The organism is Streptomyces rhizoryzae, assembly GCF_023155275.1.
GTDB classification, from domain to species: Bacteria; Actinomycetota; Actinomycetes; order Streptomycetales; family Streptomycetaceae; genus Streptomyces; species Streptomyces rhizoryzae.
The window spans coordinates 1-51582 of sequence record NZ_JALMUV010000053.1 but is presented as its reverse complement, the minus strand read 5'-3'; the positions used below and the strand labels follow the sequence as shown (position 1 = coordinate 51582).

The 51582-nt window shown below is 73.9% G+C and carries 46 protein-coding genes and 1 pseudogene; 32 read left to right on the top strand and 15 right to left on the bottom strand.

Translation table 11 applies throughout. The features are described from left to right. Positions 1-261: 261 nt before the first annotated feature. From MUU72_RS30695 to proP, 3 genes are all read left to right on the top strand, one after another. Positions 262-1056, top strand: a complete 795-nt coding sequence (locus tag MUU72_RS30695; RefSeq protein WP_248016699.1) for a GVDTG sorting domain-containing protein — start codon at positions 262-264, stop codon at positions 1054-1056. Positions 1057-1194: 138 nt separating this feature from the next. Further along, positions 1195-1893 carry a class F sortase gene (locus MUU72_RS30690; RefSeq protein WP_248016698.1) on the top strand — a complete coding sequence of 233 codons (699 nt, stop codon included), beginning with the start codon at positions 1195-1197 and terminating at the stop codon, positions 1891-1893. Positions 1894-2122: 229 nt separating this feature from the next. Further along, the gene (gene proP / locus MUU72_RS30685) at positions 2123-3634 is read left to right on the top strand and encodes a glycine betaine/L-proline transporter ProP (protein WP_248016701.1); all 1512 of its coding nucleotides are present in this window, start codon (positions 2123-2125) and stop codon (positions 3632-3634) included. Positions 3635-3835: 201 nt separating this feature from the next. Here proP and MUU72_RS35960 read toward each other — a convergent pair. The 3 genes and pseudogenes from MUU72_RS35960 to MUU72_RS30675 form a co-directional block, all read right to left on the bottom strand. Then, a pseudogene (locus MUU72_RS35960) lies at positions 3836-4042 on the bottom strand (DUF3224 domain-containing protein); the annotation flags it as partial. 25 nt (positions 4043-4067) lie between these two features. Then, positions 4068-4715 (bottom strand): CatB-related O-acetyltransferase, encoded by a 648-nt coding sequence (locus MUU72_RS30680; protein ID WP_248016697.1) that lies wholly within the window; start codon positions 4713-4715, stop codon positions 4068-4070. 75 nt (positions 4716-4790) lie between these two features. Then, complete coding sequence (locus MUU72_RS30675) at positions 4791-5585, bottom strand: FAD-dependent monooxygenase (RefSeq protein WP_248016696.1); 795 nt, start codon at positions 5583-5585, stop codon at positions 4791-4793. A 153-nt stretch (positions 5586-5738) separates the two neighbouring features. Here MUU72_RS30675 and MUU72_RS30670 point away from each other — a divergent pair, with 153 nt between their 5' ends. Beyond that, positions 5739-6329, top strand: coding sequence for a TetR/AcrR family transcriptional regulator (locus tag MUU72_RS30670; protein ID WP_248016695.1), 591 nt, complete (start codon positions 5739-5741; stop codon positions 6327-6329). A 187-nt stretch (positions 6330-6516) separates the two neighbouring features. Here MUU72_RS30670 and MUU72_RS30665 read toward each other — a convergent pair whose 3' ends face one another. Further along, positions 6517-7269, bottom strand: coding sequence for a hypothetical protein (locus MUU72_RS30665; RefSeq protein ID WP_248016694.1), 753 nt, complete (start codon positions 7267-7269; stop codon positions 6517-6519). Between the two features lie 137 nt (positions 7270-7406). On the opposite strand from MUU72_RS30665, the gene hemC reads away from it, so the two are divergent. Then, positions 7407-8342 (top strand): hydroxymethylbilane synthase, encoded by a 936-nt coding sequence (hemC, locus tag MUU72_RS30660; protein WP_248016693.1) that lies wholly within the window; start codon positions 7407-7409, stop codon positions 8340-8342. Positions 8343-8379: 37 nt separating this feature from the next. After that, positions 8380-9390 carry an agmatine deiminase family protein gene (locus tag MUU72_RS30655; RefSeq protein WP_248016692.1) on the top strand — a complete coding sequence of 337 codons (1011 nt, stop codon included), beginning with the start codon at positions 8380-8382 and terminating at the stop codon, positions 9388-9390. Between the two features lie 21 nt (positions 9391-9411). On the opposite strand, the gene MUU72_RS36065 is transcribed toward MUU72_RS30655, so the two are convergent. After that, on the bottom strand, positions 9412-9507 hold the full coding sequence (locus MUU72_RS36065) for a 50S ribosomal protein L37 (RefSeq protein ID WP_372503274.1): 96 nt from the start codon (positions 9505-9507) through the stop codon (positions 9412-9414). A gap of 243 nt (positions 9508-9750) precedes the next feature. On the opposite strand from MUU72_RS36065, the gene MUU72_RS30650 reads away from it, so the two are divergent. Both MUU72_RS30650 and MUU72_RS30645 read left to right on the top strand, forming a co-directional pair. After that, positions 9751-10305, top strand: coding sequence for a MarR family winged helix-turn-helix transcriptional regulator (locus MUU72_RS30650; protein ID WP_248016691.1), 555 nt, complete (start codon positions 9751-9753; stop codon positions 10303-10305). Further along, positions 10302-12878 (top strand): MFS transporter, encoded by a 2577-nt coding sequence (locus MUU72_RS30645; protein WP_248016690.1) that lies wholly within the window; start codon positions 10302-10304, stop codon positions 12876-12878. Before MUU72_RS30650 ends, MUU72_RS30645 begins: the two co-directional genes overlap by 4 nt. Positions 12879-12959: 81 nt before the next feature. On the opposite strand, the gene gntA is transcribed toward MUU72_RS30645, so the two are convergent. Further along, positions 12960-13691, bottom strand: a complete 732-nt coding sequence (gene gntA / locus MUU72_RS30640; protein WP_248016689.1) for a guanitoxin biosynthesis heme-dependent pre-guanitoxin N-hydroxylase GntA — start codon at positions 13689-13691, stop codon at positions 12960-12962. A gap of 326 nt (positions 13692-14017) precedes the next feature. After that, the gene (locus tag MUU72_RS30635) at positions 14018-14791 is read right to left on the bottom strand and encodes a MerR family transcriptional regulator (RefSeq protein ID WP_248016688.1); all 774 of its coding nucleotides are present in this window, start codon (positions 14789-14791) and stop codon (positions 14018-14020) included. 272 nt (positions 14792-15063) lie between these two features. On the opposite strand from MUU72_RS30635, the gene lpdA reads away from it, so the two are divergent. The 3 genes from lpdA (at position 15064) to MUU72_RS30620 (ending at position 17585) form a co-directional block, all read left to right on the top strand. After that, entirely contained in the window at positions 15064-16464 is a 1401-nt protein-coding gene (gene lpdA / locus MUU72_RS30630; RefSeq protein WP_248016687.1) for a dihydrolipoyl dehydrogenase, read from the top strand. 291 nt (positions 16465-16755) lie between these two features. Next, complete coding sequence (locus MUU72_RS30625; RefSeq protein ID WP_248016686.1) at positions 16756-17190, top strand: VOC family protein; 435 nt, start codon at positions 16756-16758, stop codon at positions 17188-17190. A gap of 86 nt (positions 17191-17276) precedes the next feature. Further along, positions 17277-17585 carry a hypothetical protein gene (locus MUU72_RS30620; RefSeq protein ID WP_248016685.1) on the top strand — a complete coding sequence of 103 codons (309 nt, stop codon included), beginning with the start codon at positions 17277-17279 and terminating at the stop codon, positions 17583-17585. A gap of 139 nt (positions 17586-17724) precedes the next feature. Here MUU72_RS30620 and MUU72_RS30615 read toward each other — a convergent pair whose 3' ends face one another. Continuing rightward, positions 17725-20100 carry a collagenase gene (locus MUU72_RS30615; protein WP_248016684.1) on the bottom strand — a complete coding sequence of 792 codons (2376 nt, stop codon included), beginning with the start codon at positions 20098-20100 and terminating at the stop codon, positions 17725-17727. A gap of 250 nt (positions 20101-20350) precedes the next feature. Here MUU72_RS30615 and MUU72_RS30610 point away from each other — a divergent pair, with 250 nt between their 5' ends. The 9 genes from MUU72_RS30610 (at position 20351) to MUU72_RS30570 (ending at position 30019) form a co-directional block, all read left to right on the top strand. Then, positions 20351-21721 (top strand): aminopeptidase P family protein, encoded by a 1371-nt coding sequence (locus MUU72_RS30610; protein ID WP_248016683.1) that lies wholly within the window; start codon positions 20351-20353, stop codon positions 21719-21721. A 102-nt stretch (positions 21722-21823) separates the two neighbouring features. Continuing rightward, positions 21824-22984 carry an NAD(P)/FAD-dependent oxidoreductase gene (locus MUU72_RS30605; RefSeq protein WP_248016682.1) on the top strand — a complete coding sequence of 387 codons (1161 nt, stop codon included), beginning with the start codon at positions 21824-21826 and terminating at the stop codon, positions 22982-22984. Positions 22985-23041: 57 nt separating this feature from the next. Continuing rightward, a complete protein-coding gene (locus MUU72_RS30600) occupies positions 23042-23365 on the top strand; it encodes a (2Fe-2S)-binding protein (protein WP_248016681.1) in 324 nt (107 codons plus the stop codon). Continuing rightward, the gene (locus MUU72_RS30595; protein ID WP_248016680.1) at positions 23343-24887 is read left to right on the top strand and encodes an NAD(P)/FAD-dependent oxidoreductase; all 1545 of its coding nucleotides are present in this window, start codon (positions 23343-23345) and stop codon (positions 24885-24887) included. The genes MUU72_RS30600 and MUU72_RS30595 overlap by 23 nt, the downstream gene beginning before the upstream one ends. 154 nt (positions 24888-25041) lie before the next feature. Further along, complete coding sequence (locus MUU72_RS30590) at positions 25042-25962, top strand: dihydrodipicolinate synthase family protein (protein WP_248016679.1); 921 nt, start codon at positions 25042-25044, stop codon at positions 25960-25962. Positions 25963-25975: 13 nt separating this feature from the next. Continuing rightward, positions 25976-26980: a proline racemase family protein gene (locus MUU72_RS30585; RefSeq protein WP_248016678.1), complete on the top strand. Its 1005-nt coding sequence runs from the start codon at positions 25976-25978 to the stop codon at positions 26978-26980. After that, the gene (locus MUU72_RS30580; RefSeq protein ID WP_248016677.1) at positions 26977-28380 is read left to right on the top strand and encodes an aldehyde dehydrogenase family protein; all 1404 of its coding nucleotides are present in this window, start codon (positions 26977-26979) and stop codon (positions 28378-28380) included. The genes MUU72_RS30585 and MUU72_RS30580 overlap by 4 nt, the downstream gene beginning before the upstream one ends. Positions 28381-28441: 61 nt before the next feature. Continuing rightward, a complete protein-coding gene (locus tag MUU72_RS30575; RefSeq protein ID WP_248016676.1) occupies positions 28442-29158 on the top strand; it encodes a GntR family transcriptional regulator in 717 nt (238 codons plus the stop codon). A 66-nt stretch (positions 29159-29224) separates the two neighbouring features. Further along, on the top strand, positions 29225-30019 hold the full coding sequence (locus tag MUU72_RS30570; protein ID WP_248016675.1) for a nucleotidyltransferase domain-containing protein: 795 nt from the start codon (positions 29225-29227) through the stop codon (positions 30017-30019). A gap of 50 nt (positions 30020-30069) precedes the next feature. Here the strand turns inward: MUU72_RS30570 and MUU72_RS30565 are convergent, their stop codons facing one another. Beyond that, on the bottom strand, positions 30070-31008 hold the full coding sequence (locus tag MUU72_RS30565) for an alpha/beta hydrolase (RefSeq protein ID WP_248016674.1): 939 nt from the start codon (positions 31006-31008) through the stop codon (positions 30070-30072). A 111-nt stretch (positions 31009-31119) separates the two neighbouring features. On the opposite strand from MUU72_RS30565, the gene MUU72_RS30560 reads away from it, so the two are divergent. Next, on the top strand, positions 31120-32118 hold the full coding sequence (locus MUU72_RS30560) for a GlxA family transcriptional regulator (RefSeq protein WP_248016673.1): 999 nt from the start codon (positions 31120-31122) through the stop codon (positions 32116-32118). A 388-nt stretch (positions 32119-32506) separates the two neighbouring features. Beyond that, positions 32507-33775 carry an MFS transporter gene (locus MUU72_RS30555; protein WP_248016672.1) on the top strand — a complete coding sequence of 423 codons (1269 nt, stop codon included), beginning with the start codon at positions 32507-32509 and terminating at the stop codon, positions 33773-33775. Between the two features lie 23 nt (positions 33776-33798). Here the strand turns inward: MUU72_RS30555 and sigJ are convergent, their stop codons facing one another. After that, the gene (sigJ, locus tag MUU72_RS30550) at positions 33799-34752 is read right to left on the bottom strand and encodes an RNA polymerase sigma factor SigJ (RefSeq protein ID WP_248016700.1); all 954 of its coding nucleotides are present in this window, start codon (positions 34750-34752) and stop codon (positions 33799-33801) included. Between the two features lie 261 nt (positions 34753-35013). On the opposite strand from sigJ, the gene MUU72_RS30545 reads away from it, so the two are divergent. The 8 genes from MUU72_RS30545 to MUU72_RS30510 all read left to right on the top strand — a co-directional run bounded on the left by MUU72_RS30545 (position 35014) and on the right by MUU72_RS30510 (position 43885). Then, on the top strand, positions 35014-35367 hold the full coding sequence (locus MUU72_RS30545) for an NADPH-dependent FMN reductase (RefSeq protein WP_248016671.1): 354 nt from the start codon (positions 35014-35016) through the stop codon (positions 35365-35367). 50 nt (positions 35368-35417) lie between these two features. Beyond that, a complete protein-coding gene (locus tag MUU72_RS30540; RefSeq protein WP_248016670.1) occupies positions 35418-35858 on the top strand; it encodes a YybH family protein in 441 nt (146 codons plus the stop codon). Between the two features lie 450 nt (positions 35859-36308). Next, on the top strand, positions 36309-37676 hold the full coding sequence (locus MUU72_RS30535) for a hydroxymethylglutaryl-CoA lyase-like TIM-barrel protein (protein ID WP_248016669.1): 1368 nt from the start codon (positions 36309-36311) through the stop codon (positions 37674-37676). After that, positions 37673-38686: an iron-containing redox enzyme family protein gene (locus tag MUU72_RS30530; RefSeq protein ID WP_248016668.1), complete on the top strand. Its 1014-nt coding sequence runs from the start codon at positions 37673-37675 to the stop codon at positions 38684-38686. Before MUU72_RS30535 ends, MUU72_RS30530 begins: the two co-directional genes overlap by 4 nt. Next, a complete protein-coding gene (locus tag MUU72_RS30525; protein WP_248016667.1) occupies positions 38683-39921 on the top strand; it encodes a hypothetical protein in 1239 nt (412 codons plus the stop codon). Before MUU72_RS30530 ends, MUU72_RS30525 begins: the two co-directional genes overlap by 4 nt. 10 nt (positions 39922-39931) lie before the next feature. Continuing rightward, on the top strand, positions 39932-41236 hold the full coding sequence (locus MUU72_RS30520) for an ATP-grasp domain-containing protein (RefSeq protein ID WP_248016666.1): 1305 nt from the start codon (positions 39932-39934) through the stop codon (positions 41234-41236). After that, positions 41233-42567 (top strand): ATP-grasp domain-containing protein, encoded by a 1335-nt coding sequence (locus MUU72_RS30515; RefSeq protein ID WP_248016665.1) that lies wholly within the window; start codon positions 41233-41235, stop codon positions 42565-42567. The genes MUU72_RS30520 and MUU72_RS30515 overlap by 4 nt, the downstream gene beginning before the upstream one ends. 37 nt (positions 42568-42604) lie before the next feature. Next, positions 42605-43885 (top strand): MFS transporter, encoded by a 1281-nt coding sequence (locus MUU72_RS30510; protein ID WP_248016664.1) that lies wholly within the window; start codon positions 42605-42607, stop codon positions 43883-43885. A 253-nt stretch (positions 43886-44138) separates the two neighbouring features. Here the strand turns inward: MUU72_RS30510 and MUU72_RS35750 are convergent, their stop codons facing one another. The 5 genes from MUU72_RS35750 to MUU72_RS30485 form a co-directional block, all read right to left on the bottom strand. Further along, a complete protein-coding gene (locus MUU72_RS35750) occupies positions 44139-46331 on the bottom strand; it encodes a LysM peptidoglycan-binding domain-containing protein (RefSeq protein ID WP_308403897.1) in 2193 nt (730 codons plus the stop codon). 219 nt (positions 46332-46550) lie between these two features. After that, positions 46551-47030, bottom strand: coding sequence for a hypothetical protein (locus tag MUU72_RS30500; protein WP_248016663.1), 480 nt, complete (start codon positions 47028-47030; stop codon positions 46551-46553). 385 nt (positions 47031-47415) lie between these two features. Next, positions 47416-49164: an IclR family transcriptional regulator domain-containing protein gene (locus MUU72_RS35745; RefSeq protein ID WP_248016662.1), complete on the bottom strand. Its 1749-nt coding sequence runs from the start codon at positions 49162-49164 to the stop codon at positions 47416-47418. 5 nt (positions 49165-49169) lie between these two features. Then, positions 49170-49766 (bottom strand): RNA polymerase sigma factor, encoded by a 597-nt coding sequence (locus MUU72_RS30490; protein ID WP_248016661.1) that lies wholly within the window; start codon positions 49764-49766, stop codon positions 49170-49172. Then, positions 49760-50053: a hypothetical protein gene (locus tag MUU72_RS30485; RefSeq protein ID WP_248016660.1), complete on the bottom strand. Its 294-nt coding sequence runs from the start codon at positions 50051-50053 to the stop codon at positions 49760-49762. Before MUU72_RS30485 ends, MUU72_RS30490 begins: the two co-directional genes overlap by 7 nt. 214 nt (positions 50054-50267) lie before the next feature. Here MUU72_RS30485 and MUU72_RS30480 point away from each other — a divergent pair, with 214 nt between their 5' ends. Further along, positions 50268-50828 (top strand): DinB family protein, encoded by a 561-nt coding sequence (locus tag MUU72_RS30480; protein WP_248016659.1) that lies wholly within the window; start codon positions 50268-50270, stop codon positions 50826-50828. Positions 50829-51108: 280 nt separating this feature from the next. Beyond that, positions 51109-51540, top strand: coding sequence for a cupin domain-containing protein (locus tag MUU72_RS30475; RefSeq protein ID WP_248016658.1), 432 nt, complete (start codon positions 51109-51111; stop codon positions 51538-51540). Positions 51541-51582 lie beyond the last annotated feature (42 nt).

Genomic DNA, 51582 nt, shown 5'->3' with positions numbered 1-51582 from the left:
CCACCCCCCGCGCCACCCCCTCCGCGGCCCCCCTTATCCGGCCTCTAGCCCACCTTGATGACGACACGCCGGAGCCATCCGCCGTCCAACGGGTGAATACGTCGTTCCCCGCCACCCGAAGAGCCGACGTTGTCCCCCGAATGCGGCGTTCTCCGGTGGTGCCGCGCCCGATTCCGGCTGACGGTGATCACGTCGCCACTGCGATCCGATGCGCCGACGAAGTGTCAGCCTTCGCAGTCGCGCCGAAAGGAACATGTCTCCATGCGCACTGCCCGCACTCTGCTCGCTTCAGCCGCCATCACGGCGGCGCTCACCATCTCTGCGCCCGCGGCGTACGCCATGGGCCTGGCCGAGGACATCACCTCGGGCAGCGGTACTGCTGTCACCGGTAACGACCACGACCACGACCACGGCAGAGGCGACCGTGACCACGGCCGCGACCGTGACCGGGACCGCGACCACGACCACGGCCGGGACCGCGACCGTGACCGGGACCACGACCACGGCCGGGATCACGACCACGGCCGGGATCACGACCACGGCCGGGATCACGACCACGGCCGGGACCACGACCACGGCCGGGACCACCACCGCATGCCGCACGGCGGTGTGCACACCGGTGGTGGCGCGCTGGCCATGACCGTGACCGGGGACTGGGACCAGGGCGGCGGCTACGGCGACGACCACGGCCGCGGCCGTGACCGGGACCGTGACCACGGCCGTGACCGGGACCGCGACCGTGACCACGGCCGGGACCGGGACCGGGACCGCGACCACGGCGGTGACCGCGACCACGGCGGCGACCGCGACCACGGCGGCGACCGCGACCACGGTGGCTACGGCGACCGCGACCACGGCGGTTACGGTGACCGCGACCACGGCCGCGGTGACCACGACCACTGGGGCCGTCGCCCGCACGGCGGTGTCCACACCGGTGGCGGCGGGACGGCGATGTCCGGCAGCGGCCTGGCCGCCGGCTCGGTCCTGATGCTCGGTGGTCTGGGCGCCGGTGCCTACATGCTGCGTCGCCGCAACACGTCGGGCACCGCGGCCTGATAAGGCTGCCCCCTCCGGAGGTCGATGTGCAGTCGCGGCCACCGTCCTCGCCGGACGGTGGCCGCGGCGATTGCGGCTCCGCCGCCCGGCGCCGCGCGCCCTCCGCGCCTCGCCCCGCCCGCTCACGAAAGGCCCCCCATGACCGCCCAGCAGCCGCCCCAGCCGAATCCCGACCCCGACCCGCCCACGGCAGCCGCCGCGGCCCGCCCCGCCGGGCGCGGCCTGATCTGGGCCGCGGGAGCCTTTCTGCTGGGTGCCTTCCTCGTCTACAACTCCGTCGACACCTCGGCGGACGCCAGCCCGCAGTCCCGTCCCGCGGTCGCCGCCTCCGCCCCGCACCGGGCCGGCGCGCGCATCGCGGACCTGGCTCTGCCCCGGTCCGCGCCGAAGCGGCTGACGATCCCGGAAATCGCCGTGGACGCGCCGTTCACCCAGCTCACCCTGGGCCCCACCGGGCAGCTCAACCCGCCCCCGGCCGCCGACACCAACCTCGTCGGCTGGTTCAAGGACGGCGCCGCACCGGGCGAACGCGGTGCCGCGATCGTCGCGGGGCACGTCGACACCAAGACCGGGCCCGCGGTCTTCCTGCAACTGGAGACCCTCAAGCCCGGCAGCACGGTGGAGATCACCCGTGAGGACGGCCTCGTCGCCACGTTCAAGATCGACTCGGTGGAGACGTTCAGCAAGGCGAACTTCCCCAACGACCGGGTCTACGCCGATACGCCCGACGCCCAGCTCCGGCTGATCACCTGCGGTGGCGCCTACGACCGCAAGGCCAAGGACTACGTGGCCAACGTGGTCGCCTTCGCCCACCTCGTCTCGTCGAAGCACGCCTGAACCGCGGCACCGCCCGGGCCGGCCGCCGGCCCGGGCTCCGGCCGCCGGCGCGACCCGACACGCGGCCGCGGGGGGTCTGCTCCCTCCCCGCTGCGGCCGGGGAAATAATGGCGCATATGAGGTACCTAATTCCGCTCCGTGGCGGGATGAAATGAGCGCCCGCCGCAATCCTCCGAACCGGCGCCGGGACCGGAGCGTTTCCGGCGGACGAAGCGCCGAGACCGATCGCCTGCTGCGTATTCTGCTGCGCCGCCGGAAACAGCAGCTGAGCGCCGCGGACATCACGGTCACCGACCGGCCCGCGGTGCGCCGGGCGGTGTCGGCGGCCGCGCTCGGCAACACCATGGAATGGTTCGACTTCGGCGTCTACGCCTATCTGGCGGGCACCTTGGGGAAGGTGTTCTTCCCGGCCAGCTCGTCCGGCGCCCAAGTGGTCTCCGCATTCGCCACCTTCGCCGCGGCCTTCGTCGTCCGGCCGCTGGGCGGCATGGTGTTCGGGCCGCTCGGCGACCGGATCGGGCGGCAGCGGGTGCTGGCCGCCACCATGATCATGATGGCGATCAGCACCTTCGCCGTCGGATTCCTGCCGACTTATCACGCCGTCGGCTTCGCCGCTCCGATTCTGCTGCTGATCTGCCGGCTGGTGCAGGGATTCTCCACCGGCGGTGAATATGCCGGTGCCACCACCTATATCGCCGAATACGCCCCCGACAAACGCCGCGGATTCCTCGGCAGCTGGCTCGACTTCGGCACCTTCGTCGGCTATTCGCTCGGTTCCGGGCTGGTCACCGCGCTGACCGGGGTGCTCGGTGAGGACGGGCTGGTGTCCTGGGGCTGGCGGCTGCCCTTCCTCGTCGCCGGACCGCTCGGGCTGATCGGCCTCTACATGCGGATGCGGCTGGAGGAGACCCCGGCCTTCCAACGGGAGGCCGAACAGGCCCACCAGGAAGCGGAGGACTCCGTCGCCGCGGGCGGCGAGGACCCGGTGGAGACCGCCCGCCAGTCCGGCCACGGCCGGCTGAAGGAGATCTTCACCCGGCACTGGCAGGCGGTGCTGATCTGCATGGGCCTGGTGCTGCTCTACAACGTCACCAACTACATGGTGACCTCCTACCTGCCCACCTACATGACCGAGACGCTCGGCCAGGACCCGCTGACCGCCCAGCTGCTCGTCCTCGGCACCATGATCGTGGTGGTGCTGACCATCACCACCGTCGGCCGCACCTCCGACCGCTGGGGCCGCCGCCCCGTCTTCATGGCCGGCAGCATCGCCCTGATCGCGCTCGCCGTCCCGGCGTTCCTCCTCATCCGGGCCGGCGGCATCCTGCTGCCGGCCTTCGGCTGCCTGATCCTGGGACTGCTGCTGGTGTGCTTCGCCGGCACCTCCGCCTCCACCCTCCCGGCGCTCTTCCCGACCCGATTGCGCTACGGCGCGCTGTCCATCGCCTTCAACATCTCGGTATCGCTCTTCGGCGGCACCACGCCGCTGTTCGCCTCGGGACTGGTGCAGCTGACCGGCAGCCGGATGGTGCCCGCGTACTACCTGATGGCGGCCGGCGTGATCGGCTTCGTCTCGACGCTCTTCCTGCACGAGACGGCCGGCAAACCGCTGCGGGGCTCCGGCCCGATGGTGGAGACCGAGGAGCAGGCCCACCGGCTGGTCGCCCGCAGCCGTACCGAGGCCGGCCGGCGCGCCCGCGACATCTGGATCCGCCTGCGGCACCCCTGGCACCGGCACTGACCGCCTGCCGCCCGGCGGTCGCCCGCCGCCGGGCCGCCCGAGCGGTCGCGTTCCGCCGCCGGACGGGCGGGTACGGCACACGCCGGGCCGGGGCCGGGCCGGCGTCCTCCCGGCGCGCCGCGGGGCACCAGTCGGACATCGGGTGTGGCCCGGGAGACGGCGCGGGCCCCGGCGAGCCGGGACCCGACGACCGGCCTCACCTCACCACGTGTGGACCAGCGTGAGGACTTGGAACTCGCGCTCCATCGCGCGACCGGCTATCCCGCTGAGTCCTCCCGTTCCCGAGTGCGGGACGATACGTCCTTCGCTGCTCCGGTCGGCTCCGTCGGCCAGCCCCCAGTGCTGGATGACGAAGGTGCCCCGGCGGCCGTCGAGCGTGCCGTCGATGCGCTCGGAGGCGACGTAGCCGCCGCCGGCGCTGCTCGCGCGGGGGTCACGGCAGCAGGGCCGCCGCGTGCTCCAGGTCGTCGATGCTGCCGGACATCACGGTGCGGACGTGTGCGGTGAGGTGCTGGAGCGGCCAGTCCCACCAGGCCACGGCCAGCAGCCGCTCGATGTCCGCGTCGCTGTAGCGGCGGCGGATGAGGCGGGCGGGGTTGCCGCCGACGATGCCGTAGTCGGGGACGTCGTCCACGACGACGGAGCCGGAGGCGACGATCGCGCCGTGGCCGATGCGGACGCCGGGCATCACCATGGCCCGGTAGCCGAGCCAGACATCATGGCCGAGCACGGTGTCCCCCCGCCCGGCCAGGCCGGTGATGAGGTCGAAGTGCTCGCTCCAGGACCCGCCCATGATGGGGAACGGGAACGTCGAGGGGCCGTCCATCCGGTGGTTGGCGCCGTTCATGATGAACCGCACGCCCTCGCCCAGCGCGCAGAACTTCCCGATGACGAGCCTTTCCGGCCCGTAGTGGTAGAGCACGTTGCGGGTCTCGAAGGCGGTCGGGTCCTCGGGATCGTCGTAGTACGAGAACTCGCCGACCTCGATCAGCGGCGAGGTGACCAGCGGCTTGAGCAGTACCACCCGCGGCTGGTCGGGCATGGGGTGCACCACGGTGGGGTCGGCGGGTACAGGCGGCATGAGGTGGTGTTTCCTTTCTCAAGGGGTGTCTGCGGGCGGCTGGCGGAGGTCAGGCGCCGGTGGGAGGCGGCGCAGTCATCCGCACGGCCGGGCCGGCACCTTGTTCGTGCCGTCGGGCCGCGGTGAGCGGCCTGGTCGTGGCCAAGGGGTGCCGAACCGGGCGGCCAGCGCCTCCCGCAGTGCGGGGGCGGCGCTGCCGGCCGGTTCGTCGACGGCCGCGGCCCAGGCGATATGGGCGTCCGGCCGTCGCGGTAGCGCGCGGCCTGCCGGGCCTGGCAGGTGAACCGCGAGAGCCGAAGCGGCTCGCCCACGGGCAGCGCCGAGCACGCGGCGGATGCTGTCCTGGAGTTCGGTGACGGTCATCGGTGCGTCGTCGTACTCGGTGGTCTCGTCCTCGACGGTGCAGAGGGAGACGGCCGGGGAGTCCGGCGACGCGCCGAGTCCGAACAGCCCGCGGTCCGTCCTGGTGAAACCGGCGCGGATCAGGCCGGATCCGGGGACGTCGAGATCGCCGTTGTCGAGCACGGTCACCGGGTCGGTCACGGTGACCTGGGCCAGGCGGTAGACCTCCGGGCAGGTGGTGCCGGGGAACGGAATACCGGCCCCGTCCCGCGCCCGGCTGCGGGCCCCGTCGCACCCCGCCAGGTAGCGGGCGGTCAGCCGGTACGGTCCGTCCGGGCCCCGCACGTCCACGACCACCGACGCGTCGTCCTGGCCGACCCCGGGTGGGAGGATCTGCCCGCCGAGGCCGCCGGCCTCGGGGGTGTCCCGGCGCCGCGGGTGCCGCTCCGGTACCAGCGGCCGCACACCGGCCAGGCGCAGTTCACCGGCCGGCATCGGACCGGTCGGGCGGGCACCCACAACGATCACATCGGTGTCCCTCACTGGGCATTTCTCCCGAGGTTCTCGGTGGTTCATCGAGCCGGGCCCTACGGCACGACGCGGCACGGGTCGTGCCGCTGAGTTTGATCAACCGGCGCGCACTCTGTCAATACGGCACGTATCGTGCCGTTAAGGTGGGGCATGACCGACCGCAGCGCCAGGCGTGCCGACCAGCGAACCGAGGCGATCAAAAGGGCCGCGCTCGACCTCGCCCGGGAGGCCGGCTACGCCAAGCTCAGCGTCGAGGCGGTCGCGGCCAGGGCCAACGTCGGCAAACACACCGTCTACCGCCGCTGGCCCTCCCGCGGCCTCCTCTTCCTCGACGCGGTCCTCAGCCTGAGTGCCGAAGAGCTGAGCCATCCCCGCACCGGCGATGTCGTGGCCGACCTGCGCGCGGTGATGACCAAGGCCGTCGACCTGCTGGGCCGGCCCCCGTGGGGTCCGCTGTACCAGGCGCTCATCGGCGAGGCGCAGCACGACCCCGAGGTCGCCGCCGGGCTCAACCGGCGGTTCATCGAACCGCAGACCGCCGACACCCGGGCGCGCCTCCAGGACGCCAGGGAACGGGGCGAAATCGCCTCCGACGCCGACCTGGACCTGGCGTTCGACCTCCTGTCCGGCCCCCTCTACTACAGGCTCCTCATCACCCAGAAGCCGATCACGCACGAGTACATCGACCGGGTCCTGCAAGCGGTCCTCGCCGGGATGGGCCCCGGACCGCAGACGCGGTAGCCGCCGGCAGCGCGACGGAACCGGGCAGTCCGGCCGCTGCGCGGGGCCGGCGGGAGGGCGCGCCCCGGCCTCGGCGGCTCCGTTCGCAGGCGCACGACGTCGTGGCTGCTCGGACGGGGTCGACGTGACGAGGCCGCTCCTCCGCACCCCTCGGCCAGGCAGTCGCGAACGGCTGAGCGGCGCTCGGTCACGGGGACCGGTCGGCCCGGCCGGGGGCGTCGGCGGCTCGTGGCGGGGCTTCGCCGTGCGGGTCGGTCCGTACGGTGCCGTCCCAGCGCCACCGGGTGCGGCGCGGGTGCCCGGGGAGTTCGGCGCGACCGGTGGCCCAGAGGAGGGTCGGCCAGGGCGCCGCGCCGGGCGGGACGTCCGGGAACAGGCGGGCCAGCACCCGGGCGCACAGGCCGGGCGGCGGTTCCCAGGCCAGGCCCAGCCCCGCGGCCAGATCGTGGGTGTGCACCAGGGTCTCGACGATCCCCATCGCCGCGAAGCCCTCCGGGTCGGAGCGCCCGAAGACGTGGTGGGCGCGGACGTGCGGGGGAGTGGTGCGCACCATGGCCACCAGCAGCGCGCCGCACGCCTCCAGGACCTGGAGGAGCCCGGCCGGCCCGGCGGCCCGGTCGGCGTGCACCGCGTTGGCCGGCCCGCCGGGCCGGCGGCGGTGCCAGTCGAAGGGCACTTCGCGGTCCAACGGCGGCGCGGCGGGCCCGAGTTGGGCGGCGTAGGCGAAGAGGTCGTCGGCGAGGTGCTCGGTGGTCTCCCAGCAGTCCCACTCCAGGGAGCCGGCCGGGCCGCCCTCCCACGCCGCGGCCGGCGCGGTGCGCAGCAGCGCCACCGAGAGCCGGACGGCGCGGGCGAGGTCATCGGCGGTGACGGGGCCGGGCGCGGCGGTGGCGGGGGCGGCCCGGCCGGGTGTCGCGGCCGGAATTTCTGAGGTGGACATGGCTGGACGCTACCGTGCGCCGGTCGCCCGCGGGGCCGGTCCCGCCGTCCGCATACCGGGGCACGCGTGACGCGACGCACGCAAACTCCGACGGACTGTCGGTAACTGTCCGCATGTGACGTTCTATCATCGGCGCCATGTCCGCCCCTGAACTGATCCGCATCGTCTCCCGCGACTCGCCGATGGCCCTGGCCCAGGTGGAGCGCGTCCGTACCGAACTGGCCGCGCTGCATCCCGGCATCACCACCGAGGTCGTCCCGGTCAAGACGACCGGGGACCGGTGGATGGGGGCGCTCTCCCAGGTGGAGGGCAAGGGGGCGTTCACCAAGGAGGTCGACGCCGCCCTGCTGGCCGGCGCGGCGGACCTCGCGGTGCACTGCGTCAAGGACATCCCCGGTGACCGTCCGCTGCCGGCCGGGACGACCTTCGCCGCCTTCCTCAAGCGCGACGACATCCGCGACGCGCTGATCCACCCGGGCGGGCTGACCCTCGACGAGCTGCCCGCCGGGACCCGCATCGGCACCTCCTCGGTGCGCCGGATCGCCCAGCTCGCCGCCTCGCACCCGCACCTGGAATACGTCCCGATGCGCGGCAACGCCAACCGCCGTATGGAGAAGCTCGCCGCCGGCGAGGCCGACGCCCTGCTGCTGGCCGTCTCCGGGCTGGAGCGGATCGGCCGGACCGACGTGATCACCGAGATCCTCCCGGTCGACGTGATGTGCCCGCCGATCGGCGCCGGAACGCTCGCCCTCCAGTGCCGCGAGGACGACGCCGTCACCATCGACGCGGTCAGCGGCCTCGGCGACCCCGCCACGTACCGCGAGACCATGGCCGAGCGGATGCTGCTGCACGTCCTCCAGGGCCACTGCAACAGCCCGATCGCCGGCTTCGCCACCACCGACCGGCGCGGGGAGCTCTCGCTGCGGGCCAGCGTCTTCACGCCCGACGGCAAGACCGTGCTCAACGCGCACGAGTGGGCCGGTCCGCTCACCCCGGAGACGCTGGGCACCTCCGTGGCCGTGGCCCTGCTGCGCCAGGGGGCCCGCGAGCTGATCGACGGCATCGCGCACTGACCCCCACGCCCCCGCCGCGACCAGGAGGCCCGCGCCCATGCGCCTTCGGATGCCCGCCGAGTGGACCCCGCACGACGCCTGCCTGATGGCCTGGCCGAGCCGGGAATCCCTGTGGGGCGCGGCGTTCGGGGCGGCGCGCCGGGAGTACGCCGAGGTGGCCCGGGCGATCTCCGCGTTCGAGCCGGTGCTCATGGTGGCCGCGCCCGGGCAGGGCGCGGCGGCCCGGGCCCTGTGCGGCGCGGACGTCGAGATCATCGAGCTGCCGCTGGACGACTCCTGGCTGCGGGACTCCGGCCCGGTCTTCGTCTTCACCGACGACGGCCGCCGGGTCGGCGTGGACTTCCGGTTCAACGCCTGGGGCGGCAAGCACCGCCCCTGGGACGCCGACGACCGGCTGACCGCGCTGCTGCTGACGCGGCTGGGCATCGAGCGGGTGCACTCGCCGATGGTCCTGGAGGGCGGGTCGTTCACCGTCGACGGCGAGGGCACGCTGATCACCACCGAGCAGTGCCTGCTGCACCCCAACCGCAACCCCGCGATGACCCGCGCGGACATCGAGGCCGAGCTCGGCCGGCGGCTGGGGGCCGAAAAGGTGATCTGGCTGCCGTACGGCGGCCTGGAGGACACCGAGACCGACGGCCACGTGGACGGGGTCTGCGCCTTCGTCGCGCCCGGGAAGGTCGTCGCGTTCGTCCCGGACGACGAGCGGCACCCGGATTTCGCCCGGATGCGGACCAACCGCGACCTCCTGGCGGCGGTCACCGATGCCCGGGGCCGCCGGCTGGAGATCATCGAGCTGCCGCAGACCGCGTACGGCACGGTCGGCGGCGAGCCCGTCGAGGTCGGGTACCTGAACTTCTACCTCGCCAACGGCGGGGTGGTGGTGCCGGTGGGCGGCGGCGACCGGGACGAGGACGCGCTCGCGGTGCTCGCCGCCGCGCTGCCCGGCCGCCGGGTGGTCGGCGTGCCCGCCCCGACGCTCGCCCACGGGGGCGGCGGGGTGCACTGCATCACCCAGCAACTGCCCCGGGCGCCCCGCCCCGCCTGAGGTTCTCTCCGCCCGCCCGGCTCAGGACTGCGGGCGCTTGCCGTGGTTGGCCGCGTGGTTGCGGCGGGCCTTCTTCTTGCGGCGACGCTTCGACGACATGGTGTCTCCCTTCGTCACGAGGGCTAACGGTGCATGTCCGGCATGTCTACCACTTTGCCGGGTACTCGGCCGGGGGAGCGAGGGTGGTGCCGGGGGCGCGCGGCGCGTACTGCCGAGCCGCCGGGTGCCACGGTGAGCCGGCCCGTGGTCGGCGGCACCCGTCGGCAGCCGCTATGCTTGCTGGATACAAGCAATGTATCCAGTGGACCGGCTGGAACATGCCTTCACGCATGCACGCATTCAGTGCGAGGGATCACGACGATGAGTAACGGCACGGTCCATGCCTGCGACGGGGACGGGATCTCGCAGATCACCGTCGCGTCGAGTCTGGACGAGGCCGCGGCGGGGCTGGGAACGGAAGTGGTCCGTTTCACCCGGTTGATCGCGGCCTGGAAGCAGCGGGTCAAGCACGACGCCGGGGCAGCCGACCGGGTACTGCTGGCGAGACTGGTGTGCGGCGGGGACCAGCGGGCGACCGATCTGGCCGCCGACGCCTTCCTCGACCTGTCCACCGTCAGCCGGCAGGTGCGCTCGCTGGTCGAGCGCGGACTGGTCGCCCGCCGCCCGGACCCCGAGGACCGCCGCGGTTCGCTGCTGACCGCGACCGAGGCGGGACGCGCCCGCTTCGAGGACTACCGGCGTCAGCGCGACGCCGAACTGGCCGGGATCCTCGCATCCTGGTCGCCAGAGGACCGGGCCGACCTGATCCGGCTGCTGAGCCGGCTCAACAAGGACCTGGCAGAACGTCAACACTCACGGCCGGGCCCCGGGGGAGACCAGGGCACCGCCGTGGAGCAGGGAGAGATACGTACATGAGCCAAGCCACCTCTCCGCCGGGGGCGCAAGCCAAGGCGATACCGGGGGCGGGGGCGCTCAGCCACCGCCAGATCCTGACCATCCTCAGCGGCCTGATGCTGGGGATGTTCCTCGCCGCACTCGACCAGACCATCGTCAGCACCTCCATCCGGACGATCGCCGACGACCTGCACGGTCTGAGCCAGCAGGCGTGGGCGACCACCGCCTACCTGATCACCTCCACGATCGCCACCCCGCTGTACGGCAAGCTGTCCGACCTCCACGGCCGCAAGCCCTACTACCTGGCCGCGATCACGATCTTCGTGGCGGGCTCGGTGCTCTGCACCTTCTCCACCTCGATGACCGAACTCGCCGCGTTCCGCGCCGTCCAGGGCCTGGGCGCCGGCGGTCTGATGTCGCTGGCGCTGGCGATCATCGGTGACATCGTCCCGCCCCGGGAGCGCGCCCGCTACCAGGGCTACATGCTCGGTACGTTCGCCACCTCCAGCGTCGCCGGTCCGCTGATCGGCGGCGCGCTGGCCGGCCAGGCCACCCTGCTCGGCATCACCGGCTGGCGCTGGGTCTTCCTGGTCAACGTGCCGATCGGCATCATCGCGCTGTTCGTCGTCGCCAAGGTCCTCAACATCCCGCACACCCGCCGCAACCACCGCATCGACTGGTGGGGCGCCCTCACCATCACCGTCGGTGTCGTCCCGCTGCTGCTCGTCGCCGAGCAGGGCCGGGAGTGGGGCTGGACCTCGTCGCAGTCGATCGCCTGCTACGCCATCGGCGTCGTCGGCATCATCGCCTGGGTCTTCGTCGAGCGGTGGATCGGCGACGACGCGCTGATCCCGATGCGGCTGTTCCGCAACGGCACCTTCAGCAAGACCAGCGTGCTGTCCGTCCTGATCGGTATGGGCATGTTCGGCGGGATGCTGATGATCCCGCAGTACCTCCAGATCGTGAAGGGCGCCAGCCCCACCAAGTCGGGCCTGGAGATGCTGCCGCTGATGGCGGGCATGATGATCGCCTCCATCGTCTCCGGTCAGATCACCGCCAAGACCGGCCGCTACAAGGTCTTCCCGATCATCGGCACCGCGCTGATGATCGCCGCGATGCTGCTCTTCCACTACCGGGTCCAGTGGGACACCGCGCTGTGGGAGACCATGGTCTACATGCTCGTCTTCGGCCTCGGCCTGGGCGGCTGCATGCAGACCCTGGTGCTGGCCGTGCAGAACGCGGTCCCGCCGCGCGACATGGGTGTGGCCACCGCCTCCTCCACGTTCTTCCGGCAGATGGGTGCCACCGCCGGTACCGCGATCTTCCTGTCGGTGCTGTTCAGCACGGTCGGCGACAAGATCGGCGACGCGTTCAGGGCCGCCGCGTCCACCGCACGGTTCCAGGGCGCCCTGAAGGACCCGGCGGTGCTGCACGACCCGGCCAACAAGCCGGTGCTGGACATGCTCAAGCACCCCGGTAACGGCGGCTCCTCGGGCGTGCTCAGCGACTCCTCGTTCATCCAGCACCTCGACCCGCGGCTGGCCGAGCCGTTCAAGCGCGGCTTCGCCGACTCCATGCACACCGTCTTCCTGATGGGTGCGATCGTGGTCGCGCTGGCCTTCGTGCTGATGTGGTTCATCAAGGAGGTGCCGCTGCGGCAGATCTCCGGCCTCCAGGCCCGCGCCCAGGCCGAGGCCGAGGCGAACGGCGAGGTCCCGCCGGCGGCGGAGGCCGCGCCGGCCGAGGTGCCGGCCCCGGAGGCGGTCCCGGCCGCCCCCGCGTCCCCCGCGACCGCCGCGGTGGCCGCGGCACCCCGTCCGGACGCGACCGGACCGGTGATCACCGGAACCGTGCGGGACAGCGGCGGTCACCCCGTGCCGCAGGCCGCGGTCACCCTGATCAGCGTGGGCGGACGGCAGCTCGGCCGGGCCACCACCGACGCCGACGGCGGCTACGCGCTGCCGACCACCGGCGCCGGCACCTACGTCCTGATCGGCTCCGCCGGGGCCCGCCGGCCGCAGGCGCTGACGGTCGTGGTGGGCGCCGAACCGGTCGCCTTCGACCTGACGCTCAGCGGCGCGGCCAGCCTGTCCGGCGAGGTCCGCGAGGAGAAGAACGACGACCCGGTGCCCGGCGCCCTGGTGGTGGCCACCGACGTCCGCGGCGAGGTCGTGGCCTCCGGCGTGGTCGGCCAGGACGGCGGCTTCGCGTTCGACGAACTGACCCCGGGCAGCTACACCCTGGCGGTCAGCGCCGAACGCCACCGCCCCTCCGCCCTCCAGGTCGAGGTCAACGCGGGCACCCGCAACTGGTACGAGATCCGGCTGACGCCGGGCGCCCAGGTCCGCGGCACCGTCCGCACCACCCAGGGCGGGCCGGTGGGCGACGCCCGGGTCACCCTGCTCGACCCCGCGGGCAATGTCGTGGGCAGCGCCACCAGCGGCCACGACGGCGAGTACGTCTTCACCGACCTCGACAGCGGTGAGTACACGCTGATCGCCAGCGGCTACCCGCCGGCCGCCGCGCCGCTGCGGCTGACCGCCGCCGGCCAGGCCGAGTGCGACATCGAGCTCAGCCACGAGACGGTGAACTGACACCCGCCGCCAACGGTACGGGCGAGGGCCCGGCGACTGTCGTCCGCCGGGCCCTCGCCCGTACCCGGGGCCGGGAGTCGGCTACCGCTGGGGCCGCATCGGCTCGCCGCCGGCCGGTGCGGCGAGGCCCTCCACCGCCGGGGCAGCCTCGTGCCGGGAGGCGAACGGGCAGGTCCAGTCCGGCTCGGTGAACCGCCCCGAGAAGTGCCGGGACGGCTGCTCGTACTCGTACGCCACGAAACTCGGGTTGACGGAGCCGTTGACGCGCACCTCGCGGCGCCGGATCGCGTCCTGGAGCGAGTAGAACTTCTCGCCCAGCATCATGAACTGCGCCAGGGAGTTGAAGGCGATCGCCGGCACCGGGGCACGCCGGCTGGCCCGGGACGCCCCGGGGTGCATCCCGACCAGGAAGAACGACATCCCGCCCACGTGGAAGCCGAAGTGGGGCTGGGTGGGGTCGGAGGTCGAACCCGTCTCCACGCCGTGGTCGCGGCTGTCGATGTCGTGCATCAGCTGGAGGTGCCGCCACAGCACCTCCTCGAACGCCTCCTCGTCGAGCCCTTCCGGCCCGTCGAAGGTCGCCACGAAGGTACGGAAGCTCTGGGCCGACAGCTGCGGCCGGACCTCGGTGACATACGCCAGGACGTCCCGGTGGTTCCGCTCGGCCGATTCCGGGTCGCCCAGTGCGCCGTAGTGCCGGTGGGTGAGGCCCGCGCGCCGCAGGGCGGAGCGGGCGCCCAGGCAGCTGAACTCGGGGGTCTGTATGAAGTGTTCCAACGCGGCGCGGTGCGCCGCGGTGCGGGGTTCGGTCATGGGGAACCTTGATCGGTGAAGGTGGTCGTGGCGGGCGGGTATCCGGGAAGATCGGCGGCTGTCGTGATCGACAGTGCGATGCCCAGGCCGCCACGGCAAGGACCGAACCGGACAAAAGCTGCCGGGGGACTGGTCGGTGAGGTGCGCGGTGATGTGTGCGGTGCGTGCGCGGTGCCCCGCCGGCCCTGCTTGGGCGGGACGCCGGCGGCTCGGGGGTGGCGGGCCCGGCTTGTCCCGCCCCAGGCCGCGGTAGGTGGCCGAAAGTGGCCTGGGGCGAGGTGGGGTGGGCCGTCCGGCGCGGCCGGGGCGGTCGCGGAGGCCGCCGTTCAGGCCGCGGGACCGGGACCCGCCGACTCGGACGAGGCATCCCCCGGCCCGGCCGCGTCCGCCAGATAGGCGTGCAGTCGGCCCGATCCGTCGAGCATGGCCCGGGACCGCTCGGTCAGTTCCGCCGCGCGCCGGGCCAGGACGGCGCGCAGGGCCGCACTGCTGCCGGTCCGCCGCAGTCCGTCCAGCACCGTCCGGATCTGCGGCAGCGGGTAGTGGCTGCGCCGCAGCAGCTGGATCAGCCGGGCGTCCCGCACCTCCGCCGCGCCGAACCAGCGGTACCCGGTGGCCGCCTCCCGCTCCGGCGCCAGCAGCCCGGCGGACTCCCACACCCGCAGCGCCGAGGTGCGCACCCCCAAGCGGGCGGCGACCTCCCCGATGCGCAGCGGGAACCGGATGCCCGGACCGGCCGGTTCCGGACGGTGGGCCGCGAGGCCGTCCAGGGCCCGTTCCACCTCCTGGAGGGACTGCCGTTCCTCGTGCAGCTCGGCATGGCCGGCGTCGATCAGGGCCAGCGCCTCCGGCACCCGTCCGGCGTGCACCGCCCGCATCACCGCCTGCGCGGCCGGGCGCCCGTAGCCCCGCGCGAGCGCGCGGTAGGTCAGGACCGCGGCACGGTGCCGGGCGGTGTAGCGGCGGTACCCGGTCGGGGAGCGGGGGACCGGCGGCAGCACCCCGTCGTCCTCGTAATTCCGGATCAGCTGGGTCGATACGCCCGCCAGCCGCGCCAGATCGATCGGCCGGAGGTTCCCCTGCGCCCGCTTCCCCGCCATCCTCGCCCACCCTTCCGCCGCGCGGGTGCGCCGTCACCGGCCCCCCACTCCTCCGCACGCTGTGCCTTGAAGGTTAGCGGTGGGGAGCTCGGGCATGGGGCGCCGCCCTGGTGCACTACTTGAAGGATCGAGTCGAGGCCGCGAGCGGTCGGGGCCCGGGGCGGCCGGGCCGCCGGCCGGTCGCGGGGCGGGTGCCCCGCGCGCCCGGTCCCTCCCCCCGCCTGGACCGCGACGCGCTGCGGAGCGGACCCCCCGGACCTAGGCTGCCGCTCATGAGCGGACACTTTGACGTCGTCGTCCTGGGCGCGGGCCCCGGAGGGTATGTCGCGGCCATCCGGGCCGCCCAGCTCGGGCTGCGCACGGCGATCGTCGAGGCCAAGTACTGGGGCGGGGTCTGCCTCAACATCGGCTGCGTCCCCTCGAAGGCGCTGCTCCGCAACGCCGAGATCGCCCATATCGTGGGCCGCGAGGCGAAGACCTTCGGGATGCGGGTGGACGGGCAGGTCACCTTCGACTACCGCGAGGCGTACCTGCGCAGCCGCAAGGTGGCCGAGGGGCGCGCCAGGGGCGTGCACTTCCTGATGAAGAAGAACAAGATCGTCCAGTTCGAGGGCGTCGGCACCTTCATCGACCCGCACACCCTGCACGTCACCCTGGGCGACGGCCGGACCGAGTCCCTCTCGTTCGACCACGCCGTCATCGCCACCGGTTCGGTCACCCGGCTGCTGCCCGGCACGTCGCTCAGCCGCCGGGTGGTGACGTACGAGGAGCAGATCCTCTCCGACGAGCTGCCGCGCAGCATCCTGATCGCCGGGGCCGGCGCCATCGGGGTGGAGTTCGCCTACGTCCTGCGCAACTACGGCGTCGAGGTCACCCTGGTGGAGTTCCTCGACCGGGTCGTGCCGCTGGAGGACGAGGACGTCTCGGCGGAACTCGCCCGCCGTTACCGCAAGTTGGGCATCAACGTGCTGCCGTCCACCCGCGTCGAGGGGATCGACGACTCCGGGGAGAAGGTGCGGGTCACGGTCACCACGGGCGGCCAGCGGCAGACCCTGGAGACCGACAAGGTGCTCCAGGCCATCGGCTTCCAGCCGCGGATCACCGGCTTCGGCCTGGAGAACACCGGCATCCGGCTGACCGACCGCGGTGCCATCGACATCGACGGCCGGTGCCGGACGAGCGTGCCGCACCTCTTCGCCATCGGCGACGTCACGGCCAAGCTGATGCTGGCGCACGCCGCCGAGGCGATGGGGGTGGTCGCGGCGGAGACCATCGCCGGCGCGGAGACCATGGAACTGGACTACCTCATGATCCCGCGCGTGACGTTCTGCCAGCCGCAGATCGCCAGCTTCGGCTGGACCGAGGCGCAGGCCCGCGAGCAGGGCTTCGACGTCCGGGTGGCCACTTTCCCGTTCACCGCCAACGCCAAGGCGCACGGGCTCGGCGAGACGGCGGGCTTCGCCAAGCTCATCAGCGACGCCCGCTACGGCGAGATCCTCGGCGCGCACCTCATCGGCCCCGAAGTGACCGAACTGCTCCCCGAGTTGACCCTGGCGCAGAAGTGGGACCTGACGGTCCACGAGGTGGCGCGCAACGTACACGGCCACCCGACCCTCGGCGAGGCGATCCAGGAGGCCGTCCACGGACTCGCGGGCCACATGATCAATATGTGAGCGACCAGCGCGTTGACCTGCGCCGATGGGGGTTTACCGGATCCTGTCCCGACGCAGTTCTCGGCATCCGGATTGACCGGGAACACCGCGAGGGCGCCTCGGGCCTCGCGGTGCGGTCGCCCTCAAGGGCGCCCGAGGACCGCAGCCGCGGTGGCGGTCGTCCTCCGCCCTGCGCTCGTCGGCATCCCAGAGGACCGTCGTCCCCAGCGTCCCGGTGTACACCGGCGGGCGGGGCCCCGGTAGGGGGAAAAGCGGAAGAGGGGCCGCGGATGCCCCTGCTATGGTGCGCCGATGTCACCGGTCAGGAAATTCCAAGTCACCTTCGACTGCGCGGAACCGGAGCGCGTCGCCCGTTTCTGGTGCGAGGTGCTGGGGTACGTCGTGCCGCCGCCACCGGCGGGGTTCGCCACCTGGGACGCCTACGATCGCTCGCTGCCGGCCGATCGTCAGGGTGCCGCGTTCGCGTGCAGCGATCCCTCGGGCGAGGGGCCGCGGCTGTTCTTCCAGCGCGTACCCGAAGGCAAGGCGGTCAAGAACCGAATGCACCTCGACGTGCGGGTCGGTACCGGGCTGGTGGGGGAGGAGCGCCTGGCCGCGCTCAAGGCGGAGTGCGCTCGGCTGGAAGCGCTCGGCGCGACCTGCGTCCAGGTGCTCCTCGCCGATGAGGAGAACGAGTCGTGCATCGCGATGCAGGACGTCGAGGGCAACGAGTTCTGTCTCGACTGAGCCTTCGCCGGGCGTTCATTTAGTGATCGTTTATCGGGGCTCGGCAGGATGGGCGGCGTCGAGAAGGATCCTGCCCAGGGGACGGTATGGCCAAGCTGTATCTGGAGAAGCTCACGCGCGTCACGACGGAGGGCTGGAGCGGCTCCGGTGAGCCGAGGCTCATCGTCCAGGACCGCGGCACCGTGTGGAACGGCACGGTGCCGGGGGACCGGATGGTCACCGTCAAGTACGACTGCGATTTCACCGGGACCATCGCCGTCTCCCTGGGTGAGGCCGGTGTCCCGGGCGGGGACGGCGGGTTCGGGGAGCAGCGGATCACGGATACGCCCGGTGAGCGCTGCCTGCGCTTCCGGGCGGACGGGGCCGAGTACCGGCTGCTGTACGCGGTGGAGTAGGGAGCGCGCCGCGGAGCGGGGGACGGCCGGGCCCGCCTGCCGGTCCGGCAGCCCACCCCCGGCCGGCCCGTGGGCCGGCGGTCGGGGGTGGGCTGCCGCCGCGGCGGGACGCCGGGCACCGCGGACCGGGACCGGCCGGTCAGTTGCGCAGCGGGCCCTCGCAGTGGAACGGGGACGTGCCCGCGCGGCCGTTGGACCAGATGGCGACCTCGCCGAAGGAGCAGTTCATGTCGGTGAGGTTGTTGTCGCCGCCGGCGGCCCGGTCCAGGAGGAAGAAGTCGACGGTCTCGGACATGTCCTTGAAGACCTTGTCGGCGTTGCCGGCGTCGGCGAGGTTCGCCGTGATGCGGCCGTTGCAGGTGAAGCGCGGACGGTCCGGCGAGCCGGAGGCGAAGCACTCGTCGGGGTTGGTGTAGGTGCTCCGGGCGAAGGAGGCGCGGACCTGGTCGGGCGTGCTGTCGGCCAGCTCGGCGAGCGGGACGTGCCGGGTGTCGGGGACGAAGAGGTCGTCGACATGGGCGATGCTGGTGTCGAGGAACGCGTCGTACTCCCGCTGGAGGCCCTGGTCCCTGCCGAGGCGGGTGCGCCAGGCGTCGAAGGCCGCCGGGTCGTCGGCCCGCAGGTCCCGGTACATCTCCTTGAGCAGCGAGGGGTGTGCGGACCACAGGAACTCGAAGAACGTGCCCGCGTAGTCGTAGAAGCGGAAGCCGTCCCCGTCGTACGTGGCGTGCAGGAGCTGGTCGACGGTCATGCGCGGGCCGCCGTTCGCGGTGTCGGCGATGATGCCCCGCACCAGTGACTTGCGGACCTTGATGCCGTCGTCACGGGTGCTGCCGTCGAAGAACTCGGCGGTGCCCTCGTCCATCGCCGTGGTCCGGTCGCCCTGGTACCACGGGCCTTCGCCGAACGACCCGGGCACCGCCCAGCGGCCGTTGAGGTAGTGCGTGTACTCGTGCCGGAAGAGCTCTTCGAGCGTGAGGCTGGAGTCCTGCGGGACGCGGCGCTGGTAGGTGTAGAAGGTGGCGCCCTGCTCGATGTAGATGCCGCCGTTGCTGGTGCTCAGGCCGGTCAGCAGCGGCTGGAAGTTCTCGTAGTCGGCGCGGGAGGCGTACAGCACGATGTGCAGGGTGGAGTTGGTGTCGCCCGCCAGCGGCTGCTCGGTGCCGAGCACCCGGTGGAACTGCGCCTTGACCTGCTTGCCGGCGTAGTAGAGCTGGTCGACGGTGCCGCGGTCGAGGGCGGTGCGGACCGTGATGCCGTCCGTCCCGTCCTTGCCGTAGGTGTAGGTCTGCGGGAAGAGGTGCCGCTCGATGTCCGCGCGGCAGACCTGGTGCGGTGCGCAGGCGTCGAACTCGATCAGCCAGGTGGCCGCCTTGGCCCACGGAGCGCTGTACGCACCGAAGGTGCGGGCGGTGGTGTCCAGGACCGGGCCGAGGCCGGCGACGATCTCGTCGTGCAGCCGGTCGATCTGCCCGATGCGGCCGTACTCGCTGACCGCGTCGCGCGCCACCCAGGCGTTGGCGGTGTCCTTGAGGTGGGTGTAGCCGGCGAACGCCTTGAAGGCGGCGCGGTAGGACGGGTCGGCCACGACCGCGTCGTGGAAGGCGGTGTCCTGGTTGCCCGGGTAGACGCCGAGGTACTGCACGGAGAGGGCGGCGAGGGCGGCGCCGCCCCAGGAGGGGTCCGTGGCGGTGTCCGGGCGGTCCGGCCCCATGGTGGCCAGGACCCGTTTGACCAGCGGGAGTTGGTACTGGCGCAGGCCCTTGGCGCTGGCCGCGTAAAGGGCCTCGCGGAGCGTCTCGGCGTTGCTGCGGGTGGTGTCGAAGGTGTGGCCGGCCGCGCCGAAGGCGTCGACGGCCCGGCGCATGGCGTCCAGGGCCGCCGGGTCGGTGAGGCCGACCTCCGGGTGGGAGAAGCCCAGGTAGGCGACCGCGTGGAGGTAGGTGAACATCTCCAGCAGGTGGGTGCCGTTCCGGCCGTCGTGGGAGGCGGCGAGTTGGCCGATGCGGTGCGCGACGGCCTGGATGTGGTCCTTCGACATGACGGGCGCCAGGCGCTGGTCCCAGGTCCAGATCAGGGTGCGCAGACAGCCGTCGGCGCTGACCTCGGGGGCGGCGAGGAAGTCGGTGAACTGCTGGGGGGAGAGGCCCGTGATGCCGTCGAGGGTGCACGGGACGGCGGTCTTGCCGAGCGTGGCGTGCGGTGCCGGGGCCGTGGTCCTGGCCTTGGTCCCGGTCGGGTGGGGGCCGGGGACGCGGCTGGTGGTGAGCCCGCCGGGGCCCGGTATGCGCGGGGCCGGCGTCGTGGGTGCCTTGGCCAGGCGGTCGACCTTGTCGTGCGGGGTGGGGGCGGCGGCCGCCGGGCCGGCGAAGGCGGCCGGGTGGGGGGACGCGGCGGTGGCGCGCGGGGCGGGGGAGGGGCTCGCCGGGTATCCGGTTCCGGCTGCCGTGACGCAGAGCGCCACCGCTGTCGCGGCGGTGAGCAGGGATCTGCGGAGGGTTCTTGAAGGGAACACGAGGCTCTCCTGTGTGGGGGCGATGGAGCGTGCGCGCCGGGTCCGCGGTGTGCGGCGCCGTGGCCGCCGTACGGGTTCCGGCTGACGGGCAGGTGCACGCCATGTGATGCGTAACGTAATAATGTGAAATTGCACTGACAAGCCCTTTGCCGCGATGCGTTTTCCGGCAAGTCCCTTGCTCCGACCGTTGGTTCAGGTCAGGGGCGGTGCAAGGTCTCCGGGTGCGCACCGCAACCGAGGAGGAGAATCCATGACGGAAACCGTTCCCGCCGCCCCGCGCACCGTCAGCCATGACCTGCCCCTCACGCCGGAGTTGGAGCGGTTCCTGGCGCGCGGCTGGGCGGCGACGCCGCTGCCGGGCGCCCTCCGGCTGCCCGCCGCCGACGTCACCCCCGCCCGCCGGGAGCGCCTCTCCGCCCGCTTCCCCGGCGAACGGCTGGTCGTCCCCGCCGGTGGACTCACCGTCCGCTCCAACGACTGCGACCACCGCTTCCGGCCGCACAGCGCCTACGCCTGGCTCACCGGCCTCACCGGCGAGGACCAGGCGGGGCACGTCCTGGTGCTGGAGCCGGACGGGCCGCACCGGCACGAGGCGGTCCTGTACGTCCGCCCCCGCTCGCCGCGCACCGACACCGGCTTCTGCCGGGACCGGCGGTACGGCGAATTCTGGGTCGGCCGCCGCCCCGACCTCGCCGAGGCCGAGCGCATGACCGGAATCCGCTGCGTCCACCTGGACGGCTTCGGCGCCCTGCCCCCGGGGCGCGACGCCGCCACCGATGTCCAACTGGCTTCCGTTCTCAGCGAGTTGCGGCTCGTCAAGGACGCCTGGGAGGTTGCGCAGTTGCAGCTCGCCGTGGACCACACGACCGCCGGGTTCGAGGACGTGGTCCGCGCCCTTCCGCGCGCCCTCGCCCACCCGCGCGGCGAGCGCTGGGTCGAGGGGGTCTTCGGGCTGCGGGCCCGCGCCGAGGGCAACGGCACGGGCTACGAGACCATCGCGGCCGCCGGCGCCCACGCCTGCGTCCTGCACTGGATCCGCAACGACGGCCCGCTGGACGCCGGCCAGTTGCTCCTGCTGGACGCCGGGGTGGAGACCGACACCCTGTACACCGCCGACATCACCCGCACCCTCCCGCTCTCCGGGCGCTTCTCCCCGGTGCAGCGGCAGGTGTACGAGCTGGTGCTCGCGGCCCAGGAGGCGGGCATCGCCGCGCTGCGGCCGGGTGCGCGGTTCCGCGACTTCCACCGCGCGGCGATGCGGGTGATCGCGGAGGGGCTCACCGCCTGGGGAGTCCTGAAGAGCCCGGAAGGGGACTTCCATCGCCGCTACACCCTCTGTAGCAGCGGGCACATGCTCGGGCTCGACGTGCACGACTGCGCCCAGGCGCGGGCCGGGGCCTACCTGGACGGGGTGCTGGCGGAAGGCCAGGTGCTGACGGTCGAACCGGGGCTCTACCTCCAACCGGACGACGAGACGCTCCCGCCGGACCTGCGGGGCATCGGCGTACGGATCGAGGACGATCTGGTGATCACGGCGGACGGGGCGCGGCTGCTGTCGGGCGCCCTGCCGCGGACGCCGGAGGCGGTGGAGGCGTGGATGGGTGAGCTGATGGAGGGCTGAGTCCGCCGGTCACCCGGGGCGGGTCCGGGCCGTCGGCAAGGGAGTTGACGCGGAGTCGGAGGGTCTCTTGGCAACGCTGGTGCAATGTGAAATATTACTGATGTGCCCACGAGAAACTCTTCGGACCTCCTCGTCATCGGGGCAGGCGTGGTCGGCGCCGCCTGCGCCTACTACGCGGCCCGGCGGGGCCTGCGGGTCACCGTGCTCGACCGCGGCTCCGTGGCCGGCGGCACCACCGGCGCCGGCGAGGGCAACCTCCTGGTCTCCGACAAGGAACCCGGCCCCGAACTCCAACTCGCCCTGCTGTCAACGCAGTTGTGGCGCGACCTGGCCGAGGTGCTGCCCTCGCGCATCGAGTACGAGGCCAAGGGCGGTCTCGTCGTCGCCTCCGACCGGACGGGCCTGGCCGCGCTCCAGGAATACGCCGCACGGCAGTCGGCGGCCGGGGTCACCGCGGACGTGGTGCCGGGCGAGCGGCTCCGCGACCTCGAACCGCAGCTCGCCCCCGGCCTCGCCGGCGGCGTCCACTACCCGCAGGACGCCCAGGTCCAACCCGCCCTCGCCGCCGCCCACCTGCTGCGCGCGGCCGGCGACCGGGTGAGCCTCCGGCTCGGCGAGGAGGTCACCCGGATCCTCGCCGGCACCCGCGGCGAGGTGCGGGGCGTGCGGACGCCCTCCGGTGACCTCCACGCCCGCCACGTCGTGAACGCGGCGGGGACCTGGGGCGGCGAGCTGGCCCGGCTCGCCGGCGTGACGCTCCCGGTGCTGCCCCGGCGCGGCTTCGTGCTGGTCACCGAGCCGCTGCCGCGCCTGGTGCGGCACAAGGTGTACGCCGCGGACTACGTCGCCGACGTCGCCAGTGACTCGGCCGCCCTGCAAACCTCCGCCGTCGTCGAGGGCACCCCGGCCGGCCCGGTCCTGATCGGCGCGAGCCGGGAGCGGGTCGGATTCGACCGCACACCGTCCGTGGCGGCACTCCGCCGCCTGGCCGCACAGGCGGTACGGCTCTTCCCGGCCCTCGCCGCGGTGCGGGCCGTGCGGACGTACGCGGGCTTCCGCCCCTATCTGCCCGACCACCTGCCCGCGATCGGGCCCGACCCGCGCCGACCGGGGCTGCTGCACGCCTGCGGCCACGAAGGGGCGGGCATCGGGCTCGCCCCGGCCACCGGACGGATCATCGCGGAACTCCTGACGGGCGGCCAACTGCCGCTGGACATCACGCCGTTCAGACCCGACCGGTTCGGCGGGGGAGTGGCGGGATGACCGCCGCCCCGGCGCCGGGCCGATCCCGTACCGGCCCCCGGCGAAAGGAGCCGCGCCATGGCGCGTGACCGCAGCCCCGCCGAACGCGTCGGCGCGGTGCCCGACCCCGCGTTCGAGATCACCTTCGACGGCCGCCCGCTCGTCGCGCTGCCCGGCCAGTCCCTGGCCGCCGCGCTGTGGGCCGCCGGCATCCTCGCCTGGCGCACCACGCGCGTCGGCGGCCGGCCGCGCGGCGCCTTCTGCGGGATCGGGCACTGCTTCGACTGCCTGGCCACCGTCAACGGGGCACCCAACCGCCGGGCCTGCCTGGTCCCGGCGCGGCCCGGCGACGCCGTCACGACTCAGGAGGGACACGGCCATGCCGCACCCGGTGACCGATGACCCGGAGTACGACCTCGCAGTGATCGGAGCCGGCCCCGCGGGCCTCGCCGGTGCCGTCGCGGCCGCCGAACTCGGCCTGTCCGTCGCCCTGTTGGATGCCTCTTCGCAACCGGGCGGGCAGTTCTACCGGCACCCCGCCCCGGCCCTCGGCGCCACCCGCCCCGAGGCCCTGCACCACGACTGGGCCACCTTCACCGCTCTGCGCCGCCGACTGGCCGACAGCACCGCGACCCTGCTCGCCGGCCACCACGTCTGGACCGTCGTCCGTGCGGAGGCAAGGGACCTGTGGGACGTGCACGCCGTCACCGGAGCGGACGGCGACCGGGACCGTCCGGTCCGGGTGCGGGCCCGCGCGGTGCTGCTCGCGACCGGCGCGTACGAACGCCACCTGCCCTTCCCGGGCTGGACGGTGCCGGGTGTGGTGGGCGCCGGGGGAGCGCAGGCGATGCTGAAGTCCGGCCTGGTGCTGCCCGGGCTCCGCGCCTCCCCTGCCGGGGCGCGGCCGGGAGCGGGGGCGAGGGTGGTGGTGGCGGGCAGCGGTCCGCTGCTGCTGGCCGTCGCCGCGACGCTCGCCGCGGCGGGGGCCCGCGTCCCGGCGGTGGTCGAGGCGTCCGGCTACCTCGGCTACGCCCGCCACCCCCGCACGCTCGCCGCCAACCCCCACAAGGTGGCGGAGGCGGCCAGGCACGGGGCGGCCTTGCTGCGGCACGGGGTGCGGCTGCGCACCCGCAGCGCCGTGACCCGGGTGCACGGCTCCGATCGGGTGGAGGCCGTCACGGTCTCCCGGCTCGACCGCGACTGGCGGCCCGTACGGGGGTCCGGCCGCCGCATCGCCTGCGACGCCCTGGCGGTCGGCTTCGGCCTCGTCCCGCAGCTCGACCTCGCCACCGGCCTGGGCTGCGCCACCCGGCGCGCCCGGGACGGCAGCCACCTCTTGGACCTCGACGCCCAGCAGGAGACCTCGGTGCCCGGCATCTGGGCGGCGGGCGAGACGGGTGGCATCGGCGGGGTGGAACTCGCGCTGACGGAAGGCGAGTTGGCAGGGCGCGCGATCGCGGCGCGGCTGGGTGGGCGGGCCGCGGCGGGCGGGAGCGGCCGGGGCCGTGCCCTGCGCCGGCGGCGCGCCCGGATGCGCGCCTTCGCCGCCGTGATGGCCGCGGTGCACGCACCCGGCGCCGGGTGGAGCCGGTGGCTCGACGACACCACGGACGTGTGCCGCTGCGAGGAGGTCGGCGCGGGCCGCATCCGCGAGGCGGCCACCGCCTTCGGCGCCCGGGACGCCCGCACCGTCAAACTCCTCACCCGTGCCGGTATGGGCTGGTGCCAGGGCCGGATGTGCGGCACGGCCGTGGCCTGCCTGGCCGCGGAGGGACGGGAGCAGGGGCCGCCGCCCGCTCCCGAGCGCCGGCCGCTGGCGGTGCCGGTGAGGCTGGACGCCCTCGCCGCCCTCACCGGAACGGCCGCGTCGGACCCCGGCGAACCGGAGGAACACGCCGCCGGGGAGGACAGTACCGGCGGCTGAGCCGCCCCCCGCCCGCCGCGCGACCCGCGGGCACCACGCACCACCTCGTGCGGGGTCCCACGCCACGGCGCCGGCCCGTACCGCTCGCGCCCGTACCCCTCCGCCCGAAACGCTCTCGCCCACCGAAGACCCCACCTACAGAAGGGCTCCCCTCATGGCTCCCGCCTCCACCGCCACGGCCTGGAGCGCCGAACGCCCCTGGCGCGGCATCATGGTCGCCACCGCCCTCCCCCTGCGTGCGGACCGGACCGTCGACTTCGACGCCTACGCCGCACACGTCCGCTGGCTCCTCGACAACGGCTGCGACGGCGTCGTCCCCAACGGCTCCCTGGGGGAGTACCAGACCCTGACCGACGAGGAGCGGGCCCGCGTGGTGCGCACCGCGGTCGCGGCCGCCGGGGACGGTGCGCGCGTGATGCCCGGGGTGTCCGCGTACGGCAGCGCCGAGGCACGCCGCTGGGCCGAGCAGGCCGCCGAAGAGGGCTGCGGCAGCGTGTTGCTGCTGCCCCCCAACGCCTACCGCGCCGACGAGGCCGCCGTACGCGCCCACTACGCCGAGGTCGCCCGGGCCGGCCTGCCGATCGTGGGCTACAACAACCCCGTCGACACCAAGGTCGACCTGACGCCCGCACTCCTCGCCCGCCTCCACGGCGAGGGCGGCATCGTGGCGGTCAAGGAGTTCAGCGGCGATGTGCGCCGGGCCTACGAACTGGCCGAACTCGCCCCCGGGCTCGACCTGTTGATCGGCGCCGACGACGTACTCCTGGAGCTCGCACTGGCCGGCGCCGTCGGCTGGATCGCCGGCTACCCCAACGCCTTCCCCGCCGCCTGCGCCGAGCTCTACCGGGCCGCCGCGGCCCGGGACCTGGACACCGCCCTGCCGCTGTACCGGTCCCTGCACCCGCTGCTGCGCTGGGACTCCAGGACGGAGTTCGTGCAGGCCATCAAGGTGTCCATGGACCTCGCCGGCCGCCCCGGCGGCCCCACCCGGCCGCCGCGGCTGCCGCTGCCCGCCGCCGTCGAGGCCGAGGTGCGGGCAGCCACCGAGAAGGCCGTCGCCGCCGGCCACCGCTGACCGGGAGGAGAACATGCGCACCCGCCACGTCTTCCACGCCGTCGACTCCCACACCGAGGGCATGCCCACCCGCGTGATCACCGGTGGCGTCGGGGTGATCCCCGGCACCACCATGGCCGAGCGCCGGCTGCACTTCCTCGCGCACCTGGACCACCTGCGCACCCTGCTCATGTACGAGCCGCGGGGCCACGCCTCCATGAGCGGCGCCATCCTCCAGCCCCCGACCCGGCCCGACGCCGACCACGGCGTGCTGTTCATCGAGGTGTCCGGGGTGCTGCCGATGTGCGGACACGGCACCATCGGGGTGGCGACCGTCCTCGTCGAGACCGGCATGGTCTCGGTCACCGAGCCCGTGACCACCGTCCGCCTCGACACCCCCGCCGGTCTGATCAGCGTCGATGTGCGGGTCGAGGACGGCCGGGCCACGGCCGCCACCCTCACCAACGTGCCCGCCTTCTGCGTCGGTCTCGACCGCACGGCGGAGGTGCCGGGCCACGGCACGGTGACGTACGACCTCGCCTTCGGCGGGAACTTCTACGCCTTCGCCGACCTTGACGCCCTGGCGCTGCCGTTCGACCGCGCCCGCAAGGACGAGCTGCTCGCCGCCGGGCTCGCCCTCATGGACGCGATCAACGCCTCGCCCGACCGGCCGGTCCACCCGACCCGGCCGGAGATCGCGGGCGTCAAACACGTCTACCTCGCCGCCCCGGGCTCGGACGCCCACCACTCCCGGCACGCCATGGCCATCCACCCGGGCTGGTTCGACCGCTCCCCGTGCGGCACCGGCACCAGCGCGCGGATGGCCCAGTTGCACGCCCGCGGCGCCCTGCCGCTGCACCGCGACTTCGTCAACGAGTCGTTCATCGGCACCCGGTTCACCGGGCGGCTCGTCGAAGAGACGGAGGTCGGCGGAGTGCCCGCCGTCGTCCCCCGCATCACCGGGCGGGCCTGGATCACCGGCACCGCCCAGTACTTCCTGGACCCCGACGACCCCTTCCCCGGAGGCTTCCTGCTGTGAGCACCGCACCGACCCCGGTTGTCTCCCGCAACCCGGCCGATCCCTCCGACGTGGTCGTGGAGACCGCCGCGCCCGGCGCGCTCGCCGCCGCCGACGCCGTCGAACGCGCCCGTGGCGCCCAGCCCGGCTGGCTGCGCGGCGGCGCGGCCGCCCGCGCGGCGGCCCTCGGTGCGCTCGCCGCCGCCGTCGAGGCGGCCGCGGACGAACTGACCGCGCTCGCCGTGCGCGAGGTGGGCAAACCGGTCACCGAAGCCCGCGCCGAGGTGGCCCGCACCGCCGCGATCTGGCGCTACTACGCCCAGGCCGCGTACGACCCCACCGGCGCCGTCCACGAGACCGCCGCCGGCCCGGGGCTGCTGCTGACCCGTCGCCGTCCGCACGGCGTCGTTGGCCTGATCACCCCCTGGAACTTCCCCTTCGCCATCCCCGCCTGGAAGGCGGCCCCCGCCCTCGCCGCCGGCAACGAGGTCGTCCTCAAACCCGCGCCCGACGCCACCGCCTGCGCGGTGCGTCTGGCCGAGATCGCCCAACGGGCCCTGCCGACCGGGGTGTTCACGGTGCTGCCCGGCGGCGCCACCGAGGGGGACGCCGTCGTCTCGTCCGCCGATGCCGTCTCCTTCACCGGCTCCACCGCGGTCGGCCGGGCCGTCGCGGCGGCCGCCACCGCGCGGGGCGTCCCCGTACAGGCGGAGATGGGCGGGCTGAACGCGGCGATCGTCCTGCCGGACGCCGACATGGACACCGCGGCCGCCCATATCGCTTCCGCGATCGCCGGATACGCCGGCCAGAAGTGCACCGCCACCAGCCGCGTGATCGCCGTGGGCGCCGCCCTCGCACCGCTGCGCGAGGCGCTGGCCGCCCACCTGCGGGCGCTGCCGGTGGGCGCCCCCACCGACCCGGCCACCGTCTGCGGCCCCCTCATCACCGAGCAGGCCCGCGACCGCGTCGCCGAGGCCCGCCGCGGCCTGCCCGCCCTCGTGACCACCCCCGCACCCACCGGGAGCGACGGCTGGTACGCGGCGCCGGCCCTGCTGGAGGACGTCCCGCCCGACCACCCGCTCCTGTGCGAAGAGACCTTCGGCCCCCTCGCCGTCCTGCTGCCCGCCGACGACCTGGACCGGGCGGTGCGGATGACCAACTCCGTGCCGTACGGCCTGGTCACGTCGGTGCACACGGCATCCCTCGACACGGCCCTGCACGGACTCGACCGGCTCGATACCGGCATGATCCGGATCAACGCCCCTTCCACCGGCGTCGACTTCCACCTGCCGTTCGGCGGCACCAAGGCATCCAGCCACGGACCGCGCGAACAGGGCCGCGCCGCCCTGGACTTCTACACCTCGACCCGCACCTACACCCTCGCTCCCGCACACCCGCAGCCACCTGCGAAAACAACGTGACATTGTACGCTGGTGACCCGCTCGGCCACGAGGGACAGGGCACGAAGGGAAACACCACGTCATGGGCCACCTCACGCAGCGCAACCTCAACACCACCAGGGAGCGCCTGCGCGACCAGGTCGCCCACCACCTGCGGGCGGCCCTGATCTCGGGCGAACTCCGCCCCGGCGAGGTCTACTCGGCGCCCGGCCTCGCGGAGGACTTCGGCATCTCCGCGACGCCGGTGCGCGAGGCGATGCTCGACCTGGCCCGCGAAGGTCTGGTCGAGCCCGTCCGCAACAAGGGATTTCGGGTCACCGAGGTCAATGAGCGCGACCTCGACCAGTACACCGAGATCCGCACCCTCATCGAGGTGCCCATGATCGGCCGGATCACGCGCAGCGCGTCCCGCGCGGACCTGGAGGCGCTGCGCCCGGTCGCCGAGGAGATCGTGCGCGCCGCCCGGGACCACGACCTCATCGGCTACCTCGACGCCGACCGCCAGTTCCACCTCTCCCTCCTCGCCCTGGCCGGCAACGACCGGCTCGTGGAGACCGTCGGCGACCTGCGCAAGCGCTCCCGCCTGTACGGACTGACCGCCTTGGACGAACGCGACCAGCTGCTCCCCTCCGCCGAGGAACACCTCGAACTCCTCGACCTGATGGTGGCCGGGGACGCCCGGGCCGCCGAGCAGTGCATGGCCCGCCACCTGGGGCATGTGCGCTCCCTGTGGGCGCAGAGCGCCCAGGACCGCCTCGCCGCCCGGCGCGGCCGCACCGTCCGCCTGAGCCCCCGCTGACGCCCGGGCCCCGCCCCGGCGGCGTGCTACGTTGCCCGCATTCGTTTCCGCGGAAAGGAACGTGCCATGGATGCCCCCGCCCTGCACAGCCGGTTCCTCGACAGCGCGCTTCCCCGGATCCGGCAGGATGCGCGCGTGACGGGTGTTGCCGTCTCGGGGTCGATCGCGGAGGGCCGCCCCGACCGCTACTCCGATGTCGATCTGATCGTGGTCATCGACGACGACGCGTTCGACTCGGTCATGCGGGAGCGTGTGGCCCTGATCGGTTCCTGGACCTCCCTCGTCGCGGGGTTCACCGGGGAACACGTCGGTGAACCCCGCCTGATCATCACCCTCGTCGGACCGCCGCTCCTGCACGTCGACTTCCTGTTCGTCCGCGCCTCCGACGCCGCTGCGCGCCTGGCGGCCGCGGACATCCTGTGGGACCGGGACGGCCGCCTGACCGGCGCGCTCGCAGGCCGTCCCCCGGCCCCTCCCTCGCTCGACCTCCAGTGGATCGAGGACCGGTTCTGGACCTGGGTGCACTACGGGGCGACGAAACTCGGACGCGGGGAGCTGTTCGAAGTCATCGGCTTCCTGGGCTACTTGCGCGAGGCCGTGCTGGGCCCCCTGGCGGCCCGCCGGGCCGGTGCGGCTCCCCGTGGTGTGCGCCACCTCGAATCCCTCGCGCCGGAGGAGGCGCGCGCCCTCCGGTCCACCCTGTGCGGGCACGACCGGCACGACGCCGGCCAGGCACTCCTGGCCGGTGTGGAGCTCTACAGGCGGTGGCGCGACGATGCCGGAGCGGCGGTCGAACGCCGTCCGGAGGCCGAAAGGCTCGCCGTGCAGTACCTCCACGACGTCATCGACCGGGCGAACTGACCGAACCGCCGCCCCCGCCCCGCGCACCGCACGCCGTGCGCCGACCGGCGTTACGGATGGAGGGCGTCGCGCAGGGCCCGTACCTGGTCCGCCAGGTTGCGTTCGCTGACCCGGGCCTTGGGGAACAGCAGGTCGAAGCCGTGCACGGCTCCCGGGGCCTGGATGAGCTCGGTGGTGACCCCCGCGGCGCTCAGGCGCTCGGCGTACCGGCGGCCTTCATCGCGCAGCGGGTCGATCTCCGCCACGACGAGGAAGGTGGGCGGCAACCCGCTGAGGTCGGCGGCCCGGAGCGGGGACGCGTAGGGGCTGCTGCCGCGGCCCGGGGCGTAGTAGCGCCAGGCCAGTTCGGTCGCGCTCCGGTTGAGGATCGGTACGTCGGTGGACTCCCGCATCGAGGCGCTGGCCATGCCGCTGTCCAGCACGGGGTAGAGCAGCAGTTGGAAGACCACCCTCGGTCCCGCGAGGTCGCGGGCGCGCAGGACGGTGGCGGCGGCGAGGTTCCCGCCGGCGCTCCCTCCGGCGACGGCGATGCGCCGCGGATCACCGCCGACCTCCGCCGCGTGTGCGGCGAGCCAGGTCAGGGCCGCGTAGGCGTCATCGGCCGCGGCCGGGTAGGGGTGTTCGGGCGCAAGGCGGTAGTCGACGGAGACCACGACGGCTTCGGCTTCCCCGGCGTACCGCAGGGCGTGCTCCTCCTCGGCCTCCGGGGAGCCGTAGACGAAGGCACCGCCGTGCAGGTAGAGGATGACCGGCAGTTCGCCGTCCGTGGTGGGGCGGTAGACACGCAGCCGCAGGGGCCCTCCGGGCCCGGGGACGAACAGGTCTGCCACCGCCACGCGGTCGTCGGCAGGCGTGTCGGGGCGCTCCCGCAGCGGCTGGTACCGCTCGGGTACGGCAAGGACGGAGTCCAGGCCGTAGAAGGGGAAGAGCCCTGCGTCGGAGGTGTCGAGCAGCGACTGGATCTCGGCATCGACAGTGGGGAAGGGCATGGCGGGCCGCCACCTTTCCTGTGGAGTACGGGGAGGGGGACGCCCTCAGCTTCTCCGGTCTGCGCACTCGTCAGAAGTGGCTCAGGGGCCACTATGTGCAACTATCGGGCCATGACTGTCGCAGCCCCGCACCGGGTCACGGTTCTCGCCCTCGCGCCGGTGGTCGCGTTCGACCTCAGCATCCCGGCGCAGATGCTGGCCATGGTCGCCGCCCGCACGGGAGGCCCCGCGTACGACGTGCGGACCGCCACCCCGGACGGCTCTCCGGTGCCGACGGTGAACGGGTACGGCATCACGCCCCAAGGGGACCTGTCCCTGCTGGCGCGGGCCGACACCGTGATCGTCGCGGGCACCCGCTCCCCGGACGTGCTCGACGACGGCGTCGTGGATCCCCGCATCGCCGAGGCGTTGCGCGCGGCTCACCGCCGCGCTCGGATGGTGTCCCTGTGCACCGGGGCGTTCGTACTCGCGGCCGCCGGTTTGCTGGAGGGGCGCAGGGCCGCGACGCACTGGCGCTACGCGGACCGGTTCCGGCGACTCTTCCCCGCGGTCCACCTCGACACCCATCCGCTCTACGTCGCCGATCGCGGGGTCCTCACGTCGGCCGGCGGCGCAGCGGCCATCGACCTGTGCCTGCACGTGATCCGGGAGGACCACGGCAGCTCGGTGGCGAACCGCGTGGCCCGGTACAACGTCGTCGCGCCGATGCGGGAGGGCGGCCAGGCGCAGTTCATCGACCGGCCGGTGGCGGAGGACGCGGGGGCGTCGACGGCCCGGGCGCGGACGCTGATGACGGAGCGCCTGGACAGGCGCCTGCCGCTCAAGGACCTGGCCGCGCACTGCCATATGAGCGTGCGGACGTTCACCAGGCGGTTCCGGCAGGAGACGGGTCTGTCCCCGGCGGAGTGGCTCACCTCCGCCCGCTTGGCACACGCGCGCCGCCTGTTGGAATCGACAGAGCTGCCGGTGGACGACATCGCCGCCCGGGCCGGCCTGGGAAGCGGCACCAACCTGCGGCAGCACATGCGCCTCGCCCTGGGCACCACCCCCTCCGCCTACCGGAGGGCCTTCCGCTCGACCCCCACCGCCCCCACCGCCCCCCGGCCCTGACCCAGGACACCGCTCCGGGCCGGCCGGAACGCCCGTGGGGACCCGCGTCGGGCTCAGTGCGCTCGCCGACCACTTCACGAGCCCGGCAGCCGGGCGCCCGGGGAAGGTCCTGATCGACGCGCAGGGGTGAGGGCCGCGCCGGGTCGCGCCCCCTCCGGGGCGATCGTCCGGGCCGCGGCCGGGGACTGTGGCCGGCGGAGTGGGTCCGATAGGGTGCGGGGCATGTTCGTCCCTCGTGCATAGACGTCCGATGGCACGGCTGGGCCCGGAGCAGGGCCGGTCGTTCCCTGCGCTGCCCGGCCCCCTGCCGTGGCACCGGCCCTGGCGTCGGCCTCGGCGCCCGCCGTGACGCCTCCGGACTTCACCACACGAGGGACTTCGTTCGTTCATGTCTGTGCTTCCTTCCCGGCCGTCGTACGTCTCCGTCCTGCGCGCACCGCATGCGGCGGCGGTCTTCGCCTCGGCCCTGGTGGGCCGCTTCTCCTACGGCCTCCTCTTCGTGGCCCTGACGGTCGCCCTCACCCGCGCCGGCGGCTCGTACGCCGTGAGCGGTACGGCCATCGCCCTGTTCGGCCTGAGCGCGGCCTTCCTCGCTCCGGTGCGCGCCGTGCTGATCGACCGGTACGGCCGCCGGTGCGCACTGCCGCCCATGGCCGCCGCGTACGCCGCGCTCCTGGGGTGCCTGGCCGCGGCGACCTGGCGGCCCGGGGCCCCGCAGTGGCTGCTGCTGACCCTGACCCTGCTGGCCGGTGCGTGCGCGCCGCCGCTGGGGCCGGTCATGCGGACCCTGTGGAGCGAACTGTTCGCGCAACGGGAGCACCTGCGGCAGCGGGCGTTCTCGTTGGACACGGTCGCCGAGGAACTGCTGTACGTCGTCGGGCCGTTGGCGGCGGGCCTGTTCATCTCCGCCGGCCGCGCGGCGGCCGGCGTCGCGGTGGCGGCCCTGTTGGTACTGGGCGGCACGGTCGGCATGGTGCTCAGCCCCGCCACCCGCTCAAGGGCGGACCGGGAGCGGACCCGGGGCGCCGGCACCGCCGGCTCCGGCCGCGCCCTCGGCCGGGCCGGGCAGCCGGTGCTGGTGGCCGCGGCGATCGGGTGCGCCCTCGGCGGGCTCAACCTCCTGGTCGTCGCGTTCGCCGAACACCACCACCGGCTCGCCGCGGTGTCGTGGCTGGAGGCGTCGACCGCGGTCGGCAGCGCGGTCGGCGGCATCGCGTACGGCGCCCGCACCTGGCGACTGCCCGGACGGATCCGGCTGTCGCTGCTCGCCCTCGGCCTGAGCGCGGCACTGGCCCTCGCCGGACTCTCCCCGAACCTGTACGTCCTGACCGCCGGTACCGCCGTCGTCGGGCTGTGCGTGGCACCGGCCCTGGCCACCGCCTATCTGACCGCCGACGCGTACGCGCCGCCGGGCGGCCGGACGCTGGCCGGGACGTGGGTGAACAGCGCCTACAACGCCGGTTTCTCGGGCGGCACCGCTGCGGTCGGGCTGCTGCTCAGCGGCCTTCCGCTGCGCGTCTGCTTCGCCCTGGCCGCGCTTCCGGCGCTCGTCGCGGCCCTCGTCCCGGCGCTCGGGCCGCTGACCGGTCTGCGGCGGCCCCGCCGGACGGGAACGGTGCCCGGGGACGCGCCGTCCGAGGGGCTCGGGCCGGGCTGATGCCGCCCGGTGGTGGGTTCCGGTCAGGCCGATGTCCAGGGGCGGAGCTTGTCGGGGTTGCGGACGACCCAGATGCGCGTGATGCGGTCGTCGGCGATGTCGAAGGCGTACACCGCCATGAGGGTGCCCGCTGACCGGACCATCAGGCCGGGGCGGCCGTTGACCGTGCGTTCCAGGATCGCCAGCGGGCCGGTCACCCGGGTGGCCACCTCGACGATGAACTGCGCGATCCGCTCGCCGCCCTCGATCGGGTGGAGGGGGGTGACGGCCAGGCCGCCGCCGTCCGCGGTGAAGGTGGCGGCGGGGTCCAGCAGGCCGATGAGGGAGGTGATGTCCCGTGCTTCCCACGCCTGCTTGAAGTCCTTGACCAGACCGGCCTGGTGGGCTGCGGGGGGTGCGGGGGGCTGGGCGGCGCGGAGGCGGCGGCGGGCGGCGGAGGCCAGTTCGCGGCAGGCCGCCGGGGTGCGGCCGGTGACCTCGGCGATCTCGGTGAAGGAGTAGCGGAAGACGTCGTGCAGGATCAGTGCGACGCGCTGGGCCGGGGTCATCGATTCGAGCGCGACGAGGAAGGCCATGCTGAGCGACTCGTCGAGGGTGACGCGGTCGGCCGGGTCGGCGGCGTCGGTGGCGGTGGCGGCGCCCGTCCGTCCGCTCAGCCAGTCGGTCCGCCCGGGCAGCGGCTCGGGGATCCAAGCGCCCACGTAGCGCTCGCGCCGGACGCGTGCCGAGCCGAGCAGGTCCAGGCAGATGCGGCTGGCGACCCTGGTCAGCCAGGCACCCGGCGAGGCGATGGCGTCCTGCTGCTCCCGGGACAGGGCGTACCAGCGGACGTAGGTCTCCTGGACGGCGTCCTCCGCCTCGGCGAGGGAGCCCAGCAGCCGGTAGGCGAGGTTGAGCAGGTGGCGCCGCTCGCCGGTGAGCGCGCCGAGGTCCGCGTCGGCGCGGACGTGTTCCGGTGCCGGCTGGTTGGTCGTCATGGTCTCGGGGGCTCCCTGGTCGCTCGTGCCGTTGCCGGTCGTGCCGTTGCCGGTCGTGCCGTTGCCGGTGGTGCGGTTACTGGTGGTGCCGTTGAGGGGCGTCACCGGTCCGACGAAACGGGGCGTGGGAATGTCAGGTTGCCGCATCGGCCCCCTCCGCTCCTGACATTCCGTTGGGCCGGGTCGTCGTACTGCTCAGAGGCACCACCCCGACTCCCGGATCCACCCGATTCACCCCCGACACTCCCCACAGGAGACACCATGACGAAGATCGGCATCATTCTGGGCAGCACCCGTCCCGGGCGGCGCGGCGAGCAGGTCGCCCGGTGGGTGCACACGGCGGCGGTGCGCCGTGCGGACGCCGAGTTCGCGGTGGTGGACCTGCTCGACCACCCGCTGCCGTACCTGCACGAGCCGGTGCCGGCCGCGATGGCGCAGGGCCGCCACCGGCACGCGCGCACCACGGCGTGGGCGCAGGTGATCGCCTCGTTCGACGGCTTCGCGCTGGTCACCCCGGAGTACAACCAGTCGACCCCCGGCGTGCTCAAGAACGTCGTCGCCCGAAGCGCCGCCCTCGCCCCGCTGCGTACCGCCGCCGCCGAAGCGGTCGACTGAACCGGCAGTTGTCCGCCCCACGAACGAGAGAAGAAGAAGGAAGGGTCGCCGTGCTCGAGCGGTACGAGGTTGAGGAAGCCGGGATCCGGCAGCAGATCGACCGGATCGTCGACGGGATCCGGGCGAAGGATCTCGCCGGACTGGAGCGGGTCTATGCGGTGGACGTCATCTCCTTCGACGTCGAGCCGCCTCTGCAACACGTAGGGGTGGAGGCGAAGTTGAGGAACTGGGCGAAGGCGTTCACGTTCTTCGCACAGGTGCGGTACGAGGTCCGCGAGCTGACCGTCACGGTGGGCGGTGAGGTGGCGTTCGCGCACTGCTTCGCACGGCTCAGCGGCACGTTGCGGGACGGGGCGGAGACCGGCGGAATGTGGGTCCGGGGCACGTTCTGCTTCCGGAAGACCGACGGCGTATGGCTGATCGTGCACGACCAGGCTTCCGTGCCGTTCGACGTCGTGAGCGGCAGGGGAGTGGCCGATCTGGAGCCGTGACGCGACGCGACAGCACATTCTGCGAGGAGGGGCGTCATGGAGCAGGCACTTGGGGGCCGCGCCGGACGCGCTGGAGGCGGCCGACCACGTGCTGTGCGACTCGGTCGAGCAGGTGCGGAGGGGCCGGCGGCACCGCGGCCGGGTGGTGGTCTGGGGCGGACCGGGAGCAAGGTGGCGCGGAGGAAGGAAGTCGACTTCTCGCACCCCGATCCGGCGCACGTCCTGGCCCGCTGAGGGCCCGGCAGAGGGCCGGCCCGCCTGGTGCGCCGGCCCCCCACCGGCGGGCCCGCGGCCGTGAAGGAGCCGTATGCCGGCAAGAGTGGATCTGGTGACCTACATCACACAACGTGAAGACTTGCCCGGAGATTGGGGTGTTGGGAGGATCTCAGCGCTCTTTGCAGGTTGGTTCGAGATCCATGCCTTTGTTCGTTCTTCACGAAGTGAGCACAAATGGCAGACTGTACCAGCTCAAGCACCTTTCACCCCTCGATCGACTTATTCGACGAGACCCTCCGGGAAGGTTCCGAACGCGCCCCGATCGCCGCTTCGATCGAAGCCAAGTGCCGCCTGGCCACCGCCATCACCGCGGCCGGCATACGCACCCTCGTGGTCGGGATGTTCCCCGACGTGCCCCACAACATCGAGCTGCTCAACGCCCTGCTCGACGAGCAGGCGACCGGCGCCCTCCCCCCGGCGACGCGCTTCGTCGTCATCTCCCACCTCGGCCCGCGGATGGAGCAGACGCTCAAGGCGCTCCGCGCCCTCGACCGGGACCTGGGCCGGGTCTGGGTCCTCGCCATCCACGCGGTGTCCGACCAGCAGATCGAGCACCTCTATCCGACGATCCGGGAGCAGGACACCAGCGGGCTCCCCTTCGACCGTGCGGCCTGGGAGGCGCACACCGACGCGGAACGCAAGGCGGCCAACCTCGTCTGGTATCGCGAACAACTCGGCGGGCTGCGGCCCGTAGGGGGACTGGGCGGCTTCATCGCCGGACTGATCGACGCGTTCCGCGCCGAACCCGGACACGTCCGCAACGTCCTGCGGATCGCCCGCGACAGCGGCCTGGACGAGGTCCGCCTGATCGACACCGCGGGCACCTGCACCCCGCAGCAGGCGCGGGAATTCCTCGGCGGACTGGTCGCCGACTTCCCCGGCACCCGCTTCTACGGGCACTTCCACGACGACTTCGGCATGGCGACCGCCAACGCGGTCGTCGGGCTGAGCGTGGGACTGTGCGGCGCCGACGTGTCGGTCGGCGGGTTCGCCAACCGGGCCGGGCACCCGGCGTTGGCCGAGGTCGTCATGGCCCTGCGCCAGCTCCACGACATCCGGCTCCCCGGCTTCCGCACCCAGGACCTGTACGGCCTGAGCCGGCTCGTGGAGCAGACCCACGGACTGCTGGAGGGCCCGGCGCAGGCCGTCACCGGTGTGGTCACCCACGCCGTGCAGAGCGGCATCCGCACCGAACTGCTCAACCGCGCACCGCGGATCTTCGACAACCTCGATCCCGCCGACGTCGGCTCGCGGGAGATCCGGATGTTCGGCGTGCGCAGCGGCCGCGACGGACTGCTGCGCATCATCCGGGAGCACGCCGCGGAGCTGGCCGACGCCGGCATCGAGGCGACGCCGGAGGCCGCCGACCAGCTCTACGACAAGCTGGCCGCCGAGTGGCAGGACCGCAGCGAGCGCGCCAGGACCAGGCTGCTCGACACCATCAGCGCCTACCGCCAGGCGCTCGACGACGCCTTTTTCACCGAGGACGCGGTCATCGACTGGGTCCGCAAGTCCGCACCGTCAACGGGGAGACAGAAGTGACCGACGTCCTGCTGGAGACCAGCCTCAGTTCCTTCGTCCAGTCCTTGGGCGGCGACCCCGCCTCCTCCGCGCTGAACGAGTTGGAGCGGCGCGTCCACGAGGCGGTGGTGCGGGCCTTCCACGACGGCGACCCGGCCGCCGAACTGGAACTGCACCGCTTCCTCTACGAGGTCAACGCGCACCGCCTGCTGCCCCCCTGGTCCGAGCACTGGCGCGACTACGGGCACCCGGTGCTGCTCGCCGCGCACCGCACGGCGCAGGACGCGTGGCTGGCGCGGGACCGTGCCGCGCTCGGCGCGGACCTGGCGGTGCCGGTCACCGCGGAGGAGTTCGCCGCCTGGGCCACCAAGACCTGCGAGGGCCACGCGTCCGGCGTCACCCACCCGCTCTTCGACTTCCTCGCCAACGACGCGACCTTCGACCAGCTGCGCAGCTTCCTCTCGCAGGAAACGCCGTTCGACATCCACTTCGGCGACCTGGTCGCGCTGCTGCTGCCCGGTGTGCACGGCGAGCTGAAGAGCGAACTGGCCGGCAACTTCTGGGACGAGATGGGCCGGGGCAGGACCGACGTCACCCACCGCCGGCTGCGCCTGGCGATGATGGAACGCGTCGGCGTCCCCCTGGACGGCTACCTCACGGACGTGGACGGCTACTGGCTGGAGGAACTCCGCCTGGCCAACCTCTACTTCCAGACCGCCGCCGACCGCCGGCTGGCCCCGCAGGCGGTCGGCATGCTGCTGGCCACCGAACTCGTCGTCCCCGGCCGCATCGACCGCCAGATCGACGGCTGGCGCCGGCTCGGCCTGACCGACCCGGAGATGCACTACCTGCGCGAACACGTCACGGTCGACGTGGAACACGCCCAGGGGTGGCTCGACCACGTCGTGGTCCCGCTCGCCCGCACCCGCCCCGACCTGCTGCCCGAGATCGCCCTCGGGGTGCTGCGGCGGCTCGACGCCGCGCTGGCCGTGTGCGACCGGGCCTGGAACGCGTTGCGACCCACGGCGTGAGCTCCCCCGCCCCGCAGGCCGCGGCCGACGCCGGTCCGCTCCTGGACGTCCTGGTGATCGGCTGCGGCCTGCGGGCCACCGGTCTGCTGACCGCGGCCCCCGCGCTGTTCCGCTACGACCTCGGCATCGTCGACGCGGCGGAACAGCTCGGCGTCGGCTCGTTCCGCCACTACGACATCGAATCGAACTCCAACGGCAGCGACTTCTTCGGCTGGATCGCCCCCGACGGGCCGTTCGGCCCGCTGCTGGCCGAGGAACCGGTCCGCCGGCTGCGCACCGTCCGCGGCCCGTTCCACCTGGGGCTGCTGGCCCAGGCACTGGGCCGCGCGGGCCGGGCGATCGGCGCCATGGTCCCGCCGGACCGGCTGTTCCTCGGCGACGAGGTGGTGGAGGTGGCGCTGCGCACCGGCGGCCCCGTCCGGGTGCGGACCCGGGCGGGGCGGTCGCTGCACGCGGCGACCGTGGTCCTGGCCACCGGTATCCGCGAGCGGCCCAGTCCGGAGCTGCGGCCCTGGCGGGACAAGGTGCTGCTGTCCCGGGCCCTGGTCGCGCCCGGGGCCCGCGAGCGGTGCGCCGAACTGGGCAGCCGGCCCGGCTCGGTGTGCCTGGCCGGTGCGTCGCACAGCGCGTTCTCGGTACTGAACCGGATGCTCGCCCGCCGCCCGCCCGACGGGCCCGGGATCGTGCTGGTGACCCGTTCCCCCGTCAAGATCCACTACCCGGACCGGGCCGCCTACCGCGCCGTGGCCCACACCCCCGCCGAAGCCGTCCCCGACCCGGACCGCGACATCTGCCCGGAGACCGGCAACGTCCACCGCTACTCCGGCCTGCGCAACACCTCCAAGGCACTGTTCCACGCGGTCGCGGCCGGCCGCGTACCGGGCGTGCGGCTGGTGGTGGCGCCCGGCGCGAGCGAGCGGGCGCGCTACTTCGAACGGGCCGGCACCATCGTCCAGTCGACCGGCTACGGCAGCAACCTGCCCGCCCTCACCCGCGACGGCCGGCCCGTCCGGTGCACGACCGCGCGCGGCCTGGTGCGGACCGACGACCGGGGGCGCCTGCTCGCCGCCGGCGACGGTGCCGGCGCCGTCTTCGTCATGGGCATGGACCCCTACCCGTACGACGACAACAGCGTCAATCCGACCAACCAATACGCCCGCCGCGGGAGCCATATACTCGGCCAACTGTCGAAACGGCGGACATATGAGGCCGCCGACCGGTGGCAGCGATGCTGAGGAGCACACGTTGAGCAAACTGGTCTTCGTCGGAACGACCGGTCCCGGGCTTCAGGCACTGGAGTACGCCGGAAGAGCGGGGCACCGCACCGTCCTGCTCCACTCCCCGCGCCACGACTTCTTCCTCACCGACGCCCAGCGCGCCAGGGCCCGCGAACTGGCGGATCACGTAGTGGAGTTGGCAGACCTGCGGGACCCGGCCACCGTGCTCGACGCGCTGCGGGCGGCGGGCACCGACCCGGCCGGGATCGATGGCGTCCTCACCGCCCTGCACTTCAGCATCGTGCCCACCGCCCGGCTGGCCCGGGCCCTCGGCGTACCGGGCTGCGACCCGGACGCCGTGCTGGCCGCCAAGGACAAGGCCCGCTGCCGCGCGCTCCTGGACGCGGCGGGCCTGCCCAACCTCGCGCACGCGGTGGGCCGGGGCCGGGACGAGGTGCTCGCCGCGGCCGAACGCCTCGGATACCCGGTGATCGTCAAGCCCGCGACCGGCGTCGGCAAGGTCAGCACCGCCCTCGCCCGCTCCGCGGCCGACATCCAGGCGCTCTTCGCCGCCGCCGAGGACGCCGCCCGCACCGTCGACCCCGAAGTGGCCGCCGAACTCGACGGCCGCTTCATCGTCGAAGAGGTCGCGGTCGGCCCGCTGTACTCCGTCGAAGTCGCCTCCGACGGGCGGACGTTCACCCCGCTGGTCGTGGTGCGCCGCAAGACCGGCCGCGACAACCCCGTCCTGGAGCTGGGCTCGACCGTACCCTGCGGCCTGCCCGCCGCGCAGGAACACGAGGTCGGCGACTACGCGGTCCGGGTCTGCCGGGCCCTCGGTCTCGGCGTCGGCCTCTTCCACGTGGAGGTCATCGGCACCGCGCACGGCCCCCGGCTGATCGAGGTGAACCCCCGGGTGTCGGGCGGCGCCATCCCCGACCTCGTCACCGCGGCCACCGGCCGCAACCTCTTCGAGGTCCTGGTCGACCTGCACGTCGGCCGGCCGGCGCCCGCCGCACCGTTCCCCCCGATCGCCGGCGCCTCGCACTCCTTCCTCACCGCGGCCCGGGACTGCACCGTGCGCACCGACCTGCCGGACGACTGGTTCGAAGCGCTCCGGCCCCGCATCCACTCCGGCTGGACCTCGGTGCGGCCGGGGGACCGGCTGCGCCGGATGGACGGCAACTTCGACACCTACGGAGTGGTCCGGGTCGTCGCCGAGGACGCCGGGACCGCCGAGCGCACCTGCGCCGGGCTGATGGCCGAGGTGGAGAAGACCCTCGGCATCCCGTTGACGCCCGTGGCGGACCCCTCCGAAAGGACCGTGCGATGAACCCCGACACCACCGTCTTACTCGTCGGTGCCAACGACGAGATGGTGCACAAGGCCCGCCGACTCGGCCTGCACGTCCTGCTGTTGCAGCACCCCACCAAGATCACCGAAGCGCAGCGTGCGCTGGCCGACGCCGTCCACATCCTGGACTACACGGACTGGTCCCTGCTGGCCCCCCTCGTCAGCACCCTGTACCGGGAACCGGGCTTCGCCGTCGCGATGTCGCTGACCGAAGCCGGCCTGGAAGCGGCCGGCCGCGTCAACGACCTGCTGGGACTGGGCGGCACCGGCCACGCGGTGGCCCGCCGGTTCCGCGACAAGTGGGCCATGCGCCGCCACCTGGCCGCCCACGACCCGTCCGCCGTCGGGGCCGCACCGCTCACCGGGCGCGACGACCTCGACTCCTTCGGCCGCCGCCACGGCTACCCCTTCATTGTCAAACCCCTCGACGCCACCGCCAGCTTCGGGGTGTTCCGGGTCGACGGCCCGGCGGACACCGCACGCGTCTGGGCCGCGGTCGAGCGCCTGCGCGGCACCCGCACGGACCGCGGATCCATGCCGTTCCCCATCGAGGACTTCCTGATGGAGGAGTATCTGGACGGCCCCGAGTTCAGCGTCGAGTCCTTCAGCTTCCACGGCCGCCACGTCATCGTCGCGCTCACCGAGAAGTTCGTCGACCCGGACACCTTCACCGAACTGGGCCATGCCGTGCCGGCCCGGCTGGACGAGGCCGTGGCGGCGGAGATACGCGCAGCCACCAGCCGGTTCCTGGACCTGATCGGCATCGCGGACGGGGTGTGCCACACCGAGATCAGGCTCGGCAGCCGCGGGCCCGCGGTGATCGAGAGCCACAACCGGATCGGCGGCGACGCCATCCCCGACCTGGTCCGCGGCGCCTACGGCATCGACCTGACCAGCTATGCCCTCGGCTGGCCGTTCGGCCTGGTCCCCGAACTGCCGGACCATCCCCCGGCACACGCCGGGGCCGGCACCCGCTTCCTGGTCGGCGTTCCGGGCCGGGTCGAATCCGTCGGCGGTCTCGACGCGGCCCGGGCCAGGGACGGCGTCCTGGCCGTCTCGCTCACGGCCCGGCCCGGCGACCCGGTCCGCGCCCCGCGGGACAACTGGGACCGGCTCGGCCTGATCGCCGTCACCGGCCGCGACACCACCGACGCCCTCCACCGGGCCGCCGAGATCGCCCGGGACTGCCTCGCCGTGCGCATCACCGCCGACGACGGGACCAGCCACCTCGCCGAGGTCGCCGAGATCGCCGTCACGGCCGAGCCGGCCGGGGCCGAGGGCGCCGGACACGCCACGGGGGCCACCGCATGACACCGCGCACACCCAGGACCCGTAGGGGAGCGGACGCGTGACCCTCACCGAGCGCCTCGACCGCCCCACCCAGGTGCGCTACATGCTCGGCATGGTGGTCGACACCGTCGGCAGCGGTATGTACCTGCCGGTCTCCCTGCTCTTCTTCCACCACACCACCGGCCTGCCGGTCACCCGGGTGGGCGTCATCATCAGCACCGCGGCCGTCCTCGGCCTGGTCGGCTCCCCCCTCGCGGGGCTGCTCGTCGACCGCTACGGCGCGCGCTCCGTCCTCGTCGGGGTGTACGGGGTGCGGGCCGTCGGCTTCGCCGTCTACCCCCTGGTCCACCACCAGGCCCCGATGTTCCTGGCCGTGACGCTCGTCGCGCTCGGCGACGCCTCGTTCCCCCCGGCGATGCAGGCGTTCGTCGCCGAGATCACCGGGGGAGCGGGCCGCGACCGGCTCATCGCGGCCCAACGCAGCCTGCGAAACGCCGGGTTGGGGATCGGCGGCCTGATCGTCGGCACCGCCCTCGGGGCGGGCAGCGACGCCGCCTACCAGGCGGTGGTCCTGGCGGCCGGGGGCGCGTTCCTCGTCGCCGGTGTGCTGATCCGGACGATCCCGGTGTCCCGGACGGCCGGCCGCGCCCGCGCCCACGGCGGCTTCCGCACCGTCTTCCGCAACCGCCCGTTCCTCACGCTGACGGCCGTGAACGTCCCGACGGCATTCGGCTACACCGTGCTGTCGGTGAGCCTGCCGGTCTACCTCACCCAGAAGCTGGGCGCTCCCGACTCGCTGGCGGGCGTGCTGTACGCCGTCAACACCGTGGGCATAGCGGCCCTCCAGGTTCCGGTCACCCGGGTGCTCGCCCGCCGGCGCCGGACCCGCTCGGCGGCGCTCGGCGGCGCGGTGTTCTCCCTGTCGTTCCTGGGCTTCGCCGCCCTCGGCGCGGTACCGGAAGGCGGCACGCTCCTCATCGGGGTGTTCACCGCGACCGTCCTGTTCACCCTCGGGGAGCTCCTGCACGGCGCGGCCGCGTCCGCGCTGGCGGCCAGCGCCGCCCCGGAACCGACCCGCGGCCGCCACCTCGCCGTCTACCAGCTCTCCTGGTCCGTCCCGACCGCCCTCGCCCCCGCGGTGCTCACGGCCCTGCTCGAACTGTCCCCGACCGCCCTGTGGTTGGTCCTCGCGGCGGGCGTCGGCTGCTCGGCCCTGGCCATGATCCGCCTGGAGACGAGGCTCCCCGCCCACGCCGTCCACCCCCTCCCGCCCCCCGGACCTCACCCGGCGCCCCAGCACCCCACCGGGCCGGCGGCGGAGGGCGCGAGCGCGTCGTAGCCGACGCGAGCCGTGGCGGGCCGCACCGGGCCCCGGCCCGGCCGGAGCCCGTCCCCGTCACGGCTCGCCGATCGGCGGCTGGCGGGCCGGGAACTCCTCGAACGCCGCTGCCCGCTGGGGCCCGGGCACCGCTGGCGCGTCGAGGTGGCCGCCCGTTCGAGCCACGTGGGTCCGGGGCGTACCGGCGCATCCGCGACGATCTGCACCTCTTCCGTGCCGCCGCACGCTACCCGGGCGGGTCCGGGGCGCCGGCTCAGGGGAGGAGGAGGTGCTGCCCGGGGCGGATCCGGTCGGGGTCGGTGCCGATGGCGTGCGCGTTGGTGCGGTAGAGGCGGTCCCAGGTGGTGCCGTGGGCGGCGGCGATGGCGCTGAGGGTGTCGCCGGGGCGGACGAGGTGGTCGCCGGGCTGCGCGGCGCGGGGGGCCCGGTCCGGCGCCGGATCGGTGGGGGGCTGCTGGGGGCACAGCTGGCCGGGGGCGGCTGCGGGACGTACCGGCAGCGGCGTCAGGGGGGTGCACACCGGGGTGGCCGCGCCGACGAGTTGGACCAGGCCCACGCCGCCGGTGGGGGGCAGGAGCTTGGACCAGTTGTTGGCCAGCCAGACATTGCCCGAGGGGTCGATCTGCACCGCGGTCAGGTGCTGGATCGCCTTGTGGCGGAAGCCGCGGTCGGGGGAGAGGACGGTGCCGGTGGTGGTGCCGGGCGGGCAGGCGGCGGTGTTCTCCCCGCACAGCAGGGAGACCGAGGCGTTGCCGAAGCCGGCGACCCAGATCCGGTCGGACCCGTCGACCGCGATCGACCAGGGGAAGACGGTCTTCGGGAGCTGGTGGACGCCGGCCACCGAGCCGTCGGGGCGCAGTTCGGTGACGGTGCTGTTGAAGAAGCTGGGGATCCAGGCATTGCCGTGCGAGTCCAGGGCGAGCGCCAACGGCCCTTGCAGCGAAGGCACCTTGAGGGTGGCCTGGCGCTTGAAGTCCGGCCCGAAGACGGTGACGCTGCCGCCGATCTCGCCGAGCCGGCCGGCCTTGCGGGAATCCAGGAGCTGCCCGAAGTCCATGTGGCTGTTGGTGACCCACGCCCGGCCGCGGCCGTCGATCTGGAGGCCGAAGGGGTGGTTGAGGCCGCTGCTGGTGAGGGTGAACGCCCCGGCGGGATCGCCGTGGGGGTAGACCACGACGCTGCCCAGGCCCGGTTTCCCCTTCAGACCGAAGGAGTTGGCGATCCACAGGTTGCCGCGCTGGTCGACGGCGACCCCCTGCGGGCGGACCAGTCCGCCGTTCTTCCACCCGGACGGGGGCGAGAGTGGCGTGCCGGTGGCCGAGTACTTCGCCATGGCGTTGCCGCCGTAGCTGGGCGCCCACACCGCACCGCCGTGGTCGATGGCCAGGCCCCAGGCCCCGCCGTGCATGCCGCCGCCGCTGAGGGGACTGCCGAAGACGGGGCGGCCGGTGGGGTCCAGGACGCTGACGTAGCGGCTGGGCGCGCGGGTGCCCGGCAGCCAGTTGTCGGTCGCCCAGGCGTTGCCGCGGGCGTCGAAGGCGATGCGACCGGGGGCGTACAGGTCGGTGTCGGTGTAGCGCAGGGCCAGCAACCAGGCTTCGGGGGGCGCGGTGAGCGCGGGGGAGTGGTGGCCGGCGGTCCGGGACAGGGCGTACAGGCCGGAGGGCGACAGGGTCGGGTGGTGGGCCAGGGCCAGCAGGGCCTGCACCGTGTCCGCCGGGGTGGCGCCGCCGGGCGGGGTGGCCAGGCGCAGCAGCCGCTCGCAGTGCGGGCCGTCCGCGGCGCACACGGAGACGAGGTCGGCCAGGGTCCCGAGCGTGGCCAGGGTCTCGTTGCGGGCGCCGTTGGCGGCGTCGGTGACCTTCGGGCCGGCCGTGCCCGTCGCCGGGTCGGCGAGGTTGCGGGAGGTCGCCGCGGCGTTCTCCAGCCCGGGGGCGGGCCCGGCCACTTCGCGGCCGCCGTCGAACTGGGCCAGGGCGTACGTGGCCGCCACGGTGGTGAGTTCGTTGACCCGCACCTGGTTCAGGGTCCACGGCCGGACGGCGCCGCCGGACCCGCTCCCGACCACCGCCCGCAGGCGCATCCGGCGCCCGCTCGTGGCCTCCACGTACAGCACTCCGCGGGCGGGCGGGGCGTACCGGATGCGGAAGGACCCGGACGCGTCGGTGCGGGCCCGGCCCAGTTCCCTGCTGCCCTCGCGCGAGCCCACCCACAACCGCACCTGCGCCCCGCGCAGCGGCTGCCCCACGCCGGTGATCACGCCGTGCACCGCCCCGTCCGAGGGGGCGCCCGGCGCCGCGCCCGAGGGGGCGGCGGCCGACGTCAGGGCGAGGGCCGCCGACGCGGCGGCGACGGTGGCGCAGACCGCCGGCACCGGACCGGCCCGCCAGGGCCGGCGGCGCCGGGAGGAGCGGACTGCGGGGCGGGCTATGCCGGACCTGGTCATGGCGGAAGGGCCTTTCACTGAGGCGGGGGCTGCACTGAGGCGGCGGCTTCACTGGGGCTTCACGGGGGGTGCACCGGGGCGCGGCGGTGCCGCCGGGACCGGCCGTCACCGCCGGAGCGGACGGGTGCCGCGCCTCTCGGCTCCACCCCACCAACCCGCCCGGACCAGCGCAAAGGCTGCTGGGCCGTCCGGGACCGCGCCGCCCCCGGACGGCCCAGCTCAGCCGGCCGGCTGCTCCCGTTCCCGGCGCGCACCGGGGTCGGTCTCCGGCGTGCGCAGGGTGAACCACCCGATCCGGGTCCCGAACAGCCAGATCACGCCCAGGTACAGGCCCGGGCCCACCTGGCGGATCTCGTCGCGTACGCCGCGGGCGACCAGCGAGGTGCGCGAGTAGTCGATGACGATGCACTCCCGCTCGTCCAGCAGGCTCGGGCCGGGAGCCACCCGGGCCACCACCGCCAGCACGTCGAACGGCCCGAGCCGGTTGCTCAGATAGCCGCCCTCGGGGCTGAACACCTTGCCCCGCCAGGCAGCCAGCCGGATCAGCGCCGCGACCGGCCGCACCAGGCCGGTACCGGCGCCCAGGATCGCGGTGCCCTCCATCGGCCCACGGGGCACCTCACCGGCCGGGCCGGCGCGGAACACCTCCTCCAGCCGGTCGTTGCCGGCCGTCAGCAGCTCGCTCTCGGTGAATGACACGGTCAACCTCCAGCAGTCGGCACGGGACCTCCGCCGCTCCGCCCCGGCCCGCCGCGCCTCGGCGGCCCCGCGACGCGGCCCTGGCCCGGGCGAGCGGTCAGCTTCACCATGAACGCCCCCGCCCCGCCCCACCACCCCGGTACGGCCGAACAGCGAAGCCGCCCGGCAACGGCACGGCCCGCCCGGTGGCCGGGCGGTGGGCGGTCGGCCCGGGCGCCGCGCCGCCCGTGCGGACCACCCGCTTCGGGTGCCTTGCCGACCGGCGCGCGGGCCCCTCGCTCCGGGTGCCGCGCTGCCGGACGCACCAACTGGCTGGCGATTCCTGCCGGTTGACGAACGGGCGGTCCGGTGGCCTCCGTCCCGCGGTGCGGGACGGAGGCGCGGGTCACCGCTGGGTCGCCGGTACCCGGGGCGGGGCCGGGCCGGTTTCCGGCGCCGGGGCGGGGCCGGTCCCGTCCGGGGCCGCTGCCGGGGTTGCCGGGGGCGGCGGGCGACGGGTGGTGGTTTCGCCGGTCAGCATCAGGGCCATCAGCAGCCCCGCGGAGCGTTCGCTGAGCGCGCGTGCGGCCGGCAGCAGTCGGTGCCGCCGGCCGGTGGGCAGGGACAGCGCCACGGAGCGGGCCTGGCCCGGGATGCCCAGCGGGAACGCGGCGCACACCTCGTGGTCGGAGTACTCCAGCAGGTCGAACTGGGCGGCGTACGGGCCGTGTCCGTCCAGCGCGTCGAAGAGCGCGCGGGGATTGGTGATGGTGCGGCTGGTGAGCTTGATGGGGCGGTAGCGGGCCAGGTGGCTCATACGGCCGTCGAAGTCGAGTTGGGCCAGCAGGCTCTTGCCGACCGCGCTGGCGTGGGCCGCGTCGCGGAAGGCGACCCACTCCCGCACCGCGGGCGCCAGGGGGCCGTGGGCGGTGTGCAGGACGGTGACGTCACCGTCGGAGTAGTCGCTGACGTAGACGGCCGCGCCGAGGTGGTCGCGGAGCCCGGTCAGGGTCTGCCGGAGCAGTTGGGCCCGCTGTTCGGGACGGCGGGTCAACTCCATCAGCGGGCCGGGGAAGTGGGCGCCGGCGACCGTGGAGATCAGCTGCTGCCCCCGCAGCCAGTGGAGCAACCAGGCCACCGGTCCCGGGGCCAGGCCGCTGCGGCGGGCCAGGGAACGGGTGGTGACGCCGCCCTCGGCCGCGTCGACGAGGTAGAGGATGTCGAGCGCCCGGGCCGCGGCCTTCCACTGCTGTGGGGTGTCCGCGTAGGTCAGTGTCTTGCGGGCCATCTCGGTGAGGACGGCCGGCCGGAGCGCATTGGGCGACCACCACGGCTCGGGCCCGCAGGCGTCCGCGGGGGCGGCGACCACGGGCCCCGGCTGCCCGGCGGGCAGCGGCAGCAGCAGACCGTCACCGGAGGGTGCCGCGGGGCTGCCGGCGTCCTGGGGGCGTACGCCGGGGGGCCAGGAGGCCGCGGGGTGTCCGGTCCGCGGCCAGCGGCCGTCCGGGTGCCCCGGTCCGGGCACCTTCCCGAGCCGCGGTGCCGGCACCGGAACGAGCCGACCGGCCGCCGGCGGCTTTGGGCCGTCCGGGGGCGTCGCGGCAGGGTGCCGCACCTCGCCGTCCCGGTCGGCGGTCCCGCGGGGCGCCGCTGCCGGTGGTGCCGGGGGCGGCGCCAGGCCCCGGCGGACTTCGTCGATGAACTGCGGGTCCTCGATCACCGGGGAGCCGAGCCCGGCATCGCCCCCCGCCGCACTCGCCAGCAGCGCACGGGCATCGCCGTGGCCGTGCCGTGCGGCCTCCGCCACCAGGAACCGCACGTGCTCGGCGCCCGGCCCGCCGGCGCGCGCGGCGAGCGCGGCCATCCGGAACAGCGCCCCGGGGTGGCCCGCCTCGGCCGCCGCGCCCAGCCAGTCCGCCGCGGCGGCCAACTCCTCGCGCGCCAGCGCCCTGGAGCCCAGCCGGTACCAGGAGTTGGCGTCCTGCCGGGCCTCGGCCGTCAGCACGTAGGCAGCGGTCAGCGGGCCGAAGTCGCCGCACGGCCGGTCCCAGAAGTCAGGCGGACCGTCGAGCCGGGCCAGCAACGCCGCGAGCCCGGCCGGGACCACCGGCTCCGGGCGCCCCGTCCCGCCGCCGTGGCCGTCGTACCTGCTCACATCCCTCACCTGTCCCTCACCCCGTGCTGCTGCTTGCGGTGCCCGTCCCGAATATGCCCGGCGAGCATGCTCCTCAGCTGTGCGACGGCTTTGTTCCGCAGATTGTGCAGACGGCGCGCGGGGATGCCGAGCGCGGCCGCGATCTCCGCGTCGTCCAGTCCCTGACTCTGGAGGTCCACCACCTTCCGCCGCAGGCTCGCCGGCAGTTCCTTGATCGCCGGCCGCACCAAGTCCTCCAGCACCCGATCCTCCCCAGTCGGTTCCCGCCGCTCGGGCACTGCGTCAAAAGCGCCACTGACCAGCGACGTCAGTCGATTCCCCCGCTCCGACCGAAAGCGGTCGACCGCCAGATTGCGGGCCGTCCGCCCCAGGTACGCCATGACGTTCGTCTCCGGTGCCAGCCCGCCGTCCGCGGCCTTCGACCCCACCCGGAGGAACGCCTCCTGCGCCGGGTCCTGGCACGCGGCCAGCGACAGGGAGGGGAACTGCCGCCGCAGCGCGAGCGGCTGGCGGGCCATGAAGTCCGGGTAGCAGTCCAGCAGCCGCTGCGCCACCTCCCCGCCGAGGACCGCCGCCTCCCCGGGCAGGCCGTCCCTTACCACGGACCCCGCTCCTCACCCGCCGGACCGCCCGGGAGGGCGGTGACGGTCACCACGACGTGCACCGGCACCCCCGCCGGCCCCCCGGTGGCCACCCGCACCTCCCGCCGGCCGGCGGCGCACCGGCACCCGCGCCCGCGCCCGCGCCCCAGCGGACCGTCCGCCGCGGGGGCCCGCGGGGGCCCTTCGGCGGGGAAGCGGCCCCGGCAGCGGCGCAGCAGGACGCCCAGCGCGTGCAGTGCGCTCACGGCGGCCGGGAGGTATCCGGTCCATTCCGGGGGCTGGATCATGTAGGGGTTCTCCCTCTGTCGGGCAGGGACGCGGGCTGCGTCCTCGCCCCCTCTACGCAGCCCGGCGCCCACTTCTCCCCCGGCGCCCCCGCCGTTCAGCCGAACGAGTGACCCGGCGTCCGGTGCCCGGCGCTCCGCGTCCCGGGTGGCGCCACCGGGCGCGCCGCACGAAAAGCCCTTGCCCGCCGGACCGTCGTTCACCATGATGCGGACGATGAACGACATACCCGAGCGGTGGAGTGGGGCGCACGTCTACCCCGATATGTGGGCCGATCCCGACGAGGATCCCCGTAACAGCGGCGGCCCCAGTCCGGACGGCGAACTGGCCACGTTGCAGGACTACTTGGCGGACTACCGGCTGACCCTGCGGATGAAGTGCGAGGGGCTGGACGCGGAGCAGCTGGCGCGCCGGTCGGTACCGCCCTCGACCATGTCCCTGCTGGGACTGGTCCGCCACCTCGCCGAGGTGGAGCGGGACTGGCGCAACTGGATCGTGCCGGGCGACCCGGCACCGGCGCTGTACGGCAAGCCGGACGGCGACTTCGACGGGGCCGCCGCGGACCAGGCGCTGGTCGAGGGCGCCTTCGCCGACCTCGTCCGCGAACAGGCCGCGACCGACGCGGCGCTGGCCGCCCATCCGGATCCCGGCGCACGGGTGGGACGGCACGGCAGCTCCGTCCGGGAGCTGTGGATCCACCGCGTCGAGGAGTACGCCCGCCACTGCGGCCACGCCGACCTGCTGCGCGAACGCATCGACGGCCGGGTGGGGCAGTAGGGCGCGCGCCCGCCCCGGCCGCTTCTCCGAGCGGGCCGCGGTGGGGCGGCCGCGGCTGGTGGCGCTGCCGGCCGGGCAGCGCTCGCTGCTGCCCGGCCCGCCCGGTACGGCGGAGTCCCCAGGTGGCGGGCGGGCGCCCCTGCTCCCGCCCGCTCTGCTCCCGCCCGTCGTGCGGAAGGCCGCCTTCCGGATTGCTGTAACAGCAAAGGGAGTTGCCGCCGGACGGCGGCCTGGCGCAGTCTGCGGTCACCAAGGCGAAAGAGGAACCGGAGGCACCACGATGACCAGGCAGGAAAGCGGCGGGAGCACACCGGGCGCCGGCGGCACGGCGCCGCGGAACAACCGCGTCCACCACGTCCGGGCCGGTGAGCTGGACGGCTACGCGGCGATCAGCGGCGGCACGGTCGGCTCCGAGAAGCTCTGGATGGGCCTGGTGGAGAACCCGCCGCTGAGCGCGACGGACAACCACCACCACGGCGACTCGGAGGCGGGCGTCTACGTGGTCAGCGGCCACCCCGTCTTCGTCTACCACGACGGCACCCAGGAGGTGCGGATCGCCGCCGGGCCCGGTGACTTCTTCCTCGTCCCCCCGTTCGTCCCGCACCGGGAGGAGAACCCCGACCCGGACGAGCCCGCGGTCGTGGTGATCGCCCGGACCACCCAGGAGCCGATCAAGGTCTCCGTGCCCGAGCTGTACCACCTAGATGAGTGAGTCCGATGTTTGTGCTGGCCGCGACCATGGCGAAGGGCGCCC

Coding starts and splice junctions, on each gene's coding strand:
- MUU72_RS30670 (WP_248016695.1), top strand. CDS start 5,739: ATGACCGACCGCAGCGCCAGGCGTGCCGACCAGCGAACCGAGGCGATC.
- hemC (WP_248016693.1), top strand. CDS start 7,407: ATGTCCGCCCCTGAACTGATCCGCATCGTCTCCCGCGACTCGCCGATG.
- MUU72_RS30650 (WP_248016691.1), top strand. CDS start 9,751: ATGAGTAACGGCACGGTCCATGCCTGCGACGGGGACGGGATCTCGCAG.
- MUU72_RS30690 (WP_248016698.1), top strand. CDS start 1,195: ATGACCGCCCAGCAGCCGCCCCAGCCGAATCCCGACCCCGACCCGCCC.
- MUU72_RS30645 (WP_248016690.1), top strand. CDS start 10,302: ATGAGCCAAGCCACCTCTCCGCCGGGGGCGCAAGCCAAGGCGATACCG.
- MUU72_RS30600 (WP_248016681.1), top strand. CDS start 23,042: ATGGCGCGTGACCGCAGCCCCGCCGAACGCGTCGGCGCGGTGCCCGAC.
- MUU72_RS30585 (WP_248016678.1), top strand. CDS start 25,976: ATGCGCACCCGCCACGTCTTCCACGCCGTCGACTCCCACACCGAGGGC.
- MUU72_RS30625 (WP_248016686.1), top strand. CDS start 16,756: ATGTCACCGGTCAGGAAATTCCAAGTCACCTTCGACTGCGCGGAACCG.
- MUU72_RS30610 (WP_248016683.1), top strand. CDS start 20,351: ATGACGGAAACCGTTCCCGCCGCCCCGCGCACCGTCAGCCATGACCTG.
- MUU72_RS30480 (WP_248016659.1), top strand. CDS start 50,268: ATGAACGACATACCCGAGCGGTGGAGTGGGGCGCACGTCTACCCCGAT.
- MUU72_RS30535 (WP_248016669.1), top strand. CDS start 36,309: ATGGCAGACTGTACCAGCTCAAGCACCTTTCACCCCTCGATCGACTTA.
- MUU72_RS30665 (WP_248016694.1), bottom strand. CDS start 7,269: ATGTCCACCTCAGAAATTCCGGCCGCGACACCCGGCCGGGCCGCCCCC.
- MUU72_RS30570 (WP_248016675.1), top strand. CDS start 29,225: ATGGATGCCCCCGCCCTGCACAGCCGGTTCCTCGACAGCGCGCTTCCC.
- MUU72_RS35750 (WP_308403897.1), bottom strand. CDS start 46,331: ATGACCAGGTCCGGCATAGCCCGCCCCGCAGTCCGCTCCTCCCGGCGC.
- MUU72_RS30620 (WP_248016685.1), top strand. CDS start 17,277: ATGGCCAAGCTGTATCTGGAGAAGCTCACGCGCGTCACGACGGAGGGC.
- lpdA (WP_248016687.1), top strand. CDS start 15,064: ATGAGCGGACACTTTGACGTCGTCGTCCTGGGCGCGGGCCCCGGAGGG.
- MUU72_RS30555 (WP_248016672.1), top strand. CDS start 32,507: ATGTCTGTGCTTCCTTCCCGGCCGTCGTACGTCTCCGTCCTGCGCGCA.
- MUU72_RS30595 (WP_248016680.1), top strand. CDS start 23,343: ATGCCGCACCCGGTGACCGATGACCCGGAGTACGACCTCGCAGTGATC.
- MUU72_RS30635 (WP_248016688.1), bottom strand. CDS start 14,791: ATGGCGGGGAAGCGGGCGCAGGGGAACCTCCGGCCGATCGATCTGGCG.
- MUU72_RS30545 (WP_248016671.1), top strand. CDS start 35,014: ATGACGAAGATCGGCATCATTCTGGGCAGCACCCGTCCCGGGCGGCGC.
- MUU72_RS30680 (WP_248016697.1), bottom strand. CDS start 4,715: ATGCCGCCTGTACCCGCCGACCCCACCGTGGTGCACCCCATGCCCGAC.
- MUU72_RS30560 (WP_248016673.1), top strand. CDS start 31,120: ATGACTGTCGCAGCCCCGCACCGGGTCACGGTTCTCGCCCTCGCGCCG.
- MUU72_RS30475 (WP_248016658.1), top strand. CDS start 51,109: ATGACCAGGCAGGAAAGCGGCGGGAGCACACCGGGCGCCGGCGGCACG.
- gntA (WP_248016689.1), bottom strand. CDS start 13,691: ATGACCGAACCCCGCACCGCGGCGCACCGCGCCGCGTTGGAACACTTC.
- MUU72_RS30695 (WP_248016699.1), top strand. CDS start 262: ATGCGCACTGCCCGCACTCTGCTCGCTTCAGCCGCCATCACGGCGGCG.
- MUU72_RS30590 (WP_248016679.1), top strand. CDS start 25,042: ATGGCTCCCGCCTCCACCGCCACGGCCTGGAGCGCCGAACGCCCCTGG.
- sigJ (WP_248016700.1), bottom strand. CDS start 34,752: ATGACGACCAACCAGCCGGCACCGGAACACGTCCGCGCCGACGCGGAC.
- MUU72_RS30655 (WP_248016692.1), top strand. CDS start 8,380: ATGCGCCTTCGGATGCCCGCCGAGTGGACCCCGCACGACGCCTGCCTG.
- MUU72_RS30485 (WP_248016660.1), bottom strand. CDS start 50,053: ATGATCCAGCCCCCGGAATGGACCGGATACCTCCCGGCCGCCGTGAGC.
- MUU72_RS30565 (WP_248016674.1), bottom strand. CDS start 31,008: ATGCCCTTCCCCACTGTCGATGCCGAGATCCAGTCGCTGCTCGACACC.
- MUU72_RS30515 (WP_248016665.1), top strand. CDS start 41,233: ATGAACCCCGACACCACCGTCTTACTCGTCGGTGCCAACGACGAGATG.
- MUU72_RS30575 (WP_248016676.1), top strand. CDS start 28,442: ATGGGCCACCTCACGCAGCGCAACCTCAACACCACCAGGGAGCGCCTG.